At 71.7% G+C, this 57,671-nt stretch carries 47 protein-coding genes and 4 pseudogenes (1 of these 51 running past the window's edge); 18 read left to right on the plus strand and 33 right to left on the minus strand.

All coding sequences use genetic code 11. The features are described 5' to 3' along the window. From HF577_RS04500 to HF577_RS04535, 8 genes are all read right to left on the minus strand, one after another. Positions 1-7,856, minus strand: a 7,856-nt coding sequence (locus HF577_RS04500) for a non-ribosomal peptide synthetase (RefSeq protein ID WP_169394451.1), incomplete at its 3' end; no start/stop codon positions are given. Positions 7,857-7,906: 50 nt separating this feature from the next. Then, complete coding sequence (locus tag HF577_RS04505) at positions 7,907-9,541, minus strand: (2,3-dihydroxybenzoyl)adenylate synthase (protein WP_169394452.1); 1,635 nt, start codon at positions 9,539-9,541, stop codon at positions 7,907-7,909. Continuing rightward, complete coding sequence (locus HF577_RS04510) at positions 9,538-13,026, minus strand: non-ribosomal peptide synthetase (RefSeq protein ID WP_169394453.1); 3,489 nt, start codon at positions 13,024-13,026, stop codon at positions 9,538-9,540. The genes HF577_RS04505 and HF577_RS04510 overlap by 4 nt, the downstream gene beginning before the upstream one ends. Then, entirely contained in the window at positions 13,023-14,417 is a 1,395-nt protein-coding gene (locus HF577_RS04515; protein WP_312858940.1) for a salicylate synthase, read from the minus strand. Before HF577_RS04515 ends, HF577_RS04510 begins: the two co-directional genes overlap by 4 nt. Next, positions 14,410-14,646: an MbtH family protein gene (locus tag HF577_RS04520; protein WP_169394454.1), complete on the minus strand. Its 237-nt coding sequence runs from the start codon at positions 14,644-14,646 to the stop codon at positions 14,410-14,412. The genes HF577_RS04515 and HF577_RS04520 overlap by 8 nt, the downstream gene beginning before the upstream one ends. A gap of 40 nt (positions 14,647-14,686) precedes the next feature. Beyond that, positions 14,687-16,051, minus strand: a complete 1,365-nt coding sequence (locus HF577_RS04525) for a lysine N(6)-hydroxylase/L-ornithine N(5)-oxygenase family protein (RefSeq protein ID WP_169394455.1) — start codon at positions 16,049-16,051, stop codon at positions 14,687-14,689. Between the two features lie 145 nt (positions 16,052-16,196). Beyond that, positions 16,197-18,317 carry an amylo-alpha-1,6-glucosidase gene (locus HF577_RS04530; RefSeq protein ID WP_169394456.1) on the minus strand — a complete coding sequence of 707 codons (2,121 nt, stop codon included), beginning with the start codon at positions 18,315-18,317 and terminating at the stop codon, positions 16,197-16,199. Next, on the minus strand, positions 18,314-19,447 hold the full coding sequence (locus tag HF577_RS04535) for a glycosyltransferase (RefSeq protein ID WP_169394457.1): 1,134 nt from the start codon (positions 19,445-19,447) through the stop codon (positions 18,314-18,316). Before HF577_RS04535 ends, HF577_RS04530 begins: the two co-directional genes overlap by 4 nt. 427 nt (positions 19,448-19,874) lie before the next feature. Here HF577_RS04535 and hpf point away from each other — a divergent pair, with 427 nt between their 5' ends. Genes hpf through HF577_RS04550 form a run of 3 tightly spaced genes read left to right on the plus strand, consistent with a single transcriptional unit; the run spans position 19,875 to position 20,650 of the window. Then, positions 19,875-20,237, plus strand: a complete 363-nt coding sequence (gene hpf / locus HF577_RS04540) for a ribosome hibernation-promoting factor, HPF/YfiA family (RefSeq protein ID WP_169394458.1) — start codon at positions 19,875-19,877, stop codon at positions 20,235-20,237. Further along, a complete protein-coding gene (locus tag HF577_RS04545) occupies positions 20,234-20,437 on the plus strand; it encodes a hypothetical protein (RefSeq protein WP_169394459.1) in 204 nt (67 codons plus the stop codon). Before hpf ends, HF577_RS04545 begins: the two co-directional genes overlap by 4 nt. Positions 20,438-20,473: 36 nt before the next feature. Next, complete coding sequence (locus HF577_RS04550; protein ID WP_169394460.1) at positions 20,474-20,650, plus strand: hypothetical protein; 177 nt, start codon at positions 20,474-20,476, stop codon at positions 20,648-20,650. A gap of 11 nt (positions 20,651-20,661) precedes the next feature. Here the strand turns inward: HF577_RS04550 and HF577_RS04555 are convergent, their stop codons facing one another. From HF577_RS04555 to HF577_RS37905, 6 genes are all read right to left on the minus strand, one after another. Continuing rightward, positions 20,662-20,820: a DUF6307 family protein gene (locus tag HF577_RS04555; protein WP_169394461.1), complete on the minus strand. Its 159-nt coding sequence runs from the start codon at positions 20,818-20,820 to the stop codon at positions 20,662-20,664. Further along, the gene (locus HF577_RS04560) at positions 20,817-21,353 is read right to left on the minus strand and encodes a DUF5994 family protein (RefSeq protein WP_211173790.1); all 537 of its coding nucleotides are present in this window, start codon (positions 21,351-21,353) and stop codon (positions 20,817-20,819) included. Before HF577_RS04560 ends, HF577_RS04555 begins: the two co-directional genes overlap by 4 nt. 232 nt (positions 21,354-21,585) lie before the next feature. Next, positions 21,586-21,891 (minus strand): RGCVC family protein, encoded by a 306-nt coding sequence (locus HF577_RS39600; protein WP_169394449.1) that lies wholly within the window; start codon positions 21,889-21,891, stop codon positions 21,586-21,588. Between the two features lie 148 nt (positions 21,892-22,039). Next, entirely contained in the window at positions 22,040-22,663 is a 624-nt protein-coding gene (locus tag HF577_RS04570; RefSeq protein ID WP_169394462.1) for a hypothetical protein, read from the minus strand. A 14-nt stretch (positions 22,664-22,677) separates the two neighbouring features. Continuing rightward, complete coding sequence (locus HF577_RS04575) at positions 22,678-23,847, minus strand: alpha/beta hydrolase fold domain-containing protein (protein ID WP_169394463.1); 1,170 nt, start codon at positions 23,845-23,847, stop codon at positions 22,678-22,680. A gap of 127 nt (positions 23,848-23,974) precedes the next feature. Then, entirely contained in the window at positions 23,975-24,835 is an 861-nt protein-coding gene (locus HF577_RS37905) for a zinc-binding dehydrogenase (protein WP_312858941.1), read from the minus strand. A gap of 157 nt (positions 24,836-24,992) precedes the next feature. On the opposite strand from HF577_RS37905, the gene cynS reads away from it, so the two are divergent. Together cynS and HF577_RS04590 are read left to right on the plus strand one after the other, a co-directional pair. Beyond that, entirely contained in the window at positions 24,993-25,457 is a 465-nt protein-coding gene (gene cynS, locus HF577_RS04585) for a cyanase (protein ID WP_169394465.1), read from the plus strand. Positions 25,458-25,776: 319 nt separating this feature from the next. Continuing rightward, positions 25,777-26,937, plus strand: a complete 1,161-nt coding sequence (locus HF577_RS04590) for an NAD-dependent formate dehydrogenase (protein ID WP_169394466.1) — start codon at positions 25,777-25,779, stop codon at positions 26,935-26,937. An 83-nt stretch (positions 26,938-27,020) separates the two neighbouring features. Here the strand turns inward: HF577_RS04590 and HF577_RS04595 are convergent, their stop codons facing one another. Continuing rightward, positions 27,021-29,471: a hypothetical protein gene (locus HF577_RS04595; protein WP_169394467.1), complete on the minus strand. Its 2,451-nt coding sequence runs from the start codon at positions 29,469-29,471 to the stop codon at positions 27,021-27,023. Continuing rightward, entirely contained in the window at positions 29,468-30,961 is a 1,494-nt protein-coding gene (locus HF577_RS04600) for an SWIM zinc finger family protein (protein WP_211173792.1), read from the minus strand. Before HF577_RS04600 ends, HF577_RS04595 begins: the two co-directional genes overlap by 4 nt. A gap of 224 nt (positions 30,962-31,185) precedes the next feature. Between HF577_RS04600 and HF577_RS04605 the strand changes: the two genes are divergently transcribed. Then, positions 31,186-31,647, plus strand: a complete 462-nt coding sequence (locus tag HF577_RS04605; protein WP_169394468.1) for a DIP1984 family protein — start codon at positions 31,186-31,188, stop codon at positions 31,645-31,647. A gap of 261 nt (positions 31,648-31,908) precedes the next feature. Here the strand turns inward: HF577_RS04605 and HF577_RS04610 are convergent, their stop codons facing one another. Next, complete coding sequence (locus tag HF577_RS04610; protein ID WP_169394469.1) at positions 31,909-32,379, minus strand: NUDIX domain-containing protein; 471 nt, start codon at positions 32,377-32,379, stop codon at positions 31,909-31,911. Positions 32,380-33,455: 1,076 nt separating this feature from the next. On the opposite strand from HF577_RS04610, the gene HF577_RS04615 reads away from it, so the two are divergent. Continuing rightward, positions 33,456-33,638 (plus strand): YegP family protein, encoded by a 183-nt coding sequence (locus HF577_RS04615; protein ID WP_169394470.1) that lies wholly within the window; start codon positions 33,456-33,458, stop codon positions 33,636-33,638. A gap of 94 nt (positions 33,639-33,732) precedes the next feature. Here the strand turns inward: HF577_RS04615 and HF577_RS04620 are convergent, their stop codons facing one another. Together HF577_RS04620 and HF577_RS04625 are read right to left on the minus strand one after the other, a co-directional pair. Continuing rightward, a complete protein-coding gene (locus tag HF577_RS04620; protein WP_169394471.1) occupies positions 33,733-34,044 on the minus strand; it encodes a hypothetical protein in 312 nt (103 codons plus the stop codon). 268 nt (positions 34,045-34,312) lie between these two features. Next, entirely contained in the window at positions 34,313-34,879 is a 567-nt protein-coding gene (locus tag HF577_RS04625; RefSeq protein ID WP_169394472.1) for a CHRD domain-containing protein, read from the minus strand. 521 nt (positions 34,880-35,400) lie between these two features. On the opposite strand from HF577_RS04625, the gene HF577_RS04630 reads away from it, so the two are divergent. Both HF577_RS04630 and HF577_RS04635 read left to right on the plus strand, forming a co-directional pair. Next, entirely contained in the window at positions 35,401-36,315 is a 915-nt protein-coding gene (locus HF577_RS04630; RefSeq protein ID WP_169394473.1) for a GNAT family N-acetyltransferase, read from the plus strand. A gap of 111 nt (positions 36,316-36,426) precedes the next feature. Continuing rightward, a complete protein-coding gene (locus HF577_RS04635; protein WP_169394474.1) occupies positions 36,427-36,849 on the plus strand; it encodes a hypothetical protein in 423 nt (140 codons plus the stop codon). A 292-nt stretch (positions 36,850-37,141) separates the two neighbouring features. Here HF577_RS04635 and HF577_RS04640 read toward each other — a convergent pair whose 3' ends face one another. From HF577_RS04640 to HF577_RS04665, 6 genes are read right to left on the minus strand one after another with little or no spacing between them, the layout of a single operon-like run. After that, the gene (locus HF577_RS04640; protein WP_169394475.1) at positions 37,142-38,626 is read right to left on the minus strand and encodes an MFS transporter; all 1,485 of its coding nucleotides are present in this window, start codon (positions 38,624-38,626) and stop codon (positions 37,142-37,144) included. Between the two features lie 5 nt (positions 38,627-38,631). Further along, entirely contained in the window at positions 38,632-40,209 is a 1,578-nt protein-coding gene (locus HF577_RS04645; protein ID WP_169394476.1) for an FAD-dependent monooxygenase, read from the minus strand. Then, positions 40,110-40,508 (minus strand): acyl-CoA-like ligand-binding transcription factor, encoded by a 399-nt coding sequence (locus tag HF577_RS40070; RefSeq protein WP_169394477.1) that lies wholly within the window; start codon positions 40,506-40,508, stop codon positions 40,110-40,112. The genes HF577_RS04645 and HF577_RS40070 overlap by 100 nt, the downstream gene beginning before the upstream one ends. Continuing rightward, complete coding sequence (locus tag HF577_RS04655; protein WP_169394450.1) at positions 40,423-40,614, minus strand: hypothetical protein; 192 nt, start codon at positions 40,612-40,614, stop codon at positions 40,423-40,425. The genes HF577_RS40070 and HF577_RS04655 overlap by 86 nt, the downstream gene beginning before the upstream one ends. A gap of 26 nt (positions 40,615-40,640) precedes the next feature. Continuing rightward, positions 40,641-41,399: an ABC transporter permease gene (locus HF577_RS04660; RefSeq protein ID WP_169394478.1), complete on the minus strand. Its 759-nt coding sequence runs from the start codon at positions 41,397-41,399 to the stop codon at positions 40,641-40,643. Further along, positions 41,396-42,340 (minus strand): ABC transporter ATP-binding protein, encoded by a 945-nt coding sequence (locus HF577_RS04665; RefSeq protein ID WP_169394479.1) that lies wholly within the window; start codon positions 42,338-42,340, stop codon positions 41,396-41,398. The genes HF577_RS04660 and HF577_RS04665 overlap by 4 nt, the downstream gene beginning before the upstream one ends. A gap of 47 nt (positions 42,341-42,387) precedes the next feature. Here HF577_RS04665 and HF577_RS04670 point away from each other — a divergent pair, with 47 nt between their 5' ends. From HF577_RS04670 to HF577_RS04680, 3 genes and pseudogenes are all read left to right on the plus strand, one after another. Beyond that, positions 42,388-43,023 (plus strand): TetR/AcrR family transcriptional regulator, encoded by a 636-nt coding sequence (locus HF577_RS04670; RefSeq protein WP_169394480.1) that lies wholly within the window; start codon positions 42,388-42,390, stop codon positions 43,021-43,023. Positions 43,024-43,192: 169 nt separating this feature from the next. Continuing rightward, a pseudogene (locus tag HF577_RS37330) lies at positions 43,193-43,510 on the plus strand (integrase core domain-containing protein); the annotation flags it as partial. A gap of 91 nt (positions 43,511-43,601) precedes the next feature. Then, the gene (locus tag HF577_RS04680; protein ID WP_169394481.1) at positions 43,602-44,549 is read left to right on the plus strand and encodes an alpha/beta fold hydrolase; all 948 of its coding nucleotides are present in this window, start codon (positions 43,602-43,604) and stop codon (positions 44,547-44,549) included. Positions 44,550-44,570: 21 nt separating this feature from the next. On the opposite strand, the pseudogene HF577_RS04685 reads toward HF577_RS04680, so the two are convergent. Next, positions 44,571-44,771, minus strand: a pseudogene (locus HF577_RS04685) (aldo/keto reductase); the annotation flags it as partial. A 677-nt stretch (positions 44,772-45,448) separates the two neighbouring features. Between HF577_RS04685 and HF577_RS04695 the strand changes: the two are divergent. After that, complete coding sequence (locus HF577_RS04695) at positions 45,449-45,679, plus strand: hypothetical protein (protein WP_169394482.1); 231 nt, start codon at positions 45,449-45,451, stop codon at positions 45,677-45,679. Positions 45,680-45,934: 255 nt separating this feature from the next. On the opposite strand, the gene HF577_RS04700 is transcribed toward HF577_RS04695, so the two are convergent. Next, positions 45,935-46,234: a hypothetical protein gene (locus tag HF577_RS04700; RefSeq protein WP_169394483.1), complete on the minus strand. Its 300-nt coding sequence runs from the start codon at positions 46,232-46,234 to the stop codon at positions 45,935-45,937. A gap of 538 nt (positions 46,235-46,772) precedes the next feature. On the opposite strand from HF577_RS04700, the gene HF577_RS40075 reads away from it, so the two are divergent. Continuing rightward, positions 46,773-47,039: a GNAT family N-acetyltransferase gene (locus HF577_RS40075; RefSeq protein WP_407692183.1), complete on the plus strand. Its 267-nt coding sequence runs from the start codon at positions 46,773-46,775 to the stop codon at positions 47,037-47,039. A 289-nt stretch (positions 47,040-47,328) separates the two neighbouring features. On the opposite strand, the gene ccsB is transcribed toward HF577_RS40075, so the two are convergent. The 4 genes and pseudogenes from ccsB to HF577_RS04715 all read right to left on the minus strand — a co-directional run bounded on the left by ccsB (position 47,329) and on the right by HF577_RS04715 (position 50,910). Continuing rightward, complete coding sequence (gene ccsB, locus HF577_RS04705) at positions 47,329-48,249, minus strand: c-type cytochrome biogenesis protein CcsB (protein ID WP_169394484.1); 921 nt, start codon at positions 48,247-48,249, stop codon at positions 47,329-47,331. Positions 48,250-48,718: 469 nt separating this feature from the next. Next, on the minus strand, positions 48,719-49,579 hold the full coding sequence (locus tag HF577_RS04710; protein ID WP_211173794.1) for an integrase core domain-containing protein: 861 nt from the start codon (positions 49,577-49,579) through the stop codon (positions 48,719-48,721). 77 nt (positions 49,580-49,656) lie between these two features. Beyond that, a pseudogene (locus HF577_RS37910) lies at positions 49,657-49,878 on the minus strand (helix-turn-helix domain-containing protein); the annotation flags it as partial. A gap of 135 nt (positions 49,879-50,013) precedes the next feature. After that, the gene (locus tag HF577_RS04715; protein WP_211173795.1) at positions 50,014-50,910 is read right to left on the minus strand and encodes a LysR family transcriptional regulator; all 897 of its coding nucleotides are present in this window, start codon (positions 50,908-50,910) and stop codon (positions 50,014-50,016) included. A 170-nt stretch (positions 50,911-51,080) separates the two neighbouring features. On the opposite strand from HF577_RS04715, the gene rox reads away from it, so the two are divergent. Beyond that, positions 51,081-52,508, plus strand: coding sequence for a rifampin monooxygenase (gene rox / locus HF577_RS04720; RefSeq protein ID WP_169394485.1), 1,428 nt, complete (start codon positions 51,081-51,083; stop codon positions 52,506-52,508). A gap of 2 nt (positions 52,509-52,510) precedes the next feature. Here the strand turns inward: rox and HF577_RS04725 are convergent, their stop codons facing one another. Continuing rightward, positions 52,511-53,113, minus strand: coding sequence for a TetR/AcrR family transcriptional regulator (locus HF577_RS04725; protein ID WP_169394486.1), 603 nt, complete (start codon positions 53,111-53,113; stop codon positions 52,511-52,513). A gap of 128 nt (positions 53,114-53,241) precedes the next feature. On the opposite strand from HF577_RS04725, the gene HF577_RS04730 reads away from it, so the two are divergent. Both HF577_RS04730 and HF577_RS04735 read left to right on the plus strand, forming a co-directional pair. Further along, a complete protein-coding gene (locus HF577_RS04730) occupies positions 53,242-54,102 on the plus strand; it encodes an SDR family NAD(P)-dependent oxidoreductase (RefSeq protein ID WP_169394487.1) in 861 nt (286 codons plus the stop codon). Positions 54,103-54,181: 79 nt separating this feature from the next. Next, positions 54,182-56,458 (plus strand): S9 family peptidase, encoded by a 2,277-nt coding sequence (locus HF577_RS04735; RefSeq protein WP_169394488.1) that lies wholly within the window; start codon positions 54,182-54,184, stop codon positions 56,456-56,458. 31 nt (positions 56,459-56,489) lie between these two features. Here HF577_RS04735 and HF577_RS04740 read toward each other — a convergent pair. Continuing rightward, a pseudogene (locus tag HF577_RS04740) lies at positions 56,490-56,881 on the minus strand (class I SAM-dependent methyltransferase); the annotation flags it as partial. A 182-nt stretch (positions 56,882-57,063) separates the two neighbouring features. On the opposite strand from HF577_RS04740, the gene HF577_RS04745 reads away from it, so the two are divergent. Then, positions 57,064-57,671, plus strand: partial view of a DUF4097 family beta strand repeat-containing protein gene (locus HF577_RS04745; RefSeq protein WP_169394519.1) — the 5' portion only. It continues 58 nt past the right edge of the window; only the first 608 of its 666 coding nucleotides appear in the window; the start codon lies at positions 57,064-57,066; the stop codon falls past the right edge of the window.

Below are 57,671 nucleotides of genomic sequence, written 5' to 3' on the forward strand. Positions count from 1 at the left end.
ACTTCTGCAGGCACCCCCACCCCCGCGAGTCGCCCGTTTTCCGCGCCCGAGTCGCCCGGCCCGGACACACCCGTGCCCGCGAGTCGCCCGTTCTGCGCGGGCGAGTCGCCCGGTTCGGGCAGCAGCTTCGCGAGAGCCGCGGGCGTGCGGTGACGCAGGACGTCGGCGGGGCTGACCCGCAGCCCGGCCCGGCGCAGCCGGTTGACCAGCCCGATCGCGAGGATGCTGTCGCCCCCGACGGCCAGGAAGTCGTCGCCGGGCCCCACCTGGGGCAGGTTCAGCACCTCGGCGAACGCCGCGCAGAGCTGTTCCTCCTGAGCGGACGTGGGAACGTCGCCGGACTCCGCGGCGGGGGCGGCGGCGAAGTCGGGGGCCGGCAGCGCGGCCCGGTCCAGCTTCCCGTTCGCGGTCAGTGGCACCGATGCGATCGCCACCACGGCCGCGGGCACCATGTGCTCGGGCAGCCGGGCGCTCGCGTGGGCGCGCAGCGCGGTGCCGTCGACGCCACCGGACACCCGCGGGACGACGTACGCGACGAGCCGCGCCGTGCCCCCGTCCCGTCGCGCCACCACCACGGCGTGCGCGACGTCGGGATGCTCGGCCAGCACGGCCGCGATCTCTCCCGGCTCGATGCGGAACCCGCGGATCTTGACCTGCTCGTCGGAGCGGCCGAGGTACTCCAGCAGGCCGTCGGCCGACCAGCGGGCGAGGTCACCGCTGCGGTAGAGCCGCGATCCCGGAGACCCGTACGGGTCGGCGACGAACCGGGACGCGGTCAGCGCCGCCTCGCCCATGTAGCCGCGGGCGAGCTGCCCGCCGCCGACGTACATCTCCCCGACGACGCCGGGAGGCACCGGCTGCAGGTGCCGGTCGAGCACGAGCACGCGCAGGCCCGGTATCGCCCGCCCCATCACGCTCCCGGCCCGGGCGGCCACCAGCTCCTCGTCGACCACCTGCGCGGTGACGTGCACGGTCGTCTCGGTGATCCCGTACATGTTCACGAGCTGCGGCGAACCGGCCGGGTGCCGGGCGAACCACGCAGGGAGCTGCGTCAGGTCCAGGGCCTCACCGCCGAAGACGACACATCGCAGGGCGAGCGCGGAACCCGGCGTGACCGGGTCCGCGGAACCGGGCGACTCGCGGGGTGGAAACGGGCGACTCGCGGGGGTGATCGCGGCGAGCTGCGCGAACGCCGACGGGGTCTGGTTCAGCACCGTGACGCGCTCCCGCACCAGCAGCTCGCGGAACTGTTCCGGCGAGCGCGACACGGTGTGGTCGACGACGACGAGGCGGCCGCCGGTGCACAGCGGGCCCCACATCTCCCACACCGAGAAGTCGAACGACGCCGAGTGGAACATCGTCCACACGTCGCGGTCGCCGAAGTGGAACAGGCGGTCGGTCTGCCCGAGCAGCTGCACCACGTTCCCGTGCGGCACCACCACGCCCTTGGGACGCCCGGTCGAGCCGGACGTGTAGATCACGTAGGCGGGGTGGGCCGGCAACAGCGTGGCCGGTACGTCCAGCGGCTCGGCCGCGGCGAGCGCGCGGACGGTGGCCGGGTCGTCCAGCGCGAGCTGGGGCACCCGCGAGCCGGGCGGGAGCTGGGCCCGCACCGCCGAGGTCGTCAGCACGCACGCGGGCGCGGCGTCGGCGAGGGTGCGGGCGAGCCGCTCGGGCGGGTACCCCGGGTCGAGCGGCACCGCGGCCCCACCCGCGCGGCTCACCGCGAGCAGGGCCGCCACCAGGTCGATCGAGCGCGGCAGCGCCACCCCGACCAGCGTCTCCGGTCCGACGCCACGCTCGGCGAGCAGGCGGGCCACCCGCCCCACCCGGTCGTCCAGCGCCGCGTAGGTCAGGTTCGTGTCCCCGTGGGTGAGCGCGACCGCGTCGGGACGGCGGCGCGCCTGCGCCGCGAAGAGTGCGGGCAGCGTCGACGGCGCGACCTCGGCCGGTTCCTCGACGGTGCTGGTGAGCAGCAGCTCGCGTTCCTCGGTGGTGAGCACGTCCACGTGCGCCACGGGTGCGTCCGGCCCGGAGGCGACGGCAGCGAGGACGCGCACCAGGCGGTCCAGCAGGACGCCGGCGGGCAGGTCGGGGGCGCCGCGCACCTGCAGCCGCAGCCGCAGCGCCGTCCCGGGCACCACGACCAGCGTCACGGGGTAGTGGGTGGCGTCGTGGCCCGACAGTCCCGTCACCTCGAGGCCGCTGCCCCGGGCCGCCGCGGCGAGCGCGTCGGCGTCGAGCGGGTAGGACTCCACGACGACCAGCGAGTCGAAGAGGTCTCCCTGCCCGGCGGCCGCCTGGATCTCGGCCAGGCCCAGGTGCTCGTGGTCCAGCAGCCCGGTTCGGCGGTCCTGCAGGTCCCTGGCGAGGTCGGCGAGCGGCTGCGCCGGGTGGAGACGGGCCCGCACCGGGACCGTGGTGATGGCCGGTCCGACCAGCGTCTCGACGGCGTCGAGCTCGGGGGGCCGCACGGCGGCGGTGGTGCCGAACACGACGTCGTCGCGGCCGGTGAGCCGGCCGAGGAGCACCGCCCACGCGGCCTGCACCAGGGTGCTCGTGGTGAGCCCGCGGGCGCGCCCGAGGCCCTCCAGCGCGGCGGTGACGGTGTCCGGGACCTCGATCTCCGCCTGCTCGGGCTCGTCCGCGGTGGGTGCCGGCACCAGGAACGTCGGCCCCTCGATGCCGGCGAGCGCCTGTGCCCACGCGGCACGTGCCGCTGCCGTGTCACGCTCGGCGAACCACTGCAACAGCGCGGTGAAGGGCACAACCGGCTCGGACGCCTGCTCGTCGAGGGCGGCGAGCAGCTCCCGCAGCAGTACCGGCATCGACCACCCGTCGAGCAGCAGGTGGTGGGCGGTGACCGCCAGCCGGGCGGTCGCTCCGGTGCGGACCAGCAGGATGCGCAGCAGCGGCGGAGCGGCCAGGTCGAACGGCACCCGCCGCTCGGCGGCGAGCAACCGGTCGGCCTCGTCGCGGTCGCCGGCCTCGACGACGGTGACCGGTGGGGTCACCCCGGCGACGACGATCTGTGCGGGGGTGTCGGAGTCGGCGACGAACGCGCAGCGCAGGTTGGGGTACCGCGCCACGAGCGCGGCGGCCGCCGCCCGCAGCCGTTGCGGGTCGGGCTCCCCGGTCAGGTCGACCACGTACTGGAGGGAGTAGACGTCCACGGTGCCGTCGGCGGCCGCGGCCAGTGCGTGGAACAGCAGGCCCCGCTGCAGCGGGGTGAGCGGCCAGACGTCGGACAGCGTGGGGTACGCGCGCTCCCAGCGTTCGACGTCGCTCTGCGCGGCACCGGTGAGCGTCAGGTCGGACGGGGTGCGGCCGCCGCCGCCGGACGCCGCGATCTCGATGAGCGCCTGCTGCCACAGCTGCGCGAGCCGGGCCACCTCCGGCTCCTCGAGCAGCCCGCTCGGGAAGGACCAGTGCGCCACCAGCCGCGGGCCGGCCGGCCCGTCCTCGGCGACGGTGTTGACGTCCAGCACCGCCGCCGCGGGCATACCGGGCTCGGTGGTGGCGGCGAAACCGCCGGGGACCGGTGACCACGCCGCGCTGCTGCCGGAGAGCCGGCCGAGGTAGTTGAAGGCGAGCTGCGGGACCGGCAGCTCACGCAGCACGGCGGCGGTGGCGGGGACCAGATGGCGCAGCAGCCCGAAGCCGGCGCCGCGGGCGGGCAGCTCGCGCAGCCGCTCCTTGGTGTGCTTCACCGCGGCGGCGGGCGAGCTCGCCCCGGCCAGGTCGATCCGTACCGGGAAGCGGGTGGTGAACCAGCCGACGGTGCGGGACAGCTCGGCCCCGGGCACGAGGTCCTCCTCCCGGCCGTGGCCCTCCACCGACACGAGCACCGACGAGGCATCCGTCTCGCCCCGCCAGGCCACCACGGCCTGCGCGAGACCGGCGAGCAGCACGTCGCCGGTGGTGGCGTGGAACGCCGACGGCACCCGCGCGAGCAGGGCCTCGGTCAGCTCGGGGGGCAGCTCCGTGCGGACCTCCGCCACCGTCGCCGCGACGTCACGGGCGGGGTCGAGAGCCCGGCTGCCGATCAGCGGATCGGGCCCGCGCAGGATCGTGGTCCACCGGTCGAGCTCGTCCGCCCGGTCCGGGGCGAGCGCGTGCACCTGCGTCGCCCAGCTCCGCAGCGAGGTGCCGACCGGAGCCGGCACCGGCTCCCGGCCGTCGCGCAGCGCGGTCCAGGCGGCGGCGAGGTCGGCGGTGATGATCCGCCACGACGCCCCGTCGACCACGAGGTGGTGGACGACCAGCAGCACGGCCCCGTCGAGCAGCACGGCCTGCAGGACCACCCCCGCAGCCGGGTCGAGCCGCTCGGCGGCGGCCCGGCGCTCCTGCTCCACCGGGCCGGTGCCGGTACGGACCAGCGGCTCGGCGTCCCGCTGCGCCTCCACCTGCAACGCCGCGCCGGGACGGGCGACGAGACGGGCGCGCAGGGCGTCGTGCCGGTCGAGCAGCGCCGCCACCACGCGGACGAGACCGGCCCGGTCGAGCCCGTCGGGTGCGGTGAGCAGCAGCGACTGCGCGTACCCGGCGATCGGGGCGCCGCGCTCCAGCAGCTCCGCGACGATCGGGGTGTCCGGCACCGCGCCGACGGCGGGGACGACCTCCGCCTGCGCCGTGTCCGCCCGGCCTGCGACGGCCGCCAGCGCGGCGACGGTGCGGCGCTCGAAGACGTCGCGCGTCGACAGCACGAGGCCGCAGGCCCGGGCCCGGCCCACCAGCTGGAGCGACACGATGCTGTCTCCGCCGAGTGCGAAGAAGGAGTCGTCGGCCCCGACGCCGTCCACCCCCAGGACCTCGGCGAACAGGGCCGCAAGCCGTTCCTCCACGGGCCCGGCGGGCCCCCGCCCGGTCCGGGGCCCGCGGTCCGGGACCGGCAGGGCGCGCCGGTCGAGCTTGCCGTTCGGGGTGGTCGGCAGGGCGTCGAGCACGACCACCGCCGACGGCACCAGGTGCGCGGGCAGCCGCGCGGCGAGCGCGGCGCGCAACCCCTCCGGGTCGGCGCCGGCCCCCACCACGTAGGCCACGAGCTGTGGGCCGGTCGGGCCGTCGGTACGGGCGACCACCGCCGCCTGCCGCACCTCCGGCCGGGCCAGCAGCGCCGCCTCCACCTCGCCCGGCTCGATCCGGAACCCGCGGATCTTCACCTGCTCGTCGGTGCGGCCCAGGTGCACCACGGTGCCGTCCTCGTCGCGCCGCACCAGGTCACCGGTGCGGTAGAGGCGCGCCCCCGCCGGTCCGAACGGGTCGGCGACGAACCGCGCCGCCGTCAGCCCCGGCCGTCCCCGGTAGCCGCGGGCCAGCTGCCCGCCCCCGATGTAGAGCTCCCCGACGACCCCCACCGGCACCGGGTTGAGCGCGGCGTCGAGGACGTGGAAGCGCGTGTCGTACACGGGCTCGCCGATCGGCACCGGGCCGGTTCCCTCGCCCACGACGGTGGCGCTGCTGTACACGCACGTCTCGGTGGGCCCGAACGCGTTGAGGACCTCGTGGCCCGCGGCGCGCAGCCGGTCGGCCAGCGGGCGGGGCAACGTCTCCCCGCCCAGCACGATCGTCGGCGGGAGCGGGCGGGAACCGTCGGCGACGAGCGCGGCCAGCGCGGACGGCACCGCCGAGAGCAGCGTCGGAGTGCCGGACCCCGGCGCCACGGGCGCGGAGACGGCGGGATCGAGCACGTCGTCCACCACCCGCAGCACGCCGCCGCAGGCCAGTGGGGGGAACAGCTCGAGCACCGAGACGTCGAAGCTCAGCGAGGTGGACAGCACGGTGCGGGCCAGCCGGTCGGGGCCGAGCTCGGCGACCGCCCACTCCGTGAAAGTGGCGACGGCGCAGTGCGGGACGAGGACGGCCTTGGGTGTGCCGGTGGAGCCGGAGGTGTAGATCAGGTGAGCCGGGTGGGCAGGACGGCGGGGCCGGGCGCGCTCGGCGTCGGTGAGGGGGGCGCCGTCGAACGCCGCGACGGTGGCGGGGTCGTCGAGGACGAGCGGGGCGGGTCCACCCGGCAGCCGCACCCCGGCGGTGGTGAGCACAGCGGTCGGAGCGGCGTCGGTGAGCAGGAACGCGATGCGCTCGGCGGGGTAGGCGGGGTCCACGGGCAGGTAGGCCGCACCCGCCTTGTGCACCCCGAGCACGGCCACCACGAGGTCGGCGGTGCGCTCCACCGCCAGCGCGACGACGTCCTCGGCGCCGATGCCGTCGGCGACGAGCCGGCGCGCCACGCGGTTGGCCCGCGCGTCGAGCTCGGCGTAGCTCAGTACCTCGCCGCCACCCACGACGGCGGGCGCATGCGGGGTGCGGCGGGCCTGCGCCTCCACCAGTTCCACCGCACTGTCGACGGTGGCGGCGCCGGGCGTGCCGGTCCCGGCCGTCGCCGCGCGCTCGGCGTCGGTGAGCAGGTCGAGCCGGTCCAGCCGGGTGTCGGGGGCGGCGAGCACCAGGTCCAGCAGCCGGACGAAAGCGGTGAGCAGCCGGCGCGTGGCCGGCGTGCTCAGCGCGTCGAGCCGGTGGACGGCCTCGACCAGCGCACCGGTCTCGGCCAGCTCCACCACGACGCTCAGCGGGAGCTGCGCCGTGCCGTTGTGCAGCGGCCTGCGGGTGGCGGTGCACTCGCCGTTCCCGTCCGGGGTGGGGAGGGCCAGCGCCGCCTCGGCTGCCGTGCGCACCCCGAACAGGACGTCGAACAGCCCGGTGACGCCGTCGGGGCCGGCCGCGCCCAGCTCACCGACCACCCGGCGCAGGTCGACGTCGGCGTGCGCGAAGGCGTCCCGGCACGTCACCACCGAGGCCGCGACCAGCTCGCGGAACGTGTCGGCTCCGCGCACGACGGCGCGCAGCACGACGGTGTTGCCGAAGTAGCCGACCAGCGCCGCCGCCTCCGGCCGGTCGCGGTTGACCACCGGCGCGCCGACGACGACGTCCTCGGCGCCGGTGAAGCGGTGCAGCACCGCGGTGAAGGCGGCGTGCAGCACCATGAACGGGCTCGCCCCCACCTCGCCGGCGAAGGCGCGCACGCGCTCCACGAGCGCGGCGGGAAGCGGCACGACGCACTGCCCGCCGTCGCCGGGCCGGGAACCGTCGGTCTCCGCGCGAGCCCCCGGCAGCGGCATCGGCTCGGGCAGGGGCGTCAATCGCTCCCGCCAGTGGGCGAGCCCCTCGGGGCCCGGTTCGGGCGTGACGGCGTCGAGGTACTGCGGACCGTCGGTCGCCGGGGCGGGCGCACCGGTCAGCGCGGCCCGGTACCGCGCGGCCAGCTCGCCGAAGAAGACCGCCCAGGACGCGTCGTCCCAGGCGATGTGCTGCGCGACGAGCACCAGCACGTGCTCGCGCTCGCCTGTGCGCAGCAGCCCGATCCGCAGCGGCGCCTCGGCGGTGAGGTCGAAGACCCGGCCCGCCAGCTCCTGTGCGACCTCCTCGGTGCGGGCCGCGCGCCCGGCAGGCGGCAGCGTCCACAGGTCCTCCTCCACCCACCCGGGGGCAAGCTGCGCGTGCACGATCTGCTCGGGCGTGCCGTCCGGGCGCCGCCGGTAGGTGGTGCGCAGCACCTCGTGCCGGGCCACCACGCCGTCGAGCGCCGTGCGCAGCGCCGCCGCGTCGAGCGTCCCGTCGAGGGTGAAGGCCGTGGCCACGGAGTGGGCGGCGCGGCCCGACTCGGCGTCGAGCTGGGCGAGGAACCACATGCGCAGCTGCGCGGCCGTGAGCGGCTGCGGCACGCCCGGTTCCCGCCCGGCACCGGCGGTGGGCGCAGTGGCCGGCAGCTCGTCGGCCAGCCTGCGGCGCAGGAGCTCCCTGCGCAGCGCCCGCCGCGTGCTCGCGTCCGCCGGACCGTCCGAAGTCGCCTTCACGTGGGCTCCCTGCTCGTTCTGCTCGGGCTCGTCCGCCGCTGGCGGCGGGGTCATGCCTGTCCGGCGCGCAGCCGCTGCACCAGAGCGCGTTTGTCGATCTTTCCGACGCCGGTGAGCGGCAGCCGGTCGATGACGGTGAGCCGGTCGGGGTACATGAACCGCGCCAGCCCGCGTTCGGCGAGGAACGCGCGCAGCTGCCGCGGTTTCGGCGCCTGTGCACCGGAGGCGAGCACGACGACCGCGCACACCGCCTCACCGACGTTCTCGTCCGGGAGGCCCACGACCGCGGCCGCCGCGATCGCCGGGTGCGCCAGCAGGTTCTCCTCCAGCGCCGAGGCCGAGACGTTCTCGCCGCCCCGGTTGATCACGTCCTTGACCCGGCCCTCGACGACGAGATGCCCGGTCGGCAGCCGCCGCACCAGGTCCCCCGTGCGGTAGAAGCCGTCGGGGGTGAACGCGCCGGCGTTGTGCTCGGCCGCCCGGTAGTAGCCCCGGATCGTGTACGGGCCGCGGGTCCACAGCTCCCCGACCGTCCCCGCCGCGACGTCGGCGCCGTCCCGGTCGACCACCCGCAGCTCGTCGTCCGGCGACAGCGGGCGGCCCTGGGTACCGGCGACGAGGTCCTCGGGGTCGTCGAGGCGCGTGTAGTTGAGCAGGCCCTCGGCCATGCCGAACACCTGCTGCAACGCGCACCCCAGCGCGGGACGGACCCGGCGCGCGAGCACCTCGTCCAGCTTCGCGCCGCCGACCTGCAGCAGCCGCAGGCTGGAGCGGTCGCTGGTGTCCCACTCGGCCGCGTCCACCCACAGCCGGGCCAGCGGCGGCACCAGCGCGGTGACGGTGACCCGCTCGCGCTCGACCAGCCCGAACGCCACGTCGGGGCTCGGCACCGGCGCCATCACCACCCGCGCGCCGACCTCCAGCGCCCCGAGCAGGCCCGGGCAGGCCAGCGGGAAGTTGTGGGCGATCGGCAGGCAGGCCAGGTAGACGTCGTCCGCGGTGAGCGCGCAGACCTCGGCGCTGGCCCTGGCGTTGTAGGCGTAGTCGCGGTGGGTGCGCGGGATCAGCTTCGGCTTGCCGGTGGTGCCGCCGGAGATGAGCAGCACCGCGACGTCACCGGGGTCGACCGTGGGCAGCGGCGCCGAGTCCCCCGCCGGGAGCGCGGCGAGCGCGGTGAAGGGCCCCGGCTCCCCCGCCACGATGACGTGGCGCAGCGAGGGCACCGCCGCGGCCACCTGCGCGGCCAGCTCGCGGTGGTCGAACCCGTCGTGGCGGTCCGGGATCACGTAGGCCACGGCGTCGGCCAGCGCCGCGAAGTGCTCGATCTCGGTGCGCCGGTGCGCCGGAAGCGCCAGCACGGGCACCGCGGCCAGGCGCAGCAGCGCGAACAGCACCACCACGAACTCCGCGGTGTTGGGCAGGTGCACGACGACGCGGTCGCCCGGAGCGATCCCCAGCGCGCGCAGCCCGGCCGCGGTCTCGTCGGCCCGCCGGTCCAGCTCGGCGAAGCTCAGCCGCTGCTCGCCCGCCACGACCGCCGTGGCGTTGCCGTAGCGGGCGGCCCAGCTGCGCAGCCGCTCCCCGAGGGTCTCGTCGCGCCAGTGGCCGGCCGCCACGTACCGGGCCACGAGCTCGTCCGGCCAGTACTCGACGCCGTCGAGGCGTCCGCTGTCGGTGCTGCTCATAGCTGGTTCGCCAGCTGTGCGGCGACCTCGGCGTCGGACAGCTCGGCGAGCTCGCAGAAGATCTCCGCGGCCCGCCGCAACCGCTGGGGCTCCGGCTCGTCGGTGAGCAGCCGCGCGGCCAGCCGGGCCACCGTGGGAGCGCCGAGCAGCGTCCGCACCGACGCGGTGGCGGCGCCGAGATCGGCCCGCAGGTCGGCGACGATCTCCGTGGCGATCAGGGAGTCGCCGCCGAGCGCGAAGAACTCCTCGGTGGTGCCGACGGGCTCGGACCGCCCGAGCGCCTCGGCCCAGATCGTCGCGATCGCCCACTCCACCGGTCCGGACGGCGCGACGCGGCCGGAGCCGCCCGCCCCGGCCTGCTCGACCAGCTGCCGCACCGCCCGCCGGTCGACCTTCCCGTTGGCGGTGAGCGGCAGCGCGGACAGCGCGACCACCCGCTCGGGGACCATGTGCGGCGGCAGCAGAGCGCGCACCGCGGACCGCAGTGCGTCGGGGGCCTGCGTCCCGTCCGCGACGGGACGCAGGACGCCCGCGGCGAGGGAGCCGTCCACGACCACGGCGACCGCCGCCGCGGCGCCCGCGGCGACCAGCGCCGCCTCGACGTCCCCCAGCTCGATCCGGAAGCCGCGGATCTTGACCTGGTCGTCACGGCGGCCGAGGAACTCGACGGTCCCGTCCGGCCGGTAGCGCGCGAGGTCGCCGGTGCGGTACCAGCGCCCGCCGTCGCGGGTGAGGAAGCGGTCCGCGGTGCGGACGGGGTCGCCGCGGTAGCCGTGGGCCACCCCGGCGCCGCCGATCCACAGTTCACCGGGCACCCAGTCCGGGACGTCGCGGCCCTGGCCGTCGACCACCCGCATCCGGACACCGCGCAGCGGCCTGCCGTAGGGCACCGACTGCCAGTCCGGGGGCACGACGGCGTCGACGACCTCGCAGACGGTGGAGTGGATCGCGGTCTCGGTGGTGCCGCCCAGCCCGACGAACCGGCAGCCCGGCACCTGCTCGCGCAGCCGCCCCGGCAGGTCGACGCCCACGCGGTCGCCACCGAGCAGAACGACCCGCAGGCTGTCGCCGAGCCGCTCACCGGAGCGCAGCAGCATGTCGAGCAGCGGCGGCACGCAGTTGAGCACGGTCACCCGGTGCTCGCGCACCAGCCGGGCCCACGCGTGCGCCTCCCGGCGGGCGTCCTCCCCGACCGTGACGACGGCGCCGCCGACCGACAGGGGCGCCGCGATGTCGAACACCGAGAGGTCGAAGTCCAGCGCGGAGATGGCGAGCGTGCGGTCGGCCGGGCCGAGCGCGTAGCGGTCGATCAGGTCCTCGACCGTGTTCATCGCCGCCCGGTGCGATACCTCCACGCCTTTCGGCTCTCCGGTCGAGCCCGAGGTGAACAGCACGTAGGCGATCTGTTCGGGATCACTCGCCACCGGAGCGGCGAGCGGCTCAGCGGTGGCCGCGGCGGCCAGCGTGTCGCCGTCGAGCACGACGTCGAAGCCCGCGACGGACGCGATCCGCTCCGCGCGTGCCTGCGGCTGCTCGACACCGACCGGCACGTACCCGGCGCCCGCAGCCAGCACCCCGAGCACCGCGACCACCTGGTCGGGGCCCTTGGGCAGCGTCACGCCGACCAGATCGCCCGGCCCGACGCCGCGGCCGACGAGCCACCCGGCCGTCCGGAGCGCGCGGTCGGCGAGCTCGCCGTAGGTCAGCGTCTCGTGGTCGCCGACCACCGCGGGTGCGTCCGGACGCCGCGCGGCCACGGCGAAGAACCCTTCGTGCAGCAGCCGCCGCGACGGCTCCCATCCCGGGTCGGTGGCCGCGTCGTTGATCGCGGCCCGCACGGCGAGCTGGCCGGGCGGCACCAGTCCCCCGGCCGGGTCCTCCCAGGCCGCGGGCTCGGTGCCCAGCCGGCGCACGAGATCGGCGAACGCGGCGAACATCGCGTCCACCACGCCGGGAGCGAACTCGCGCACCCGCACGTCCCAGTTCACGAGCAGGCCCCCGTGCAGCTCGGTGACCTGGGCGTCGAGCAGCACCTGCGGACCCTGGGAGATGATCCAGACGGCCTCGCCGAACGTCTCGTGCACGATCTCGCCGAACAGCTCGCCGAGGTTGAGCGCACTGGTGAACACCACCGGGGCGAGCACCTGCTCACCGCGGGCCCTGGTGAGGTCGCGCAGCACCTCGACGCCGGAGTGGGCGGCGTGCGCGGTGTCGGCGTGCAACCGGGCGCGGACCGCGCGGGCCCGGTCGGCGAACGGGATCGGTTCGCTGAGGTCGACGGCGAGCAGCACGGAGCTGGTGAAGTCGCCCACCAGCCGCTCGACGTCCGGGTGCAGGGGGTCGCGGTCGAACAGCGGCACGTTGAGCAGGAACCGGGGCTGGGCGCTCCAGGCGCCGAGTACCTCGGCGAAGGCGGTGGCGACCGCCGCGGCCAGGGTGACGCCGTGGCGGCGCGCTCCCTCGGCCAGCGCCGCGCGCTCCGTCTCGTCGAGCAGCAGGTGCCTGCGGACGACGCGGGCCGGTCCGGGCACCGGGTGGTCGGCCGCGAGCGGCAGGTCGGGCGCACCGGGCAGCTCCGCGAGCCGCTCGCGCCAGTGCCGGGCCGCGCGTACGCCCTCCGCGCTGCCCTGCGCCCGCCGGGCGGCCAGGTAGTCGCGGTAGGTGAGGCCGATCGGCGGCAGCACGGCGCCGGGGTCGCGGTAGAGCCGCGCCAGCTCGGCGAGCAGGATCCGGTAGCTCACCGCGTCGGCGGCCACCATGTCCACGTCGAGGTGCAGCCGGGTGCGCCCGTTCGGGAGCAGGCTCAGCGCCGCGGTGAGCACCTCGCCGCCTGCGATGTCCAGCTGCTGGTGCGACAGCGCGTCGCGGGTGGCGGTCAGCGCCGCCTCCACCTCGGTGGCCCGGAGCCCGCGCAGGTCGTGGACGGTGAGCCGGCTGCGGCCGGCGTCGGGGTCCACCGGCCCGATCTCCTGGCGTCCGTCGTCGGAGACGCGCGCCCGCAGCATGTCGTGCCGGGCGAGCAGGGCACCCAGCGCCGCGGCGAGCCGCTCGGGGTTGACGCCGGGCCCTGAGCTGTCCGACACCGGGCTGTCGAACTCGGTGTAGAGGTGCGCGGCGACCCCGCCGAGCGGCTGTCCCTCGGTGCGCCCGACCCAGTAGGCGTGCTGCATCAGGGCCAGGTCGAAGGCCGGATCGGCCGCCGCCGTGGGCTGCGCCACCGCCGGTGCCGCGGCACTCCCGGCCCCGCCCGAGAGCAGCGCTGACCATGCCGACACGGTGGGCTGCTCCGCGAGCCGGGCGAAGTCGACGTCCAGCCCGGCCCGGCGCCAGCCGTTGGCCAGCTGCATCAGCGTGATCGAGTCCAGGCCCAGCTCGAACAGCGAGACGTCGTCGGTGATGTCCTCGACGTCCTCGCCGGTGAGCTCGGCGAGCGTGGCCCGCAGCCCGTCGGGCGTCAGGTCGGGGGCCGGGGGTGGCGTGCTCACGACGCGACCGCCGGCGCCGGATCCGCCCCCGCGCGGACCGTGCGGGCCGCCGGCACCAGGTACCGGCTGACGCTGCGCAGCTTCTCCCGCGTCTCCTCGAACTCCCGCTCGGGCGTCGACTGCCCCACCACCCCGGCACCCGCGCGGAGCCAGGTGCGCCCGCCCTGCTGGAAGACGGTGCGCAGCACGAGCGCCGCGTCCAGGCTGCCGTCGGCGTCCGCCACGACCACCGCCCCGCTGTAGAGCCCCCGCTGCTCGGTCTCGTGGTCGCGGATGGCCGCGCAGGCGGCCGGCTTCGGCAGCCCCGAGGCGGTGACGGCGGGGAACAGCCCGGCGAACGCGTCCCAGCAGGTGCGCCCCTCCCGGAGCCGGCCGGTCACCCTCGACGCGAGGTGCTGCACGCTGCCTCGCTCGCTGACCTGCATGAACCCGTCGACATGCACCGATCCGGGACGGCACATCGCGGCGATCTCGTCGTGCGCGCCCTGCACCGACACCGCGTGCTCGAAGACCTCCTTCGGGTCGGTCAGCAGCTCCCGGCGCAGCTTCAGGTCCATCGCGGCGTCCCCGGACAGCGCGCGGGTGCCCGCCAGCGGCTGGGTGGACACCGTGCCGTCGGCCGCGACCTCGACGATCGTCTCCGGGCTGAACCCGGCGGCGCACAGGTCCCCGAGCCGCAGCAGGAACGACCGCGCCGGGGTGTTGCCCCGGCGGCCGGCCTCGTAGGTGGCCGCGAGGTCGAGCTCCTCGGCGACCGGGACCACCCGGGAGAGGATCACCTTCTGCAGCCGCTCGGCGCGGATGTCCGCGACGGCGTCGGCCACGGCACGCCGGTAGTCGGCGCCACCCGCGGAGTCGTCCACCGTGGCGCGGGCCGTGGGCAGTGCTGGTCCGGCCCCGTCGTCGAGTCGGGCGTCGTCGAGCCGGGCGGCGAGCTCGGTGAGGCCTGCGGGCCGCACGTCCCGCAGTTCCGTGGCGCCCGCCGACAGGCGCACCTCCTGCTCGGGCACGACCAGGTGCAGCAGCGGGCCCGCACCCACCGCCTCGGGCAGGCCGTGGAGCAGGTAGCTGAGCTCGAACGCGATCCAGCCGTACGCGCGCCAGCCCTCGATCCCGGTGCCGGCAAGCAGTTCGGCGACACGGTCGAGCGGCCGGTCGCCCGCCGGCACCAGCGTTGTGGTCGGGCCGTGGCGGAAGTGGATGCCGTCGCGGTCCAGCAGCACCTCGACGAGCGCTCCCGCCCCGTAGGACACCTCGTCGGGACGCTCGTAGAGCACGTAGGGGCCCCGGCTGGAGCGGGCGAGCCGCAGCGCCGCCGAGAGCGGGTCGACGCCGGTGGGCCCCGGGGTCCGGCAGTACTGCGGCGTGCGACGAGGCGTGAGCTCAGGCACGGGTGCGGCCCGCCGCGTCGGCGTCCATCTGGGCGATGAGGCTGGCCGGGCGCATGTCGGTCCAGGTCTCCTCGATGTGGTCGAGGCACTCCTGCCGGGCAGCGGGCCCGTGGGCGACCGTCCAGCCCTCGGGCACCCGCACGAACGTCGGCCACAACGAGTACTGGCCCTCGGCGTTCACCAGTGCGTAGAACGTGCCGCTGTCGTCGTCGAAGGGGTTGGTGGACATCGGTCCTCCTGGTGCTCGTGGGTAGCCGGAGAGGCCCCGGTCAGCGGGACGTGGCGGAGGCGGGTAAGCCGTCCGCGCGACGGTCCACGGTGGAGGCGGCCGAGCGGGCCGCGATGGACGTGACGATCTCGCCGCTGCGCACCGCCGTGGTGGACAGCAACGTCGAGGAGAGGCCGTGGGTGTGCTCGGTGGGGCCCTGCAGGTAGACACCTGCGGTGACCTCGGGGGCGGTGACCACCCGGTAGTCACGGTGGACGGCCAGCCGGCCCACGGTGTCGCAGTGGCAGTAGGCGCCGAACGGGCCGAGCAGCTCCAGCGGGTCGCACGGCCGGTAGCCGGTGGCGAAGACGACGAGGTCGGCGACGAGCACGTCCCGCGTGCCGTCGAGCATCGACTCGATCGCCAGCTCGACCCTGTCCTCCACCTGCACCGCGCCGGCCGCCCGGGTGACGTTGAGGAACCGCAACCGCTCACGGCCCGCCACGCGTTCGTGGTAGTGCCGGCGGTAGAGCGTCTCGATCAGCTCGGGGTCGACCACGGAGTAGTTCGTGTTGGCGTGGTAGCCCAGGATCAGGCGCTTGGCCTCGTCCGGCGCGGAGTAGAAGTCGTCGACGGCGCCGGGGTCGAAGATCCGGTTCGCGAACGAGGTGTCGTCGGCCGGGCTGTAGCCGTAGCGGGTGAAGACGGCACAGACCTCGGCGTCGGGGAAGGTCCGGTGCAGGTGGTCGACGTTCTCCGCGGCGCTCTGCCCGGCGCCGACCACCGCGACCCGGGCAGGCGGCCTGCCGGCCAGCTCACCGAGCCGGGTGAGCAGGTCGCTGCTGTGCCAGATCCGCTCCCCCAGCACCGCACCGGACGGGAGGTGGGGCCGCAGCCCGGTGGCGAGCACGACGTTGCGGGCCGGCTGGCGGACGGTGCGCCCGGCGGAGTCGCGGACCTCGACGACCAGATGGTCGACGCTCCCGTCGACCCCGACGGCGGGCTCGATCGCCAGGACCTCGCAGCCGTAGTCGACCTGCCCGGCGAAGCGCGCGGCGGCCCACTCCAGGTAGTCGTGGAACTCCAGGCGGGTGGGGAACACGCTGCCGTAGTTGATGAAGTCGACCAGCCGGTCGTGGCGCTTGAGGTAGGCCAGGAAGCTGAACGGGCTGGTCGGGTTGCGCAGTGTCACCAGGTCCTTCAGGAAGGAGACCTGCATCGTCGCGTCCTCGAGCAGCATGCCGCGGTGCCAGCCGAACCGGGCCTGCTTCTCGACGAACCGGCATGTCAGCCGCTCGGACGCGGTGGCGTTGTGCTCGGCGACGGCGATCGCGAGCCCGAGGTTGGACGGGCCGAAGCCGACCCCGACGACGTCCAGGATCTCCGTCCTGACCGAGGCGGAGTGTCCACGCCGGGGGTGCACCATCGTCGTCCTTCCGGCCGGGGAGATCTGGGTAGGCTTACCTTACAAGCCGTGGTCGACATCGCCCCCCTCGTCCGGAATCAGTGATTTTTATTACCTACGGGTTGCCTCCGATGACGTTCCGTGTGAAGTGCGCAGCGGTGACGACTCAGCCGAAGCCGACGCGCAGCCCGGCGGGAGCACTGATCAGCGTGGTGCCGTCGCCGTCATGGACGACGGAGAGCTCACCCCCCGCGAGGTTGATCCCGAGGGCCTCGAACCGGGTCACCCCCCGGGGAAGCACGGGGTTGAGCGACAGGGTCCCGGCGGGCACATCGGGATCCAGCCCGAGGCACAGCGCGACGATCGCCAGCGGCACACCTGCTGCCCAGGCCTGCGGACGGCAGGCGGTCGGGTAGGGCACCGGGAAGTCGCCCGGCTCACGGCGGTGTCCCCCGAAGAGCTCGGGTAGTCGGTCGTCGAAGACCGCCAGCGCGTCGAGCAGGTCACCGGCGAGCTGCATCGCAGGCTCGTCGAGCCCGTACCGGCGCAGACCCTCGCAGGCCAGCACGGTGTCGTGCGGCCAGACCGAGCCAACGTGGTAGGAGATCGGGTTGAAGCCCGCCATCTCGCCGGAGAGCGTGCGCAGTCCCCAGCCGCTGGCCATCGCCGGGCTCACCAGGTGTGCAGCGACCTGCTCGGCCTCGTCCTGGGACGGGACGCCGCACCACAGCAGGTGCGCCATGTTCGAGCTGATCGCATCGACCTGCCGTTTGTCACCGTCCAGAGCGAAGGCGAACGAGCCCGGCGCACCGCCGGAGCCCGGCCGCCAGTACCGGCGCCGGATCAGCTCCCGCAGCTCGTCCGCCTCCGCCATCAGGTCAGCGGCCTCTGCGTGGTCTCCGAGGTGAGCCAGCACCGCCGCGAGCTCACGCCGGGCCCGGTAGGCGTAGCCCTGCACCTCGACGAGCGCGACGGGCGGCCGGACGAGCCGGCCGTCGGCGAACTGAACACCGTTCTCGGAGTCCTTCCAGCCCTGGTTGGCCAACGACCGCGATCCTGTGGGGCTGTACTCGACCAGCCCGTCACCGTCGAGGTCACCAGGGCCGCGGAGCCACCCCAGTGCCGCCCTGGCAGCGGGCAGCAGAGTCTCGATCGCCTCCCGCGGGGCGCCCCACCGCATCGCCTGGCCCAGGACGATCAGGAAGAGCGGGGTCGAGTCGACGCTGCCGAAGTACGGCTTCGCTCCGCCGACCGTGCCCTCCCCCAACCACGGGCGGTCGCCGAAGCGCACCTCGTGCAGGATCTTCCCCGGCTGCTCCTCGTTGCCCGGGTCGTCGACCCGGCCCTGCCGGGCGGCCAGTGCCGTCACGGCGTCGAGCATCAGTTCCGGCCGGAAGGCGCGGGCCTGGTAGCTGGAGATCAGCACGTCCCGGCCGAACAGCGCCACGAACCACGGAATCCCGGCGGCGAGCAGCCTCCGGGAGCTGTCCTGGTCGTCCGGGATGCTCAGCGCGTCGAGATCGACGAGCGAGCGCCGGCAACCCCGGGCGAGGTGCTCGGGCCGGCTGCGCACCACCGGATCCGGCACCGCCGCGGCACCGACCCGCTGGGGCAGCGTCGCACGCTGCTCGTTGCCCTGGCCGCGCAACGCCCGCACCTCGATCCGCAGCACCCACGGCCGGTCGCGGTGCAGGACCGTGTCCCACACCGCCTCACCGTCGGCCAGCACGTCAGGCGCCGGATCGAGGTGCACCGTCGTCGTGCGTGGCGTCCCGGCGGCCTCGAAGCACAGCAGGCCCGATGCCTGCTGTACCGCAACGCTGGGCGACGGCACACCGGGATCCCCGCCGAGCCGGCGTACCTCGAAGATGTCGGCGAAGTCGGAGTCCATCCGGATCGAGAGGCGCAACCGCACCGGCTCGGGCGTCCAGCAGCGCAGCGTGAGGGTCTCCGCCATTCCCCCTGCCGTGACGTGGCGCAGCCGCTCGCACTCGACCGGCGCATCCGGCAGCCGGTCCTGCAGGGTGGCGTAGCTGCGGAACCGGGCCACATCCGGACTGATCAGGCCCGATCCCAGATGCCGCAACGGTTCGCCGTCCACCGCCACCTGCAGCCGGGACAGGTGGCGGGTGTCGTCGGTGATCAGGCCGAACGGGCCGGGCGCGATGTCGCCGCGCTCGTCCGAGATCACGACGGTCAGCCCGGCGATGGCGGTGATCGTCCCGGGACCGGCGAGCACGCCCTGGGTCGGGCCCTCGTCCCGTTCGGCTTCGATGCCGGCGGTCATCCGCTCGCCTGCGCGGGGGTGCGACCGGCCGGGAGCGCTCCCCGACCGGCGCGGAGAGCAACCACGGGCGGCCGGATGATCGACGTGCCCACCTCGAGCGGGTCGAGCCCAGCGGCGAGCGGGGCCAGCAACCGCTCGGAGCCGCCGACCAGCGCATCTTGGGAGAAGTGCTCCGCGACGTGGCGACGGCACGCGGCGCGGTCGATCTCGCCGAGCCGGTCGATCAGCGGGCCGAGCTCGGCAGCGCTGTCACGGACGAACCCGGTCACCCCGTCGCGCACGATCTCGCGCACCGCACCGCGGTCGGTCGCGAGCACCGGCGTACCGCAGGCCATGGCCTCGACGAGCACCATGCCGAACGGCTCGCGCCACGAGATCGGGAACAGCAGGGCGGCCGCCCGGGAGAGGAACTCGTAGGTCGCCTCCCGGCCGAGCTCACCGAGGAACACCACGTCCGGGCCGAGGTGCGGCGCGACCTCGCGATCGAAGTACGCCTGCTCCGCGGGTTCCCGGCACTTGGCGGCGATGAGCAGCGGTCGACCGGCTTCGCGCGCCAGCACGATCGCCTCGGCGGCGCCCTTCTCGGGCGCCATCCTGCCGAGAAAGGCCAGGTACGGCTGCGCGGTGGCCCCGAACGGCACGGTGTCCACGTCGATCGCGTTGTGGCACACGCCGGCGAACGGCAGGTGCGGCGCCGCGAGCCGCTGGGAGCGGCTGATGGCGGTGAGCCGCAGGCGCGGCGCACGGGCGACGAGCCCTTCGTAGATCCCGAGCAGCTCACCCTCGAGGGTGCCGTGCACCACGTGCATCGACGGGATCCGACCCTGCGCGGAGAGCAACGCCCCCAGCGGACCGGAGTGGTCGACGATCACGTCGACGTCGGCGAGCGCGTCCAGGGCACCGAGAACGTGCTGCCACTCGTCGGTGGCCATCCCGATCTGGACCGGCAGGTGGTCGAGCGGTTCGACCACGCGGACGCCCCCGACCGCCGAACCGGGCGCCGCGCACAACGTCACGTCGTGGCCGGCGGCGGCGAGCCCCGCTACCTGCACCGCGACCACCCGCTCGATGCCGCCGTAGGCGGGCGGCGGGATGGGAATCCAGGGTGGGGCCACGAGGCCGATGCGCACGGTTCTTCTTCCGTTTGACGACAGATCCCAGCAACCCGGCGAACCCGCAGGTGCGGCGCCGGAGAAACTCTGGTGATCGTCGAGCTCTTCGCGTACGCGTTCTGGTACGACCGGCGCGCTGGGTCGTATCCGGGAGAGCACCCGAGCGGCTCGATGGCCGTCACGTCAAGGACGCAGGAACGATCTCTCCTGCGCCAGTGAGCGTCGCGACGGCACGTGCCGTCAACTTTCCGGCGTCGGAGGAGATCCAGATCACGCCGGCGGGAGCCGGACACCGGCCGGCGCCGGCCCGAGATTTCTGATCGACACCGCCGCTGACCCCGGAATACAGGAGTAGAGTGGGACTACTGAGGGTATTTCTGAGCGAACATTCAGGCCTGCCGATGCCGTCGTGCGCATCCGAGTAATCAGCAGACCCAGGAAGGCCATGATGGAGTCTCCCGCCGAGATCGCCGTGACAGGTCGCAACGTCGACGTTTCGGACCATTACCGGTCGCATATCGCCGACAAACTGGCACACCTCGAACATTTCAACCAGCGCATCGTCCGGTTCGACGTCGAGCTGAACCACGAGCAGAACCCCCGGCAGTCGAAGGCGTCGCGGCGGGTCGTGATCACCGCCCGCGGCAAGGGGACCGCCGTGCGCGCGGAGGCGTGCGGCGCCGACGCCCACGCCGCGCTCGATGCGGCGGTCAGCCGGCTGGAGTCCCAGCTGCGGCGCAGTCACGACCGTCACCAGGTCCACCACTACCGGCACCAGCGGCCCACGAGCGCACCGGTCCGGGCATGAGGACGGGTCGCGCGTTCGAGCTCGACGACTTGACGGTGCTGTTCGAGCTCGACCTGGGCGAGCCCGCCGACAAGAGTGACATCGAGGCCATCGAAGGCATTCTGGCGCGTCTACGCGCCGCCAACGACATGGTGCCCGACGACAGCCGGTGGAGCCCGGTTCGACCGGCGCTCCGCCTGGTTCCCCGCGCCTCGTCCTGAACCAACCGACACCACCGCAGAAAAAGGAGCACCAGGATGATCACTTTTCTTGGGGCGATCATCTTCATGACCGTCATCGCGATCGGCGCAGCCGATTGGAACAGCGGCCTGGGTCTCTTCCAGAAGTACACCCCGGTGTGGCGGGACGCGGACGGCCCGCGAGTTGCCTCGGGGTCCCCGCGCCGCCGCCAGCGCCGCGATCTGGAATCCTGATCGACGCCGTTCTACCGCACTTTCTCCGGAATATGGTCAATGGCGTACAGGACGTGCCCGGCGAGTTCGACGGCCTCTTCCTCGCCGAGCTTCGAGTTCTTCCTCAGTGCGCGGACGACGAGTTGTATGCGCTGGTCGTAGAGCGAGACGTACGTACTGCTGGTGGTCATGATCGGGCCCCTTCCGGGCTGTGAACGGCCGCGCCGTCGATCTCCGACCGCTGGTCAGCGGCATCGTCGGCGGAGCGTGCAGGGGGAGCGAGGAGCAGTGCCTCGACGCTGTCGGTGTTGGCCCGGTCAGCCGCAGCCCGGAGCGCGGCGCGCGCGTGCGGCGCGGTGGCCTCCGGGGCCACGACCAGGAGGGTGACGAGTTGCCGCCGGCTGTAGACGTCGATCGTGTCGCGGTGCTGCGAGCGGTACCCGGCGAGCCGGACACGCGCTCCGTCGATCGTGATCTCGCGACGGGTCGCACCCCAGTCGTCGAGGTTGTAGCTGACACCTTCGACGGTGCCGAGGCGAGCGGTGAGCCCGGCCAGCAGGGCGGGCGCCTCGGCGGCCAGGTCGCGCGTACGGGGCCACCATCCGCCGTCGACGGCGCCGGTGGTCGGCGCTTCCGGCTTCAGGTCCAACCGGAGGCGCTCATGGTCATCGGGGGGAACGCGCGCGACGCTGCGGCTGGCAGGAGTGATGCGGACCGACGTCATGCCGGTGCTCCGTCCCCGGACGACGATCAGCCGTCCGCGTGGACTCTCGCCGGGGACGACAGGGGCTCGAACGCCCGTGCACGGAATGTGCCCGACACCCGGAGATTACACCCGGTTGCTGTGCGTAGGACGCCGATCGGCGGTGCGCCGAGGTTCTGAGGCCGGAACGTCACCGGAGATCACCGGGGCAGGACGGACACCGGGCCCGTCGGACCTGACGGTCGGTGCCGGATCAGGCCGGAAGCCGGCAGACGCAGCCTCGGCCCGTGCCGCCGGCCTTGATCGTCGCGGTGCAGTACCGCGTGCTGATCGCGTCGTGTGCATCCCACGGATGCTCGCAGGCCAGGCAGGCCACCTCGGTCGCGTCCGGGTCAGCGGTGCCGCGCGGCGCCGTGAGGGTCGATGTGGTGGTCTGGGTGCTGGGTGCCGACGTGATGTCGGTGCTCCCGTCCCCGAACGGCAGGATCCGTCCGGTGTGGGCCTTCGTCGAGGACGACGCGAGCTTGGCCGCCCACGTACGGAATGCTCCCGACCCCACCGACGCTACGCCACGAGGGTCGGACAGTCGATTCGCGACGCGAGCCGCAGCGAAGATGCACGAGCTGCTCACCGGGTTCCAGCGGCTCGGGCTCCTACTCCCGCGCTGGAGGCGACCCTCGCCTGAGGCGGTCCCGCCCCCGTCGTCGTCAGCGGCGGGTGAGTTCGCGGTCGAGGTCCTTCCGAAGGTGGACCTCGATGAATACGCGCAGGTAGGGGTCATTCGCCAGCTGGTCGAAGGCGTCCACCAGAAATTGGTCCGGTTCGTCGGTGAGGTGAACGATGCGCCACAGGTTGAGCGGGGCATCCTCCGGACCGTCCACCGAGTGCTCGACGTGGAAGATCGGCTGTCCGGCTCCGGCGGTGAAGACACGGCCGTCGGGTGCCTCGAAACGTTCCGCGCCGAGGAAGTACGCGCGCCGGTTCTCGTGGTCGAGACGCACGTGCTCGATGACTCTCGCGTAGCGGTCGACGTCGGTCCACAGGCGCTGATCGGACACGCGCGTGAAGTCCTCGAACCGGCCGTGGTGCACGCTCGGGAACTTCTCGGCGCTGCCCGGCCGCACCACGGTGGGGATGTAGATGTCCGGCGCGGCGGCCTTGCGCACCTCCATGTCCCACAGCTGGGCGCCGGTGTAGGCGAACGGTGGGTGCACGTCGTAGCGCTCGCGCAGCACGTCGTTCACCGACACCGGCGGCAGCTCCACCGATGTGGTGCCCGAGGCGGCCCACGCCTCCTCGAAGATCGCTTCGTGGTCGAGCTCTCCGGTCATGTTCTCCCCCAGGTTCACTTGTGGTTGGCGAAGGCTTCGTGGATCCAGTCGGTGACGGTTGGCCAGACGGGGTGGCTCGGGTCGACCACATCGAAGTGGGTGCCGCCCTCGACCTCGACGTAGCGGGCGGTACCGCCTTCGGCGTTCACCTTCTCGACGTAGCGCCGGCTCCACTCGGCGGGAACGGCCTCGTCGGTGGTGCCGTGAATGGCGAGAACCGGGACGCCGGCGCCTGCCAGCTCCAGCGGGGAAGTCCAGGCGTAGCGCTCAGGCTGCTCGGCGACGTGGCCACCCAGCAGTAGCTTCACGATCCCCTCGCCGACGGACTCCGCGACCACCGCCCACGCTTCGGGCCGCGCCGGTTCGGGTGCGTTCTTCGGCGGCTCGGCGTCGGGGTCAGCGAGGGCGACGCCGAAGTCGGTGGCGTCGGCGGTCCTGAGGTCGAGCGCGCCGGCGAGTTCGACCAGGCCGATCGGGCTGATCGTGGGATGGGCGCCCGGAGCCTCCGGCGGAAGCACCCCGCGGTGGGCGGCCCATGTGGCCAGGTGACCACCTGCGGAGTGACCGAGGATCACCACGCGGTTCAGGTCGAGCGCCGGGTCCATGCCGTCGAGGGCGTCGACAGCAGCGGCGACGTCGAGAAAGGTGCCGGGCCAGCCGCCGCCCGGTTCGCCGATCCGGCGGTACTCGATGTTCCACACCGCGTACCCGCGGGCGACGAGGTCGTCCACGACGTCGGTGATCTGGCGGCGATCCCAGATGGCCGTCCAGTAGCCACCGTGTACGACGGTCACGACCGGGAAGGGGCCGTCGCCATCGGGCAGGTACAGCTCGCCCACCTGCGAGGGCTCGGGGCCGTAGGCGACGGTGCGGACCCGGCGGGCGCCGTCCTGAGCATCGTCGTATCGCACGCCGCGCTCGGCACCGACCAGCGTGTCGATCGTGGCGAAGAAGGCCGCGATCGCCGGCAGGTTCGCCCCCTTGGCCGTCGACTCGTCCCACGCGGCGTCGTCGGTCCACTCGACGAAATCGAGCCACCTGTTCTCACCGACGCGAACCAGGCGGGCCGACAGGAACCCGCGCCGGTCGGTTCGGAACGCCTGCACCATGTCGGGGCGTGCGTCCAGCATCGCCTGCGTGTTCTCCGGGGCCACCGTGAAGGTGGTCATCTCGATCACGGCCATCGTCCGCTCCTCGCTCGGCCCGGGCTTCTGGTCCTGAATTATTACAGTCACTGATACTGACTAAGTTGCCGGCGTATTCCCGCCGGGGAGCAGGCGGCTGCTCTGGTGACCTCTGGACCGAGGGAGGTCATGCGTCCTCCCCGGGCAGCAGCACGGGTTTGGTGGCGGTGCCGTTCCTCATCATGTCTGCAGCGCCTTCGACCTCGCCCAGCGCGAACGTGGTGACGAGCTTCACGACCGGCAGGCGGCCGGTGGCGACGAGCGCGGCAAGGTCGGGCAGGAAGGTGGGCGGGTTGCTGCGGCCTTCCACGACCCCGAAGATCCGCTTGCTGTTGTTGACCACGTCGGCCACGTCGATGGGTGCGGTGGTGCCGAACGGTGGCACCCCGACCACCGCAGCTGACCCGCCGCCGCGCAGGCTCGTGATGGCCTGGACCAGCACCGCCGGCACCCCGCTGCTCTCGACGACGTGCCCGGCGCCGCCGCCGGTGAGGTCTCTGATCGCCTCGACCGGGTCGGCGGTGCGGGAGCTGACGACGCTGGTCGCGCCGAGCTCACGAGCCAGCTCCCCACCGCCTCGACCCGCACCAGCACCTCGTCCGGGCGGGGGTCGTCGAGCACCAGCGCGCGACGGGCGAACGGCGCCCCGGCCGATGCGACAGCCATCGCGGAGACGGCCGTGGGCATCAGGCGGCGGCCTCGACGACGGCCGCGATTGCCTGGATCTCCATCGTGAGGTCGGAGGCGTCGCCCCGCGAGTAGCCCGTTTCGTGCGCGCGAGTCGCCCGACCCAGCCCCGCGAGTCGCCCGACCCAGCCCCGCGAGTCGCCCGACCCGACCGCGCGAGTCGCCCGATCCGGTCAGGCGGGGCGGCCGGTCGCGCGGGTCGTACGCCCCGCCCGCACGGGGCCCGTTGATCGCTGCGAGACCCGCGTCTCAGCCCCCTGACGGGCGAAACCACGGATCTCGCGGCGACCAACGGGCCCACACCCGCGAGTCGCCCCGTTCCCGCCCGCGGGGTCAAGGACTCCGGTCCGGGTCGCGAGCTCGGACCGGAGGGGCTCGTGGCCTATCAAGCTGTGCAGTCGGTCTACCTTCGGGCGTGACTGTTGCCGTCCCGGGCCCTTCGACGTGAGGATCTCCCGATGAGCAGCATCCCCGTACCGCCCCTCGACCGTCGGCAGGCTGCCACTGCCGTGCTCGCCGCGAAGAAGCGCACCGGTGTGCGCTGGGCCGACCTCGGCAAGGCGATCGGCATGTCCACCGAGTGGACCACCGCGGCCCTGCTCGGCCAGCACCCGCTGACCGATGAGCAGGCCCGCACCCTCGGCTCCGTGCTGGAGCTCGACCCCGACGTCGTCGAGGCGCTGACCCTGCCGCCCGTCCGCGGCAAGGACGTCGCCGACACGTCCGAGCCGCTGGTCTACCGGCTGCAGGAGATGGTCCAGGTCTACGGCAGCACGATCCACGAGCTCGTCCGTGAGGAGTTCGGGGACGGAATCGTCAGCGCCATCGACTTCGAGTTCGAACTCGAACGGGTGCCCGACCCGAAGGGCGACCGCGTCCGTATCACGCTGAACGGGAAGTTCCTGCCCTACCGCACCTGGTAACGGGCACCGGTCACGGGCTCCGCGATTACCGGCACGTCCGGCGACACCCATTTCCTCCTACACCGCGCATGCAGCATGTAGGCCCACTAGTTTCAGTGCAACTAGCCGGCGTCCGCCACCGCCACACGGCTGCGCCAGCCGTCGATCCTCCAGCGGCCCGCCCGGCAGCCGGGCCCCCAGCCCTGGACGGCCCGATTCCGGGTGATCGATGCGATGAATGAGCTCATAGAGAGAATCGTCGTCGCCGCTATTGCCGGACGGCCGCCAATCCGCCACGGTCATTGCCGAGAGGGAATATCGGAATTCGAAGGAGACGGCGATGGCGAAAGTGCTTTGCGTCCTGTACGACGACCCGATCGACGGTTACCCGAAGACTTATGCCCGTGATGGTCTGCCGGTTCTGAACGGCTACCCCGGCGGGCAGACGCTGCCCACCCCGTCAGCGATCGACTTCACCCCCGGCGAGCTGCTGGGCAGCGTGTCCGGTGAGCTCGGCCTGCGGGCCTTCCTCGAAGGCCTGGGCCACGGGCTGGTGGTCACCTCCGACAAGGAGGGACCCGACTCCGAGTTCGACCGCCACCTCGCCGACGCCGAGGTCGTGATCTCCCAGCCGTTCTGGCCTGCCTACCTCACCGCGGAACGCATCGAGAAGGCCCCCAACCTCAAGCTCGCCCTCACCGCCGGGATCGGCTCCGACCACGTCGACCTCGACGCCGCCATCGCCCACGGCGTCACCGTGGCCGAGGTGACCTTCTGCAACAGCATCAGCGTCGCAGAGCATGTCGTGATGATGATCCTGTCCCTGGTGCGCAACTACCTCCCGTCCCACGAGTGGGTTCGACGGGGCGGCTGGAACATCGCCGACAGCGTCGCGCGCTCCTACGACCTGGAAGGCATGGACGTCGGCACGGTCGCCGCAGGCCGCATCGGCCTCGCCGTGCTGCGCCGCCTCGCGCCCTTCGACGTCCGACTGCACTACACCGACCGTCACCGGCTCCCCGCCGCCGTTGAGGAAGAGCTCGGCCTGACCTTCCACGCCAGCACCCAGGACATGGTTCCGCACTGCGACGTGGTCACCATCAACGCGCCGCTGCACCCCGAGACCCAGGGCCTGTTCGGCGACGAACTGCTCGGCACGATGCGCCGCGGCGCCTACCTGATCAACACCGCCCGCGCGCTCATTACCGACCGCGACGCGATCGTCCGAGCCCTGGAGAGCGGGCAGCTCGCCGGCTACGCGGGTGACGTCTGGTACCCCCAGCCCGCCCCGTCCGACCACCCGTGGCGGACGATGCCCCACCAGGGCATGACCCCCCACATCTCCGGCTCCTCACTCTCGGCCCAGGCCCGCTACGCCGCCGGTACCCGCGAGATCCTGGAGTCCTACTTCGCCGCCGCACCCATCCGCGACGAGTACCTGATCGTCGACGCCGGCAAGCTCGCCGGCACCGGAGCCCACTCCTACAGCACCCGCAGCTGACCCACCCACCTCCTCACAGCATTTCGGAGCCGTAGTGCTGTGGGGAGGTGGCTCACGGCAGCACTACGGCTCCGAAACGCGGCTTACACTGCTACGGCCCGCGACAACCTGCGGGCCTCGACGACCAAGCGACTCCGGTCCCGTCGGCCGGCCACCTCGGCCAAGCCGGGTACGGCCCGGCGCGTCGTGCCGGCGGCGGCGGTGCCCGCGGCCAGTGCGAGCAGGTCGGGGACACCTGCGGGACGCGGCAGCGGCATCCCGAGCAGGGCCGGGAGCGCGCCTGCGGTGATGTCCCACACCGCGGCGTCGACCCCCGAGGCTTCGGTGAGAGCGTCGACGGCGCGTCGCAGCACGATCACCCGCCGGGATGCCAGGTCGCCGAGCACCCTGCCCGTCAGGTCACCGTCGAAATCGTCGTTAACTGCCAGGGCCACGAGGGCGTCGACGGCGTAGAGGCGGTCGGCGCTCCTGCTGGCGGCAAGGCCGTAGACGAGACAGACGGCCATGTCGGCCCCGAACGGGCCTCCGCACCGGGCCAGCGTCGGGAGCACCCTGCAGAGATCGCCATTGCGGTCGGGCTCGATCGAGGGCAGCACGTGCGGCCGGAGGTAGGTCGCCACGACCTCCCGGTGTGAGGGCAGGACACCCGGCCACAACAGCGCCAGCCTGCCCCCTGACCTGGGGCCCGCGTCGTCCAAGCTCTGAGTGGACCCGGCGCGGGCAAGCAGATCCGCGAGGCCCGGCTCCTCCGGAAGGGCGGTGCACGCGTCTGGTGTCGTGTCGAGCCAGTGGTGCAGGCGCCGACCCGCGGGTGAGGTGAGACTGGCGGCGCGGGCCGTGAACGCTGGATCGAGGTCACGGGGAAGCCGGAGCAGTGCCTGGGTCAGGTCGGCATCGCCCGGTTGCCGGCCGTCGCGCTCGGCGGCCGCAAGCAGCCGGAGCATCCGATCCGGATCGACGTGCCCGTCGGTGGTGGCCGGGGTGGCCAGCAACTCCGGCGGGGCGGTGCCGGCCCGGAACTGGTCGGCCAGTTCGACCAGCCTGCGGGTGAGCACGGCACTCAGGGCAGGTTCTTTCGGGACGTAGTCGTACGACGGCAGCCGCGACGGGGGTTCGTCCACGCCCGACGCCGCGCGCACCAGGCCGTACCAGCCCCCGGTCCATGGCGAGATGTACGGCGCCAGCGCCGCGGCGAGCCCGTGCCGGTCGGCCCGGAACCCGCGCACCAACCCGTCCAGCACCCGCTCCAGGAGCGGTACCTCGACGGTGCCCCGCAGCACCCGTCTCAGCTCGCCGACGAGCTCCCCGACCGAGGCGGTGGGCTGCAGTGGCAGCGCGACATAGGGCGACGCCGGGCCCGGCGCCACGACGGCGCGCGCTGTGGGCAGGGCCTCCCCCAACAACGCATGGGCCTGACGGGCCAGGTCGCCGGTGAGCTCTGCCGCCGCGGCGCGCAGCGCATCCCGCCCGGCGGTGCCGGCGGCCGACAGATGCCGCGCCACGACCGTCAACGCCTGCTCGGCCAGGTCGACGGCGGCGTTACCCAACCCGCCGGCCAACACCGGCACCAGGACGGGCAGGTGAGCGGGGTCGCGCCGGGCCACCGCGTCCAGCCAGCGCAGCTGGGTGCGGACGAGCTTCTTCTCCGGGCGCAGCAGGACCACCTCGCCGGCCTCGGCCAGCACCGACACCGGGAGCCGGCCCGCGTCGTCCAATGCCCGGAGGGCCAGCTGGGCCGCCTCCGCGACGGCGGTCTGCTCGCTGACCAGCAGACCGAGGTACTCCTGGCGGTGGGCGGCCACCTCGTCGGGAGTGGGCCCGAGGTCGGCGTGCAGGGACAGCACGTCCCGCATCGGGGCGCGGCGGTCGCCGGCCCGCATCCGGTACAGGCAGCCGGTGAGCAGCGCCTCCCGGCTGACCCGGCCCTGGCGGCACAGCTCCAGCAGGCGCGCCATGCCGCCCCAGTACGTCGTGTCGGCGACGGCGCCGTCGACCTCGAACAGGTGCGGCAGCATCACCGGCAACCACGTGTCCGACGAGAACACATAGGGCTCGCTCCGGGAGCTCAGCACGTAGCGCGCCCAGCCCCGCACCATGGCATCGGTCACCACCGGGCCGACTCCGGCGGCGCCCAGCAACGCGTAGGCCAGCGGCCAGTGCAGATCGACGCTGCCCGGCCGCACGCGCTCGGCGAGTTGGCGCGCCACGGAGGCGATCGCCGGCCGCCCCGGGGCAGCGAGCACCCGGGCGACGTGAACGGCCACCGACGGGTCGGCGCTGCGGAGCAGCTCCCTGCGGCGCAACCACACCACCACCCCGGCAACCGTCGGTAGGCACCCGGCGCCGGCAACCAGCAGGGCAGGCACGTGGGGATGCGGCCGGACCGGACCAGGGTCCAGCTCGTCGCGGTAGGCGCGGACCGTGTCGGCCAGAGCGCGGCGGGCCGGCTCGTCGAGCTCGAGCAACACGTCCGCGACCGCGCCGGGGCCGGCGGTCGAGAGCAGGGCACGCAGCCCGTCGCCGTCGAGGCTCATCGGGTCTCCTCCAGGATGGCCGGGGCCGGCACGGCCGGAGAGGAGCAGGGCAGAGCCGGTAGCGGCGACACTGCGAAGGACGGCTCGCTGATCGACACTGCTAGTGCGTGCTTGCACGGGCCCCGACCACCTTGGTGGTCGGCCCACCACCGGCAGGTGCAGCCCAACCGCCCGTCCGAGGTCCGGTGCACCAGGTAGCGCCGCTCCCCCGACAGGACCTCGACGTCCTCGCCCACTCGGCGGACGGCGTCGGCACCGGCGAGTGTCCGGGCCCCGGCAAGGCGCGGATGAAGCGCGGCGAGGCGTTCGGGCGCGTACGGCAGCTCCCGGTGGAAGTAGGCGGCCTCCGCGCAGTCGTAGCCGACCCGCCCCGATCCGGCCAGCACGGCGAGCGCGCTGCGGACGCGGTCGGGGGAGATGCCTCCGCGCGCCGCCACCGCCTCGATGTCGAGCACCGACGCCCCCGCCGACAGCCCGGCGATCAGGCCGGCGTCGATGAGCGCCCGATCCGCCCCGCGTGCTCCCCCGGCATCGGGGGTTTCACCGGTGCCGGGCGGAGCGAGCACCAGGTCGTCGAGCAGCCGACCTTCGCCGGAGAAACCCCGGTCGTTGGCCGGGGACAGCATCAGCCAGAACCGCATGCTGCCCAGGTCCAGCTCCCAGCCGCTGCACGCCGCCGGGCCTCCCGCGGCCACCTGCGGGCCGTAGAGCCGCAAGGATCGAGCAAACCTGAGCAGTGGACGGAGCGGGGCGAGCCGGTGCGCCGCGGGCAGGCACACGGCTCCGGGCACCGCTGCGGTGGAGGCGCGCAGCGATCGGCCGGCCGGCAGCACCCAGCGCACAGCCGGCCCCGCCTGCAGGCGCTGGAAGAATGCTCGTGCCTCGGCGGCGCCCAACTGCGCGCGCGGCTCGAACTCCGCGGCCACCGCCGGTACCTCGGCCAGCCCGCGCAGCCATCTTTCCGGCAGCGGCACCCGCTTCTCCACGAGCGCACCGTCCAGCGTCGCGACGGTCAGGTCGTCGGGGCCTACCGACAGGCGCAGCGGATCACCGGCACCGACCCTGGTCAGCGCCGTGTACAGCGCCGGGTTGATGTCGACGTTGGTGGTGCCCTCGTCGAACCACTCCCCGTCCAGCCCGGGCGCGAGCACGTCCAGCCGCGTGTACACCCCGCAGCAGCCCGACAGGGACTCGAAGCGCAGCCGCTCGCCGTCCCCGGTGACCACCGGGTCGCGGTAGGCGCTTCCCATCCCGCCCTTTCCCCTCCCGTCCGCCGTGCGGCCGGTCCGGCGGAAGTCGGTTCGTGCGAGATCCGCCAGCGCAACGAGCCCGGCTGCGGCCGCCGCGGGGGCGGTGGCGAATCCGGTGAAGAACCGCGGATGTGCCGACGGCCCCCGTGCCGTGCGGCCCCCGGCCGTCTGCAGCACCAGCTTCCGGTTCACCAGCGCGGAGGCGGCCCGATAGCCACTGGTGTGCATCTCGCTACTCATGGTGGTGGAAGGTAGGGCGACCCACCGACACTTCCGGGTGAACGCGTCCACGGGGCTCTATCTCGTACAGCACGCGACGGGCACGAGACGGCGGCGGGCCGAGCACCCGGCCATCTACACGTGTTCGGATCCACCCGACCGGAACGGACGCCAACCCGGGTGACACCCGCACGCCGACTGTTGGATGATCGTTCCGAGCCCGAGAGGGCAGGAGGTGAACCGCTGTGAAACTTGCTGAGGCGCTCGCGCTGCGCGCCGACTCGCGGCGTCGGATCGAGGAGCTACGCGCCCGCATCATCGACAGCGCGATCTACCAGGAGGGCACCGAGCCCGCCGAGGACCCCACTGCGCTGCTCGCCGAGGCGGACCAGCTGTTCGACCAGCTGGAGTCGCTGATCCGCCGGATCAACCGCACCAACTCCGTCACGGACCTCGGCGCGGACGGCACCATGACCGACGCGCTGGCCCGCAGGGACGCGCTGCGGATGCGGCACTCATTGCTGATAGCGGCGGCAGAGGTAGCAGCAGGCCGGGGCAACTTCCGGCAGCTGCGCTCCGAGCTGCGGTATCTATCAGCGCTGCCGGTGGCCCCACTGCGCGCCCGGGCGGACCAGGTGGCTCGGGAGATCCGTGAGCTGGACGGCCGCATCCAGCAGGCGAACTGGGACGTCGAACTGGACGAGTAGAGCCAGGCGGGAGCAGGTAGCCGAACGGGGAGCGGGCACACACCCGATGGGCCGGCGGGTCAATTTCGGCCCTCCGTCGTGTGTGGAGGGCAGCACATGGGGTGCAAACCCCGCATTACAGCGCATGCCCGGAACCGCGCACAGGTGAGCAGTGCACCGTGCACGACGCACTACCACGTGTCGACCCCGTTCGGTGAGGGTGGGTAAGGGGAAACAAGCGCTCCCGCGCACGTCATCGATCTCGGGACTGTGCCGACCGGGTCAGCCCAGGTACGGCTGAACGTCGGCCCGCAACCCGTCGTCGATCCGCACCCGCATGCGCGGATGGATGTCGAGCCCGTCGAGCGCCTGCGGCTCGACCCAGCCCACCTGCGTCGACTCGGCGCTGGTCGTCAGCTCGCCCCCGACCTGCCGCGCCCGGAAGCAGATGGAGAACTCCTGCCGCACCTCGCCGTCCTCATACGCGATGACGTGCCCGGGATGTGAGTAGATGCCGACGAGACCGACGATCTCGACCTCGACACCCGTCTCCTCCAGCGTCTCCCGCACAGCCGCGGACGGCGTGGACTCCCCCACCTCCTGCCCGCCACCCGGCAGCGCCCACTGGCCGTTGTCGGCGCGCTCGATCATCAGCACCCGTCCGGCATCGTCCTGGACGAAGGCGGTCACGCCGACGACGAGGCTGTTGGGCTTCGGCGCTGACGGGTCGTCGAGGTAGTCGATCTTCGGCACACGACCTTGCTACCACCCCGGCGGCCCGGCGGTAACCCGAACGGCCCACTTCCCGCCCGCGAGTCGCCCCATACCTACTGGCACCTCACGAAGATCGGCCGCTGCCGCTCGCGGCGCCATGCTCCGGTCATCCCGACACACCCTGGCCGTCCGTCGGGTAGAGCCTGCCCGGTCGAGCTGCCCGATGCGGCTGCTCGATCCCGTCGACGTACCACGCGACCGGCTGCCGCACCCCGAGTTGGCCGACCACGAACCGAGTCACAGAGACCGCCGAAACGACACGCTGAGGTGGTCAGGCCGCGTACTCGCCGCCCTCCACGACGTCCACGGCCTGTCCTGGCCGGCGATCGCCCGACTGACGGACATCCCGCAGTCCACCGCACATCGTCGCGCCCAGCCGTACCTCGCTACCGAGGACCAGGAAGGGACTTGAGGAGCTGATCGTGGTGGAGATCGCACCTCGCAGCGAAGGGATCCGGGCGAGATCGACCTGGTGGGGGTAGCGAGCACGCAAAACCCCCACCAGGTCGACCTCGCACGCTCGAGTGGGCCGGACAGCGGTCACGGAGGGATAGGCTCAGCGGCGGGCTGCGGCGAACTATCCGGTCCACATCCAGCCGACGCAGGCTCATCTCGCACTGGTGGCATAGGAACGGGGGGTAGCCGACCGGCACCCACTTCCCGGGCCGCGGTTGGACCTGACCCACCTTCGTGCGAACCCCGAGGACTCGGTCGCCGTTTGTGTGTCGTTCATGCCCCGATCCTGGGTTGACAGGACGGTCGCGCTGCCCAGCGTCGGCCACAGATGTTCAACATCAGGCCACGAGACCTCGGACGCACGGCACCTCACGCTGGATGGGGACCAGCCACGCCTCCAACCTGCCGCCGCGAGGGAGGCTGCCGGATCCGCGCCATTCAACCCCTCCCGGCTGCGCGGTGAACAGAAAATCTGCACGTTCGCTCATCCACTGGTGCCGGGCAGAAGCCCCCCAATGAGGCGATAATCGAACCGTCACGACCGCGCTAACGTCATGGCCATCCATATTCTCCACCCCACGGGCAGGGAAAGGATCACCATGTCAGGCAAGTTCGAGGTCTACCAAGATCGATCCGGGAAGTACCGCTTCCGTCTCAAGGCCAGCAACGGCCAGGTCGTGGCGACCGGAGAGGCCTACGAGACGAAAGCGGCGGCGTTGAAGGGCTGCCAATCGGTCGTCAAGGCCGCCACCGGGGCACCCGTCGTCGAAGCCGGGGCCTGACAACCAATGACACTGGGTGGGCGCCTCTCCGGAGGCGCCCACAGCCGCCGACCATCCCCGTCCGGCACAGCCGGTACGCCAGAACGCACTTCCATCACGTGGTCGGCGCAGATCCGGCCTGTTCCGCCTCATCCAACGCGCCGGTCGCCCAGCGCCGTCGGATCAGATCCACAACCTCGGCCAGCGAGTCGACAACCCGGTCATTCCCCGTGAAGCCGTGATCTGGGTCGAACGACACCCCCCATCGGGATGAAGGGTGCCCGTCCAGCACCGCAAAACTGGTGCCTCGCCGAATTGTGATCGACAGTGCGCCGGACGAGAACGCGAAGCTGTCGATTATCTGCACTTCGTCACCGAACGCCGCTCGGATGGCTCTCGTGGCGGCCTCGAGTTCGTCCGCTCCCATTTCGCCTCCGCCTGAAGTCACCGTGCCAGAACCTCTACGCCGGGCCGCAGAGCGGGTTCGAGCCTAGTGCCGTCGACCCGGCCATCGTGGCGCTGTCGTTGAAGCACGGACACGGTGTCGCAGGCGCGGATCTGGGTGGTCGGGGCGGCGCCGCGGGTGGTCACACCGCCGGCGGGGCTGCCGATCGGGGGTCCGGACGATGGTCCGGTCCTCCGACGCAGCCCCGCCGGCGGTGGTGTGGCGCAGCCCCGTCGACCGGCCGTTACACCTAGAGCTGGCCGCGGATGGCGCCGCCGGGGAATTCGGCGGTGTGCAGGTTCACGTAGAATTCGCCGGGGTGGGTCTCGATCTGCCGCAGGAGCGCCTGGTTGGTCACCCTCACCGTGCCGCTCACCGTGTTGCGCCCGGCGGCCACCTTCTTCATGAAGAACGGAACCACGACGGGGCCGTCCTTACCGATCGGGCCCTGGTGGATGTGACCCTCGGTCGGCGCGCTGATGCCCTTCCACGAGAAGAAGTACGTGACCTCGTCACCCTGGATGCTCACCCGGGCGGTTCCGCTGCCGTTCCGGTCGCCGGCCTTCTTCGGGCCACTCGCGACCCGCACCTCGTTCGTGCCCTTCATGACGGTCGAGAAGTGCCAGGCCTTGACGGCGTCGCTCTGCGCTGTGCTGGTCAGAGCGGTCGGCACGACCGCCGCGGTGCTGACCGTCGGAGTGGCGGTGGCCGGTTGCGCGGCCGCGGACGTTCCGGTGAACCCTGCGAGGGCCAGTCCGGCGACCGCCGCGGTGGCGGCCGTCCCGACCAGGACGCGTCGGGTCAGGCTGCGAATCATGTGGATCCTCCTGTTGGTGAACCGATGCCCAGCGCACGAGCTCACATGCCCGAACACGCGCCCGAGGTATCGCCGCGTTCAGCAGGAACAGGAGACGAGAATCATGCTGTACGAGTCGACCGGCCGTGTATTGTCTCCCATTCCGCTCGGGAACCGGACGAATGGCCGGTAGCCCATGAAAGGGTCTGGCATCGCGCCGGTGGCGGTCGGGGGCCACCTCGACGCCATGTGCTGCGCGGCGAATCGCCGCGAAGCCGGGGCGTCGCACCCCATTGCCGCGCCGGAGACGCCGCGTCGATCTCCGCCGGCGGTCGGATCCTCGCCAAGCTGGGACTCCGCACCCGCGTGCACGCGGCGATCTACGCGTACGAGCACGGCCTCGTGGAACGCTGACGTCGGGGTTCGGGCGGACCCCGGTCGCTGTTCATTGTGGTCGACACCCGCCCGGGACACCTCTAGCCTGATGGGCGTACCGCACCGGTGGCGGCTTCCTCCCACACGTCGTGAACAGGAGAGCCGTGATGTCCATCGGAGAGGTAAGGCCGTTTCGCCGCACCGATCGCGACCAGCTGACCGCCCTGGTGAACGCGCACGTCCAAGCGGTCATACCGGGAATGTCTGTCTCGGTCAATGCCGTCCTGAGCCAGCTGGAGCGCGAGCCCGGAGAGTTCATCGTCGACCCATGGGTCAGCGAACGCGCCACCCTCGTCGTCGAGCAACGAGGACGCGTATCTGCTGCCGCTCACATTGTCCGCTACGGCAGCGGATCCGATGTGGGTCCAGCACTACGCGGGACGGGCGAGATCCAGTGGTTGATCTACTGGCCCGATGCGTCGTTCTGGCCGGACTCCTCGGCTGCCGGCGCGGCTGCTGCCCAGGCTGCTGTGGCGGTCCTGCGCCGATGGCAGGTAACCAAGATCGCCGCTGGCGGATCGCTGCCGGCGCCGGGTGTCTACGGCCTGCCCGAGCAGTGGCCGCATGTCCGCGAGGTCCTCGAACGTGTCGGCTTCGTACGAGGGGACCGGACCGAGGTCGTCCTGCTGGCCGACGTCGAGTCCCTCCCGAGCTCGCCGGAACACCACCAAGGTCTCAACCTGGTGCGCACGCTGGGTGTGTCCGGTACGCGATTCACCGCCTGCAGGGACAGAATTGAGGTCGGATACATCGAGATCGACACCGGAATCTGCGGCGCCGGCCGCGTGTCGAGTCATGAGGGGTGGGCCGATGTCGGCAACCTTCATGTAGATGAAGCGCACCGACGCCGCGGTGTCGGTACCTGGCTGGTCGCTCAGGCCGCTGATTGGCTCCGCTTGGCCCGGGTTGATCGGCTGCTCGACTACGCGACAACGCAGGAAATGGCCCGGCTGGCGTTCCTCGAACGGTCGGGGTTCAGCCGTCTTACCGAGACAACCCGAGAGTGGCGGCTCGACATCTGATCTGGGTCAAGCACTCCCCACTGCGTCATCATCGGACGCGTGACCCGGGACCTCGGCCACGGCGCGCCAGTCGTCTAGCCTGCGCGGGTGCGCGCCTCTCCAGGTCAGTGGATGGCGTTCGTCGCTACCGTCGTTGCGGTACTCCTCACTGCCTGCACCGTGCAGGGTTCCGACGTCGCACCAACTCCGCCACCTGAGGGACGAATCGCCAGTGCCACGATCGTGCCGGTGGAGCCGAGCGTGCAGGAGATCCCCGGGCAACCTCCCGACGTGCACTACGGGACGGTTGATGACGCCCAAATCGGCGTGACCTACGAGTACCACCTCTACGTCCACTGCGGGCTGCGGTACGCACGGTTCGCCAACAGATGGTGGGCAGCAAACCCGCCGGTGGATGAGACCTTCTCCGGGAACAGCATGAACTACCTCGACGGAGCAATGACCCTGGTCTCCGCCGATGCTGCTCGGTTCGAATGGACGGATGGACGCGTGGACTTCGTTCCGTCCTCACGGCCCCCCGCCCCTTGCGCCTAGCGAGACCTGAGGAACGACCTCCACGCCGGGAGCTGTGCGCCTTCCCCCCGATCTGGCATAGCCCGACCACGCGGTGGCCCGACGGCGGCCCTCGACGTCCCCGCCGCTACGGAGCCCAGCCTTGGTGGCCGGGAAGAGGCTCGCGCTCCAGCGCGGGTTTCACCTTGGCTCGTCGTGGTTGAGTCGTTGCTCATCCTGCACTCCATTTCATGGCGTATGAACGGGCTGCGCTGTGAGCTCTGGGGTCCTGGCGGAGCCTCGGAGCGAGAGCGGTGCCCCGGTGTGGGCGTTGTCAGCGATTTCGTGAGCCGCCAGGCCGGACCTCTGTCCGCGGGACCGGGGACGTAGGGGTGGCGACTGTCCGTCGAAGGGTTTTGAGGAGCAGGACGGCCATCCCCCCAGCTACGAGGAAGGCCGCGGTGCCGATGCCGACGTAGGTGAGCACACCAACTGCGGAGCTCATGGAGGTGCCCGCGATGGTGACGTGCGTGGCGTCGAGGACGGCGGCACCGACGAAGTTGAAGACGACCGAGCCGATGGCGATCATGGTCATGACCAGGCTCGAGACCGCCGCGTCGCGGTCGAGCGAGACCAGGGTCGAGGCGAGGTTGAACCCGGAGGTGACCAGGGTGCCCGCGGTGAGGCTGAGTAGCAGCGAGCAGACCGCGGCGACGGGTAGCGAGGACACCCCGACGAAGAGCCCGAGGGTGCCGATGGTGCCGATGGCGACTCCGGCGGTCAGGGTGGCGGCCGCTCCGATGCGGTTGGTGAGGACCCCGGATACGACGCCGCCGAGCACGATCCCGATCGGTGGCACGGCATGCAGGATGCTCAACGCCGCCGGGGCTGCGACGCCGTAGCCGAGTCCCTGGGCCGGTGAGACCTGCGTGATGAGGCTGAACAGCTGCAGCATGCTCTGGTAGGCCCCGGTCCCGAACACCACGACGAGCAGCATGAGCACCAGGGGCCGGTTCAGCCCGTTGATGTCGATGATGGGGTCGGCTCGGCGTCGGGCGAGGACGTACCACCCGGCGAGGGCAACGAGCCCGGCCAGGGCCAGGGGTGCGGCGGCGAGCCAGCCGTTGGTGTTGCCGACGCTGATGTAGCCGACCACCATGGCCAGGCCGGCGCCGAGCAGGACCGCTCCGGCGACATCGACCCGGCCGGTCTTCGTGGGGGCTGTCTTCGGGAGCCGGAGGTGCACCAGGACCGCGGTCAGCACCGCGAACACGAACGACGTGATGAACACGACCTGGTAGCCGTACTGCTCGCCCAACGTGGCGAACAGGAAGGCGAACACGATCCCTATCACGGCGTTGCCGCTGGTGACGACGCCGGTCACGACCATCCCGAGGCGCGGGGCGCACAGCTCGCGCACGATCCCGACGGTGAGGAACAGCGATGCGACCGCGGCGCCCTCCACGACTCGCCCGATGACGAACACCCAGAGGGTGGGCGCGGCCAGGCAGATCAGTGCTCCCGCTGCGGCCAGAACCAGCGAGAGGACCAGGATCTGTCGTCTCCCGTGCAGGGCCGCGAGTCGGCCCAGTAGCGGCGCCCACATCGCTCCGGCGAGCATGGCGCTGGCGTTGAGCCAGGCGGGTTGGCCCGCACCGAACTGCTCGAGCAGCTCGGGCAATACCAGCAACGGCGCGGTGATGACGGTGTCAACCACCACGTTGACCAGCAGCAGTATCGCGACATGCCCGATCAGCTCCGGGGTCCACCCCGTGTGTCTTTCGATGGGGGTGCTCGCCGGCGCATGTCCAGCGTCCATCGTGATCAGGCTCCGACGAGATCGGTCGCCCACGAGGCCGGGAGCTCCGCTGGGCCGAACCAGCGCGCGAGAGCCGATCGGAGACCGTCGGCGTCGATTCCGGCCCAGGCGACGTAGCCATCGGGACGGATGAGCAGAGCAGCCGGCGCACCAGTCGTCGCAGCGGCCGCGCGGACGTACTTGACCCGGTCGGTCCAGTGTGAGGTGGCGGCGGCGAGCTCACCGCCTTCGCTGAGGTCGAGCAGCACGGCGCGGCCGTCGCGCTGGAACTCGGCAATACGGTGCCGTCGGCCGTCGGCGGTGCAGAGGTCGAGATTCGGGGCGAACCGGCCCGTCGGGCCCGCGGGATCCTCGTCCCCCATGTCGAGCCGCACGTCGCTGCCGGCCATCAGGTCGGCGACGAGTTGGACGTTCTCGACCCGATCGAGCATCTCCCCGAACAACTCGCGGAGGGCCGTGGTCGGACCTCCCGGCGCCATCAGGGCGGTCTGGGCCTGGGTCTGCATGAACACCCTGCGCCCGATCGCGAGCCGCTCGGACTCGTACGTGTCGAGCAGACCCGGCGACGCCCATCCCTGGACGTCGGCGGCGAGCTTCCACGCCAGGTTGGCCGCGTCCTGCAGGCCCAGGTTGAGCCCGGGACCACCGGAGGCGGAGTGGACGTGGGCGGCATCGCCTGCGAGGAAGACCCGGCCGGCGCGGTAGCGCTCGGCGATACGGGTATTGCACCCCGACAACCGGCGGAGCAGGCCCGGTTCGTCACCGGAGGCCGGTGCGAGCGACGGCCGCACGCCGAGGATCCTCTCGACGCTGTCCTCCATCTCGGTCATGGTCATCGGGGCGCCAGACCCGGGGGAGTCGCCTGCCGGCTCGTCCTCCCATTCCGTGGTGGTCAGATGAGGCCGCTGCGGGTCGAACGGCGCCAGCGTGAACACTCCGCGCTCGGTGCGGTGGAACTGCGGGGAGATCTCACCCAGCCCAGCGACCACGAGCCGGCCCGCAGCGGTGAACCGGAAGGTGTCACTTGGGGCGATGATGGCCGACCGGCTGACGATGTGGTCGTCGGTGATCCCGGGGAAGGCGACGCCCATCTGCTTGCGCACGACACTGCGCGCACCGTCGCAACCGACGAGGTACCGCGCCGAGATCGTGCTCGTCCCAGCCTGATCGCGGACCTCGACGTCGACCTGCGCGGCGTCCTGGGCGAACGACCGGACCTCACAGCCTCGTCGGATCTCCACCCCCAGCTCGGTCGCCCGCTCCGTGAGGACCCTCTCGAACTTCCGCTGGTAGCAGGGGAGCAGGTACATCGGGTTGTCATCTCCGAGGACCCGCAGCCGGAGGGGCAGGGCTCCGAAGAAGAAGCCGGGGGCCGGGATGGGCAACCCACGACCGCCGCAGCGCTCGAACAGACCGCGGTGGTCGAGCAACCGCACGACCTGCCCGGTCAGACCGTGGGCCTTGTCCGTGATGACCGGCTCGGTCAGACGTTCCAGGACCAGGGGGCGCGCGCCCGCGAGCCGCAGCTCGCAGGCGAGAAAGAGGCCGACAGGGCCGGACCCCACGACGACGACGTCATACATGGTTGGTTGTTCCTTCCGTGGGTGAATGGCGCCGCTGGGGCGGGGAGACGCAGCCCCGCGCCGAGCTGGCGGAACGCGTCGCGCAGGAGCGGGACGAGCGGGATTCCAGGTTCGCTTCTGGTCCAGAAGTCGAGGACGAACAGCTGCGTGGTGAGGCCGGCATTCGCGACGAGGCCGGGGTAGGCGTCCCGAGCGGGATCGACACCGATGCGCTCAGCGATGGCCGAGGCAAGCTCCTCGGTCGCGGCCCTCGAGCCCCGAACGATCGCGGCCTGCAGCTCGAGCGCGCAGCACCGCACCCAGCGCCTCTCGGTCGTCGTCGGGACGACCGTGGTGAGGCTGCGGCTTGACCGTGCCTTCGTCGTCGCCGTTCTCGCCGTCGTCGGCGTCGGCGTTGTCAGTCATGAGGAGGTCCTTCCTGGAGGGTGGACTCAGACGTCGCGCGTCCGGAGCGCGACGTGGGCAGCGGCCACGGCGGCCACGGCGGCCACGGTCAGGAGTCCAGATCCGAGCCCGGGGGCGAGCGCGCCGTCCACGGGTACGACGGTGTAGGCGGCCTGCCCGGCGGTGGTCGGCCAGTAGCGGGCGAAGGCGTCGCCGAGGGCCCCGGGCAGAGCTGGAGCGATGGCGGGCACCAGGAGCAGGACACCGACGAGCACGGCGAGGCTGCCGGTGCTCGAGCGGGTCAGGGTTCCGACGGCGAGGCCGATGAGGGCAACGAGGGTCAGGTAGAGCGTGGCGGCGACGAGCGCACCCGCGACGCCGGGGTCGCCGGTGCCGGCGACGGGCAGTCCCGCGCCACCGAGCAGGAGCTGCACCGCGGTGAAGCTGAGCAGCGTCGTGGCGAGGCCAGTGGCGAGCGCAACGGCGGCGACCACCGTGGTCTTCGCCGCGAGCAGCCGGGAACGGGACGGCGTAGTCGTGAGGCTGGTGCCGATCATCCCGGTGCCGTACTCGGCGGTGACGGCGAGCGCGCCGAGCATGCCGATGACCAGCTGCGCGAACAGGAAACCCTTCAGGCTGGCCGCGGTCGGGTCCCAGCCGTCGGGCAGCCCGGACTGTGCCGCGGCGAGCAGGTCAGACGCACCGAGCACGCTGAGCGCGACACCGGCGGCGACGGTGCTCAGGGCGGCGATCCAGGTGCTGCGGACGCTGCGGAGCTTGGTCCATTCGGAGCGCAGAAGGTTCATGCCGCCCGGCTTTCATGGTCGGTGACGTCGTGGGTAAGTCGGAGGAAGACGTCCTCGAGCGACTCGCGAACGCGGCCGAGCTCGTCAAGGGCGATCCCCTCGGCCGCGGCGACCCGGCCGACCTCGGTGGTGTCGGCTCCGGTGACACGCAGGCCGTGCCCAGCGGATTCGAACGCGATGCGCGCTCGACCCAGTGCCCGCGCGAGGCCGTCGAGGTCCGGGGCGCTGACCATGACCGCCTGAGCCGTGTGGGTTTGTACGAACTCGGCGAGGGAGGATTCGGCGACGAGACGGCCCCGGTCGATGACGACGAGATCGTCCGCGGTCAGCTCCATCTCCGACATCAGGTGACTGGAGAACAGGATGGTGCGGCCCTCGGCGGCGAGGTTCCGCATCAGGGAGCGCATCCAGCGGATGCCCTCGGGGTCCAGGCCGTTGAGCGGCTCATCGAGCACCAGGACCCCGGGGTCTCCGAGCAGGGCCGTCGCGATGCCCAGACGCTGGTGCATCCCGAGGGAGAACTCTCCCGCACGGCGGCGGCCCGCGTCGGTCAGCCCGACAAGATCCAGCACCTGTTCGACGCGTCGCCTGCCCAGCCCCGCGGCCTGGGCGAAGACGAGCAGGTGGTCGAACGCAGAGCGGTGCGGATGGACCGCGCGGGCGTCGAGGAGGGCGCCGACGGTCCGTGCAGGGTCGGGGAGGTCGGCGATGTGCTGCCCGCCGATCGTGATCGCGCCCTGCGTCGGCCTGGTCAGCCCTAGGAGCATCCGCAGCGTCGTGCTCTTGCCGGCTCCGTTGGGGCCGAGGAAGCCGGTGACGGCACCCGGCCGCACGGTGAACGACAGCCGGTCGACCACGACCGTGTTGCCGTACCACTTCGTCAGGGCGCGCGCATGAACGCCGGGGGGAGAGGTCGTCGGATCCGCCAGTAGCACGCTCATAAAACTACACGGTGCAGTGTAGTAACGCCTGAGATTATGCTGAGGTCATGGCCGAGACGATGGAGGGGACGCAGGTGTCCCGGCGCCGGATGCGGTCCGAGCGCAAGCGAGCGGCCATCCTGGACGCGGCCGAGGCTCTGTTCGTTTCCGAGGGGTACGAACGCACGAGCGTCGACGCGATCGCGGCCCGTGCGGTGGTATCCAAGCGGACGGTCTACGACTATTTCGAGGACAAGCAGGGGCTCTTCCTGCGCGTGCTCGAGCGGGTCGACGACGCGCTGGTGGCAGCCGTGCGGGAGGCGATAGAGCAGGAGATCACCGAGGGCCGTGATCTGCGGGAGGCGCTGACGGCCTTCGCATCACACGTGGCGACGGAGACGTTTCCTTCGTCGACCTACGTGACGTTTCGCCGATTGGGTTCCCCACGCGGCGCGATCCCCCCGTCGGCGGAGCACGTGCGTGACCGACCCGAGCGGCTGCTCGAGGAGCGTTTCGCACGACTCGCCGCCAGCGGGCAGCTGAGGGTGCCCGACCCGCGACGGGCAGTGCAGCACTTCACCGCCCTGACCATTGCGCTCGCCCTGGACGCAACAGACGACGAACCGGCCGCCGCGGCAGGACAGGCGGAGATCGCCGCGATCATCAGCGACGGGGTGGACGCATTCCTGCGGGCCTACCGCTGACGGGACGACCCTGCCGGAACACGAAGAGGCAGTGCCGCTGGTTCACCGGCCCGCACGCCCGCCAGCGCTACCTACCAGGGGACCAGCCGTGCCCAAGCATCCGCGCGCGCAATCGCGCAGTGCGACCCCCCGGCGACGGTTCGTGCCGTGCGACGCCTACTCGTCCTGCGTCGGGGATGCCTTCGACAACGCGCTGGCCGAGTCGATGATCGGGCTGTTCAAGACCGAGCTGATCAAGCCGGGCGGGCCCTGGAAGACCGTCGAGCAGGTCGAGATCGCCACCCTCGAGTACATCGACTGGTTCAACCACCGCCGACTATTCGAAACCTGCGGCGACATCCCACCGGTCGAACTTGAGGCAGCGCGCACTACCGTCAACACGCCGCCTTCGCCGAGGCCGGCCATTCAACCCCGTAGGTCTCCCGACAAGCCGGGGCGGTTCATCATCAGATCTGATCTGTACCTGATCCGTCTCATTGGGTTCTGATCCGCCCGGGGCGAGGGTAGGGGTAACCCCCGCCCCGACTGGGTGGTCAGCGGGCCCGAGCGGGATCGGGAAACCACCAAGAATCATCTCCATGAGCACGCAGACAATGTCCCGGTTCCGCCGGGCCGCCCTCGCCCTCGTCCTGCCCGTCGCCGTGGTGGGGGCGGTCGCCGCGTGCGGTGATTCGGCGGCGCCGAAAGCGGCGCCCGCGGCCGGCCCGGCCGCCTCGGCTTCCGAGGTCTCGACTGACGCAGCCGGCCCGGCAAACTCGGCCCCCGCGGCGGACCTGCACATGATCGCCCACGACGGGCACCGGCTCGCCTTCCACCTCACCCCCGGGCATTCTCCCACCCTCGTGCTGGACGCCGGCGGCGGCGAGGACTCCTCCTATTGGGATGCCCTGGTGGCTCAGCTGTGGCAGGCCACCGGGTCGCAGATCATCACCTACGACCGGGCGGGTATGGGCGCCAGCGACGAGGTGAAGGGCCCCTGGGACGGCCGGGCCGCCGCCTCCGACCTGCAGGCCGGTCTGCGTGAGCTCGGCGTCACCCGGGACGTGGTCCTCGTGTCCCACTCGCAGGCGGGGGAGGTTGCCACCTACTTCGCCCGCGCAAACCCGGGCGTGCTCTCCGGGGCGGTGCTCGTCGACGCCAACCTGCCGCAGTTCTTCACCGATACGCAGATCCAACGCATCGTCGCGCTCACCGCGCCGCAGATCGAAGCGCTCATGAAGCAGCCATCGACGAAGGAGAACCGTCAGCTCATCGGCACGGCCGAGGACTTCGGTCCCACGCACCAGGCGTACCACAAGGTCTCCTGGCCGGACAGCGTCCCAGTCACCGTCATCGTGGCGGAGAAGACGCCCTTCGACGGATCCGCGCAGGACGCCCAGCGCTGGCGGGACGCGGCCGCCACGTTCGTGGCCGCCGGCCCCGGCCGGACACTCGTCACCGCCCAGGGAAGCTCGCACGACGTCCCCAAGGACAAGCCCGCCCTGGTGCTCAACGAAATCGAGCAGATGGCCGCCACCGCCAAGTGACGGCCATCGTGCCGGCGGGAGTCAGGGGCGGCGAGCCGAATTGACCGTCTTCGCCGGGTCGCGCTCGGCCACCGGGCCGAGCGCGTCGTCGATCGCCTTCGGCAGGTCGGGCTCCAGCCGTACGCCCGCGGCCTTGACGTTGTCGCGGACCTGTTCCGGACGGGAGGCACCGATGATGGCCGCGGAGTCGTTCCGCAGCACCCACGCCACCGCCGTGCTCGCCTGCGCAGACGCGGCGCTGTGATCAGGACAGCCCTCCTGGCCGGTGTTCGCCGTAAGTGTCCGCGACTCCCGCTCGATCTGGCAGGCATCTGGCACGCGCGGGACGCGGTCAGCCGCGCGCGATAAACCCGGCGACGTCGGTGGTCATCCGCCGCGTACGGCACCGACGTCGACCTCGACGTGATCCGCGCGTGGTGGTCGTTGCGAAGCCTGGTGGGGGTCCGCTGGCTGGTCGAGCACGGCTTCGATCCGTCCGCGCCAGGCTGCGAGGTCGACGTGCTGAGAGCCCGGATGTGAGACTGCACGAGCCCGACGGCTACGAGAGCCGTTCCGCCGTATCGAGCGAAGCGCGTCGTCTTCCGGACCGACGAGGTCATGGTCCTCGAAGATTCCGGCAGCCGGTCGGCGAGACCGGCAGCCGCCGCACGACTCGGATCACGGCGGCCGTGGGCGCGCACGCCGATCAGCACCAGTAGGCACGGCTTGTGCTCTTCGACGCTGATGTTGACTTTGATCCCGTCGGCCCACAGGTTAGTCCACCCCGGGACAGCTCCGGGCGTGAAGTTGCGGTGCTCGGCCGTCCAGGCCTCGATCATCTTGGTGCTCGACGCCCACCGTCTTGTGATGATCCAGGGCTAGTATCCGCTGTTCACCCCTGGATAGAAGGAGCAGAGATCATGGCATCCGGCGACGGCTCGTACATCTTTCCGGAGGAGCACAACAATTTTCTCGCTGACTACAAGGAGCTGCTGCAGCGGTACCCGGAGGCTGCAGCCCGGTTCGCTCTAGCGGATCTTGGTGATCGCGCGGCGGTCCCCGTCTCCGGCCCCGGCGCTCCAGTGTCGATCATTGAGTGCACGCCGCACGTTGGCGGCAAAGTTGATTGCCAAGAGGTCCACCTTCAGTAGGGGCGCGACCGTTTGAGAACCCCCTCTGATCAATCGGACGGGCCCGGTTGGCGGGTCGGGACCGGGATCGCCGCGCTGGGCCCGGCCGTGGCTGTGCCTCAGGGCTGCATATCGCGTCTGCCACTTGTTGTGCGTGCTTGAGGTCTGCCACGTGGTGTTCTCGGGTTCGCCGCGGTCGCAAACGCGCGCCGATGCATCTGGCAGGAACTCGACTTCCCCTCCTAGCCGCAGCCGGCCGGGCGGAGCAGTGCCGGTCTACAACCCCGGCGGCTCGATCGGACCAGGAGGCGGCACCCTGATCAGGCACATGGACAGGTTGATGCCCGCGAGCTGACGGGCCTCCTCGCGCGCGGCCTCATCCGGGAGGCGCTCGGCATCATCCAACTCCGCGCGGAAAGCATCCCAACACGCTTGCTCACTGGGATCGCTCGGCAGCATTTGCGCTTGGTCGCGCCCGCCGGCGTCCCGCATCCGCGCTGCGGCGTCCACTAATGACCTGCCATAACCCTCGATCCGGTCTGCGTGACGGCGCAGCACGTCGTCCGTCCTGTCCATTGGCGGTGCCTCCCTCGGATGGGGCCATACCGGTGAGCGATCCTCGCGGGTGCGTCAGCGGTTGAGCAACACCCACATCCTTGATGCGCCAAGTTGCGGTCTGTGTTCCCCGTTGCTCGGAGTCGAACGTATGGCCCCCGACTTCATGGCCGACGAGATCGAGCACCACCTCCGGACCTACGTCGGGCGCTCCCCCGAAATGACCCACCGCCAACTCGGCGAGGACAGGTCGTTCCGCTCGTGTACTCCCCCCTGTTGGTGCTGCGCGCTGGCTCTCGGTGCCGCTGCCGGGTCCCCACTGCCGGGCGCGCGGCGACGGGGACCGGCCGGAGGCCGCACGCCCGCCCCGGTGCCGCAAGGCGCCCGGCAGCGGGCACAGCCCCGGCAGCGGCGCGGTAGGCGCCGCCTTGAACAGCTAGGGAAACTGGGCAGTCCCGGTACATGCTGAAAAGTAGGCCCGGTGCAGGTCGTGCCGGGCGATCGTGTCGTGCCGGGCGATGGTGTCTGCGCCGGAGCTGTCTCCACACCCTCCGCGTCCGTGCGTAGTCCGCGGCCCCTCGGTGTCGCTCGTCGAGCCCTCGCACTCCTCACTCGCTGGGCTTTTGCCCACCTGGATCTCCAGGTGATCCGGCTGTGGACTCACGCCGACAACGCCCCGTCCCGAGCAGCCGCGGAGAGAGCAGGCTTCTCCCGTAATCGGTCCGGGGACCGGCTGCGCGCGGTCAAGGGCGAAGTGTGGCCGACCGTCGCCTACGAGTTGCGTCGACGCACAGCCGACAGCACGGCCCCTCCGCCGGAGCGGTGATGCAGCCGGTCGTACCCCGCCCAAGTTCCGTTGCTTCCCCAGGTGGGCGTGTCAAGACCGAGTGAGGCTTTGGAAGCTGGATTCGTGCTCTCGTCGCAGCCATCCGTGCCAAAGATGTGACAAAGCATGAGGCCAAGAGGACAGAGGATCGGCGATCGCCGAAGGTCAAGCGCGATTCGGCGGCCAGCCGCCTACTCGTCTTCCGTGCGTCTCGCGCGGGCCTGAGCCATGGCCTGCCGATTCCGCGTTAGGGGATCAATGCGCCGCGTCGGCGGCGGGCGTGGCCGCCTCAAAGGCCAGCGTAGGAATGTAGGCCTGCGACGATCAGGTTGACGAAGAACAGGTTGAACACGATCATCGTGAAGCCTCCGACATTGATCCATGCCGCCCGAGGAGCCCGCCAGCCAGCTGTCGCTCGTGCGTGGAGATAGGCCGCGTAGACAACCCACGCTACGAACGCCACCGTCTCCTTCGGGTCCCAGCCCCAGAAGCGCCCCCACGCGGCCTCAGCCCAGATCGCCCCGCAGATCAGCCCGAAGGTGTAGAGCGGGAAGGCGGCAACGGTCACCCGGTACGCCACCCGGTCGAGAGCCTGAGCCACCGGGAGCCGCTCGGCGAACCGGCGGAGCCGATCTGAGCGGCGCAGGAGGTATAAGCAGCTGGCGACCCCGGGCAGCAGGAACAGGCCTGACGAGACCACGGCCGTGCTGACATGGAAGATCATCCAGTAGGACTGCAGCGCCGGGACCACTGGGCCACTAGCCGTGTAGAGCAGTGTCCCGCCCAGGAACATCAGTACCAGCACGACGGGGACGACGAAGATCCCGACCGGCCGCATCGACGGGGCCCGTCGAACCATGACCAGCCAGCCGACGATCGCAGCGAGGCATACCGCGGAGATGTACTCATACATGTTGCCCATCGGCCAGCGCCCTGCGGACAGGCCGCGCAGCACGATCGACGACAGGTGAAGGAGCGTCCCGAGCGCGAGTAGTGACACGGCCATGCGCCCGAACCGGTCGGAGCGAGTGCGCACGTCACGCCCCTCAACGTCCCCGGTGGGGTGGGCGACCCCGACCGTCACAAGGGCCTTCGCCGGTTCTCGCCGGAAGCCGTACTCGACGATCTCCAGCAAGAGCGCAAGGGTGTAGACGAGCAGCGCGGCTCCGTAGAACCAGTCGCCGTAGATGGCGAGCAGCGGATCGCTCAACGTCCTCGTACCCCCTGACGCTCGATCCAGTCACGATCAGCGTCCTGCTACGCCGCCGCTGTGCGAATCTACTACACGCTGTAGAAGTGGCCAGATGGGTCCGTCGCCGACCCTGTCTTGTCGTTGCCTCGGCCGCCGCGGACTATCCGCGGACACGAACCAGCGATGCCCCGCGTCATCGCAGGTCAAGGCCGGAATGCCAGCGTTCTGTTAATCCGCTCCGCCGAGCGTCGGGAAGTCACTAGTGCGGTCGCCTTGAAGTTCGCCGGGCCGGCCAACGGCGCCCTGCGCCCAATACGCGCCCAAGTCTTCTGCCGATTGACACCCCTGCCACTGTCCTTACTGGTCAGCGGCAAGCGGTGAAGTGGTACGGACCGTCCTCCGGAGGCGGTGTCGCGGGTTCGAATCCTGCCGGGGGCAGACACTGTGATGTCGCGGGACACCGTGCACAGGTGTCGCGCGACATCGTTCACGGTCGCGGTTGTGGTTGGTAGTCCCGGGTGGGGTCGATGGTCAGTTCCCGCAGGAGCGTTCCGTTGATGTCGAGAACGCGGATGTGAAGGTCGCGGACGAGGACCAGGACGCGGGTGTCGGCGTGTCGGCGGCCCAGACCGATGTGGTGCAGGCGGCTGTTGTGCCGCAAGCTGATCACCCCTGAGCGGTCGATGCGGTCGTGGCGGACGCGGTAGTGGCTGGTGTCGATCGGGGCGCCGGTGGGGACTGCGGTCGGGCGGGCGATGTAGGCCTGGCCGGGGGTGCGGCGGTTCAGCGCGCGGTGTGGCCGGACGGTGTTGTAGTAGTCGCGGAACTCATCGAGCTGGGCCTGGAGCCTGTTGACACTGACCGGGCGGGCTTGCCGGTCGAGCCATTTCTTCAGGGTTTGGTGGAATCGTTCGACTTTGCCGCAGGTCTGCGGGTGATAGGCGCGGGAATGGGTGAACCGGATCCCGCGAGCGTGACAGGTGATCTCCAGGGCGACCCGGCCGCCGCGGCGGGGAGTTCCGGTGAACACCGCGCCGTTGTCCGACAGCAAGCTCGCCGGGTCGCCGTAGGTGCTGGTCGTGGCCGTGAAGGCCGTGTTGAGGTCACCGGCGGTGAAGATCCGGCGGCAGGTGGAGGCCACGGCGAGGCGGGAGTGGTCGTCGATGATGTTGAGGACTTCGACATCAGTCCCGTCGGAGAGTCGGTAGTGGGTGATGTCGAGTTGCCAGCGTTCGTTCGGGGCGTCAGCAGCGAAGCGTTGCCAGCTGCTGCGGGGGCGCTTGTGTGGTTGCGGGGTGACGAATCCTCGGGCGGACGGGATCCGCCAGATCGTCGAGACCGCCGGCACCGCGTCGGGGCCGTGGCGCTGTTGCAGATGCGCGGCGATGGTTGCGGCACCGGCGTCGTACCATCGCGGTCGAGGTCCTTGCGCAGCGCGATGATCTCGTCCTCGAGACGCTGCGGGGTGCGCCCCGGGCTGTGGTGTGGTCGGCGTGACCGCGGCGCCAGCCCGGCCTCGCCGTCGGCGAGGAACCGCTGCACCAGCGTGATCACCCACCTGCGCGAGACCCCGTAGGTGCGGGCCACCTCGCTCTTGGAACGGCCCTCGACCAGTACCGCGGTCACGACCAACTGCGCCATCCCCATCGTGCACCCCTTGTCCTCGGGTGTGCACGATGTCGCGCGACAGGTGTGAACGATGTCCTGAACTCATACACTGCCGGGGGCACCACAAGGATGGGAACGGGTCAACGTCTCGATCTTCAACCGCCCAGTGCCCGTCTAGCGCTGCAACGCGCCGAGGTCGCTGACGACCCGGGCCATCGCCCGGATCATCTCGGTTTCGGTGCGCCATACCAGGGCATAGCGCAGGCGGGTCAGATCGGTGATGGGCAGCCACCGTACGTCCGGCATGGCCCAGTGGTCGGTCACGTGGACGGGGAAGACCTGAACCGTCTCGCCGAGGGCGACCAGATGGATGAGCTCGTCGCCGTTCGTGAGGAGCGCTCTACGCTCGATGACGAGGCCGCGTGGGCTCTGGAACGGCAGGTACGCGTCTTCCCAGTAGTCCGGAAGGCGCTCGCCCGAACCGTTCGGGAAGTCGGCCAGCATCTCCACCGATACTGATGATCGTGCGGCGAGTTCGTGATCGGTTGACACCGCCAGGATTCGCCGGTCACTGAACAGGACCGGCCCCACAGTGAGGTCGGGTTCGTCGACTGGCAGCCAGGCGACGAGGATGTCATGTTCTCCGGTGCGGAGCGCGGCGAACGGGTCGACGAACGACGCCCGGCGGATCTGCAGCGACCACTGCGGGTGCCGGGTGCGGAACGTGGTCCAGAACGGGCGCAGATCGTAGGTGTTGAACGGAATCATGCCCACCCGCAACGTGCCTGTGATGCCTCGGCTGGCCTGCCGGGCGCGTTCCAGGCTGTTCAGCAGGCCGGCGTAGACGGGGCGGAGGTCGTCGCGCAGCTGGGCACCGAGGGGGGTGAGCCGGACCGTGCGGGTGGAGCGGTCGAACAACTGCCCGCCGATGCGGCGTTCCTGTTGCTTGATCACTTGGCTGACCCGGGCCGTGGTGACGTGCAGTCGCTGCGCGGTCCGACCGAAATGCAACTCCTCGGCGAGCGTCAGAAAGGTCTCGATATCGCGTAGCTCCACCTGTGACCCGTTCACGAGATACCTGTCGCGCTGCCCGGTGAACCCGCCCGGCCGATTGTCAACCGTGGCTGAACAGTGCGTTGCCGGGTTCGTCGTTGATCCAGGACTCGATCGTGACGGACGCTGTTCCGGTACGGCGAGATCGCCGCTGAGACGGAACACGAACTCCGATGATTGGGGGGCTCATGCTCGATGTCATCCTCGCCGGCGGCGGGCCGACCGGCTTGCTGCTGGCCAGCGAGTTGCGGCTGCACGGCGTGCAGCCGCTCGTGCTGGAGAAGGATGCCGAACCGACCGGACAGGTTCGTGCGCTGGGTCTGCACGTGCGCAGCATCGAGGTGATGGCCCAGCGCGGTCTGCTGCAGCGGTTCCTCGCGCTCGGCCGGCAGTACCCGGTCGGCGGTCTCTTCGCAGGCATTCCCAAGCCCCCGCCGGACGTGCTGGACACCGCACACGCGTACATCCTCGGCATCCCGCAGACCACCATCGATCGCCTGCTGGCCGAGCGCGCCACCGAGCTCGGCGCCGAGATCCGGCGTGGCTCTGAGCTGGTCGGGCTGAGCCAGGACGACCACGGGGTGACCGTCGAGCTGGCCGACGGCACGCGGCTGCGCTCGCGCTGGCTCGTCGGCTGCGATGGCGCCCGCAGCACGGTGCGCAAGCTGCTCGGCGTCGGCTTTCCCGGCGAACCCGCCAGGATCGAGACGCTGCTGGGCCACATGGAGGTGACCGCGCCGCCGGAGACGGTGGCGGCCGTGGTCGCCGAGGTCCGCAAGACCCACAAGCGGTTCGGCGTCACGCCCTTCTCCGACGGGGTGTACCGGGTCGTCGTGCCCGCCGACGGGGTGACCGAGGACCGCTCGATCCCGCCGACCCTCGACGAGGTCAAGCAGCAACTGCGTGCCTACGCCGGCACCGACTTCGGCGTGCACTCCCCGCGTGGGCTCTCCCGCTTCGGCGACGCCACCCGGCTGGCCGAGCGCTACCGGGTCGGCCGGGTGCTGCTGGCCGGCGACGCGGCGCACATCCACCCGCCGACCGGCGGGCAGGGACTCAACCTCGGCCTCCAGGACGCGTTCAACCTCGGCTGGAAACTGGCCGCAGAGGTCGCGGGTTGGGCACCGGAGGGGCTGCTGGACAGCTACCACACCGAGCGGCACCCGGTGGCCGCCGACGTGCTGGACAACACCCGCGCCCAGGTGCAGCTGATGTCTGCCGAGCCGGGGTCCCAGGCGGTGCGCCGGCTGGTATCGGAACTGATGGACTTCGAGGACGTCCGGCGGTACCTGATCGAGAAGATCGTCGCGATCGGGGTCCGCTACGACTTCGGCGAGGGTCATGACCTGCTCGGTCGGCGGCTGCGGGACGTGGGACTGAAGCGGGGCCGGCTGTACGACCTGATGCACGGCGGCCGCGGGCTGCTGCTCGACCAGACCGGCCGGCTGTCGGTGGCGGGCTGGGCGGATCGGGTCGACCACGTCCTCGATGTCAGCGAGGAACTGGACGTGCCCGCGGTGCTGCTGCGACCGGACGGCCACGTGGCGTGGGTCGGTGAGGACCAGCAGGATCTGCTCGACCAGCTGCCCAAGTGGTTCGGCGCCGCCGTCGGCTGAGATCACGAGCTGGATCCGCGGGGGCGCAGCCCGTTGAGGGCGGTGGTCACGACGAGGTCGGTGTACTCGGTGGTGAGCGGTCCGGTGCGCTGGAGCCACCGGTTGAGCACCGGTCCCCAGATCATGTCCACCGCCACCTCGAGGTCCAGCCCCTGGGCCAGCTGTCCCGCCTGCTGGGCGCTGCGCAGCCGCTGTCGTTTGGCCTCCCTCAGCGGCCCGTCCAACCGCTCGGCGTACGCCGCCGCCAGTTCGGGGTCGTGCGCGATCTCGGTGCTCAGCGCCCGCATCGGGGGCTCGAACCGCGGATCGTTCAACTCGTCGACCGTGGCCCGCAGGACCAGGACCAGGTCGGCCTCCAGGTCCCCGGTGTCGGGCAACATCGGCGGCTCACCCCCGGCGCCTTCGCTGAGCATCAGGAAGGCGTCGAACAGGACCGCGCCCTTGGACGGCCACCACCGGTAGATCGTCTGCTTACCCACCCCGGCTCGCGCAGCGATGCCCTCGATGCTCAGCTTCGCGTAGTCGACCTCCTGCAGCAGGTCGAACGCCGCGGTGAGGACGGCGCGGCGCGAGGCCTCGTTCCGGCGGGCCGTGTTCGGCGTCATGGGTGGTCACCATACCAGACACGAGACGGACCGTCTCGTCTTGACGGGCGCGACGAAGACGCCTACCGTTCCCGCCATACGACGAGACGAACCGTCTCGTCTCACACCAATGAAGCGGAGATCCCTCCATGCGCACCCCCTCCGGCACCACCCCGCACACCTGGTTCATCACCGGCGCCAGCCGCGGCCTGGGCCGCGCCTTCGCCGAGGCCGCACTCGACCGCGGCGATCAGGTCGCCGCCGCCGCGCGGACCATCGACCGGGACACCTTCGACCACCAGCACGCCGACCGGCTGCTCGCCCTACCCCTCGACGTCACCGACCGGGCGGCGGTCACCGCCGCCGTCGACACCGCGGTCGAGCACTTCGGGCGGCTCGACGTGGTCGTCAACAACGCCGGCACCATGTCCATGGGCATGGTCGAGGAGTTCACCGAGACCCAGGCGCGAGCCCAGTTCGAGGTCAACCTCTTCGGCGCACTCTGGGTCACCCAGGCCGCGCTGCCCCACCTGCGCGCCCAACGCTCCGGCCACATCGTGCAGATCTCCAGCATCGGTGCCCTCGGCGGCTTCCCCAGCACCGGCATGTACAGCGCGAGCAAGTTCGCCCTGGAAGGCATGAGCGAAGCACTCGCCATGGAAGCCGCCGCCTTCGACGTCAAGGTCAGCATCGTGCAGCCCGGCGGGTACTGGACCGACCTGTACACCGCCATGACCACCACCACCCCGATGGCGGCCTACGCACCGCTGCGCACCGAACTGGAGCGCCAGTGGGCCGACGGCTCCATCGACAGCGAGCCCCGGCTGGCCGCCCGGGCGCTGCTGCACCTGGTCGACAGCGACGACCCGCCGCTGCGACTCCTGCTCGGCAGCATGGTCTACGACCTGGCCTTCGACATCACCCGCCGCCGGATGGACACCTGGGCGGGCTGGGAGCAGGTCAGCCGGTCAGCCGAGCACGCCGTCCCCGCCACCGCCCCCGCGCAGTGACGTTCGCCCTCCTACTGCCGTGACGGCAACCACCGCGGCGTCAGCCATGCCCGGAACCGAACCCGAGAGGACCCGTCGAATGACCACCACCAGCGATTACGAGGCTGCGGAACAGCTCCTGCGCCGCCCCGCCCGCCCCGGCGAGCTCGTCGTCGGCGACAAGATCAGGCCGCACTGGATCGACGGAGGAGCCCGCTTCTGGTACGGGGTGAGTACCGGGACCGGCAAGCGGTTCGTGCTGGTCGACCCGGCGGCGGGCACCCGCGAGCCGGCCTTCGACCATACCCGGCTCGCCGCCGCGCTGGCCGAGGCGTCCGGGCAGCGGGTCGACCCCGAGGCGTTGCCGTTCGCCGCCATCGAGCCGGCCGGGAACGCCGTCGCGTTCGTCGCGTTCGGCGAGTACTGGCGCTGCCGGCTTGACGGCTACACCTGCGAGCGGGCCGACTTCACTCCGCCGGGCAACCCGCTGGAAGTGCCGTCACCCGACGGCACGGTCGCGGTGTCCCGGCGGGGGCCCGATCTGTGGGCACGTTCCCTGGTCGACGGCCGCGAGTGGGCGCTGACCACCGACGGCGGGCCCGCCCACGAGTACGGCCCCGGCCCGGACAGCACGGGCAACGCCACCCTGCTGCGGAAGTTCGGCCTGCCGCACCTCCCGCCCGCGGTGGCCTGGTCGCCCGACTCGACCAAGGTGCTGGCCCACCGCACCGACGAGCGCCGCGTCCGGCAGACCCACCTCGTCGAGGCCGGGCCCGCCGACGGCGGCGCGCCCGTCCTGCGCACCCAGCGGTACGCCTACGCCGGGGACGAGCACCTGCCGCAGGCCGAGTTGGTCGTGCTGGACCTCACGGAGGGCACCGTGATCCGCGCGCAGGCCGAGCCGCTGCTCATGCCGCAGTCGTCGCCGATCACGACCAGGTGGGTGTGGTGGGCGGAGGACGGCTCGGCGGTGTACTACATCCGCCGGCCCCGCGACCTGCACACCCTCACCCTGCACCGGCTGGACCCGGCCACCGGCGAGGTCACCACCGTGCTCAGCGAGACCGGAGCCACCCGCGTCGAACCCAACCAGTGGGCGTTCGAGCCGCCGATCGTGCGGGTGCTGGCCGAGGAGGTGCTGTGGTACTCGCAGCGGGACGGCTGGGGCCACCTGTACCGGTACGACCTGCGCACCGGTGCGCTGCTCGGGCAGGTCACCTCCGGGCACTGGGCGGTGCGGCGGATCCTGCGGGTCGACGAGACCGAGCGGGTGGTGTACTTCACCGCCTCCGGGCTGGTCGAGGAGGACCCCTACCGGCGCACGGTGTGCCGGGTCGGGCTGGACGGTTCCGGCTTCGCCACGGTCACCGACGACGAACTGGACCACGTCGTCACGGTGCCGGACGGCCAGGGGTACTTCATCGACTCCGCGTCCACCGTCGGCACCCCGCCGGTCACGGCGGTGCGCGACTGGACCGGGCGGGTGCTGGTCGACCTCGAGCGCGCCGACATCAGCAAGCTCGCCGCCACCGGCTGGACGCCGCCGGAACGGTTCCGCGTCACGGCGGCCGACGGGGTGACGGACATCTACGGGGTGCTGTACCGGCCGCGGGGGTTCGACCCCGGGAAGCGCTACCCGGTGGTGGACAGCGTCTACCCCGGTCCGCAGACCAACCGCGTCGAGCCGGGCTTCGACCCCGGCGGGATGGGCCTCGACGCGGAACCCCTCGCGGCGCTGGGATTCGTGGTGGTGGCGGTGGACGGGCGGGGCACCCCTGGGCGGAGCAAGGCCTTCCACGACGCCTCCTACGGCCACGTGGCCGACGCGGGCTGCCTGGCCGACCACGTCGCGGCACTGCGCGAGTTGGCCGGGACCCGGCCGTGGATGGACCTGGACCGGGTGGGCGCGTTCGGCCACTCTGGTGGCGGGTTCGCCACGGTGCGGGCGATGCTCGACTTCCCCGAGATGTACAAGGCCGGGGTCGCCCTCTCCGGCTCGCACGACGCCCGCTTCTTCAACCCGGGTTTCGTGGAGTCCTACGACGGCGCGGACAACCCCGGAGCCTGGGCCCGCGCCTCCAACGTGGACATCGCCGACCGGTTGGCCGGGAAGCTGCTGCTCGTCCACGGCGAGATGGACGACCAGGTCCACCCCGCCCACACGCTGCGCCTGGCCGACCGGCTCGTCGCCGCAGGCAAGGACTTCGAGTTGCTCATCGTGCCCGGGGCCGAGCACGTGCTGATCGACCACCTGCACTACGTCCGCAAGCGCGCCTGGGACTTCCTGGTGCGCGAGCTCATGGGCACGCAGCCACCCGCTCACCGGCCCGCCCGCATCCCCATCGACCCCGAGTCACTCGGCGAGCTGTTCGCCTGAACGCCGGGTGGCGCCGGACACGGCGTCGGTCGGCCTGGAGAACGAAGAACAGGAAGCACAGGAAGGCTCCCGAGGCCCCCTTCTCGAAGACCTCGGGGAACAGTTCACGGGCACTCGGTGCCGGGGCGGCTCGCTGATGCCGGTGATCCGGAATCCGGCTCCGGCTCCGGTGAAGGCGTCGTCCATGGCGTGCAGCGGCCGGTACCAGAGGCTCAGCACGGCGGTCTGCCCGTTGACGGTGAGTTCGTAGGGGTACTCACGTGTCGCGAAGTAGTCGGCACCGGGCTCGGCCAACATCTGGACGACGAAAGGGTGCTCGACGGACGCGATCAGCCGCCCGCCCGGCCTCAGCACGCGCCGCAGTTCGGCCAGCGGTGCCGTCCAGTCCTCCAGGTAGTGCAGCACCAGGGACGCGACGACGTCGCCCTCGACATCACCCGCCACCGCACACGCGCACTGACGTGCGCACTCCCCGTGCCGTGACGGCGACCGCCACTGCATCGACCACGCCCGAACCGAACCCGAGAAACAGATTCAAAGGAGCGCACACCATGTCCATCCCCGTCACGTCCACCACCGTCACCGACCAGGACGACGAGAACACGATGCAGAGGTTCGACACCCCCGCCCCGATCGCCACTGTCCTGGACGTCCCTGCCGGACGCATCCGGTTCGTCGCCACCGACCGCGCCCACACCACCGTCGAGGTCCTGCCCGCCGACCCGGCCAGGAGCCGCGACGTCCGGACCGCTGAGCAGACCGCCGTCGCCTATGCCGACGGCGTCCTGCGGATCCACACCCCCGAGGCCGCGAGCCGGCTCTCCGGGCCCTCCGGGTCCCTGGAGATCACCGTCGAGCTGCCTGCCGGCTCCCGCGTCGACGGCAGGGTCGCCAGCGCCGAACTCCGCGCCGTCGGCCGCCTCGGTGACGTCGCCTTCGAGGGCGCCTACCGCCAGATCAAGATCGACGAGGCCGCGAGCGTCCGCCTCACCGCGATCGACGGCGATGTGGAGGTGGGGCGGCTTAGCGGCCCCGCGGAGATCAGCACCGCGCGGGGCGACATCCGGATCGCCGAGGCCGTGCGCGGCACGGTCGTGCTCCGCACCCGATCCGGCGACATCTCGGTCGCCGCCGCCAACGGCGTGTCGGCCGCCCTGGACGCCGGCACCGGCCACGGCCGCGTCAGCAACTCCTTCCAGAACGACGGCACCGC

The organism is Pseudonocardia xinjiangensis, from assembly GCF_012911925.1.
Classification (GTDB): Bacteria; Actinomycetota; Actinomycetes; order Mycobacteriales; family Pseudonocardiaceae; genus Pseudonocardia; species Pseudonocardia xinjiangensis.

Excerpts from the sequence above, each read along its gene's own strand:
- HF577_RS04570 (WP_169394462.1), bottom strand. The coding sequence starts at position 22,663 with ATGACCGGAGAGCTCGACCACGAAGCGATCTTCGAGGAGGCGTGGGCC.
- HF577_RS04505 (WP_169394452.1), bottom strand. The coding sequence starts at position 9,541 with ATGAGCAGCACCGACAGCGGACGCCTCGACGGCGTCGAGTACTGGCCG.
- HF577_RS04600 (WP_211173792.1), bottom strand. The coding sequence starts at position 30,961 with ATGAGTAGCGAGATGCACACCAGTGGCTATCGGGCCGCCTCCGCGCTG.
- HF577_RS04695 (WP_169394482.1), top strand. The coding sequence starts at position 45,449 with ATGGCATCCGGCGACGGCTCGTACATCTTTCCGGAGGAGCACAACAAT.
- HF577_RS04545 (WP_169394459.1), top strand. The coding sequence starts at position 20,234 with ATGAGGACGGGTCGCGCGTTCGAGCTCGACGACTTGACGGTGCTGTTC.
- HF577_RS04530 (WP_169394456.1), bottom strand. The coding sequence starts at position 18,317 with ATGACCGCCGGCATCGAAGCCGAACGGGACGAGGGCCCGACCCAGGGC.
- HF577_RS04620 (WP_169394471.1), bottom strand. The coding sequence starts at position 34,044 with ATGGGAGCGGACGAACTCGAGGCCGCCACGAGAGCCATCCGAGCGGCG.
- rox (WP_169394485.1), top strand. The coding sequence starts at position 51,081 with ATGCTCGATGTCATCCTCGCCGGCGGCGGGCCGACCGGCTTGCTGCTG.
- HF577_RS04550 (WP_169394460.1), top strand. The coding sequence starts at position 20,474 with ATGATCACTTTTCTTGGGGCGATCATCTTCATGACCGTCATCGCGATC.
- HF577_RS04615 (WP_169394470.1), top strand. The coding sequence starts at position 33,456 with ATGTCAGGCAAGTTCGAGGTCTACCAAGATCGATCCGGGAAGTACCGC.
- HF577_RS04635 (WP_169394474.1), top strand. The coding sequence starts at position 36,427 with ATGGCGTTCGTCGCTACCGTCGTTGCGGTACTCCTCACTGCCTGCACC.
- HF577_RS04730 (WP_169394487.1), top strand. The coding sequence starts at position 53,242 with ATGCGCACCCCCTCCGGCACCACCCCGCACACCTGGTTCATCACCGGC.
- HF577_RS04700 (WP_169394483.1), bottom strand. The coding sequence starts at position 46,234 with ATGGACAGGACGGACGACGTGCTGCGCCGTCACGCAGACCGGATCGAG.
- HF577_RS04725 (WP_169394486.1), bottom strand. The coding sequence starts at position 53,113 with ATGACGCCGAACACGGCCCGCCGGAACGAGGCCTCGCGCCGCGCCGTC.
- HF577_RS04665 (WP_169394479.1), bottom strand. The coding sequence starts at position 42,340 with ATGAGCGTGCTACTGGCGGATCCGACGACCTCTCCCCCCGGCGTTCAT.
- HF577_RS04680 (WP_169394481.1), top strand. The coding sequence starts at position 43,602 with ATGAGCACGCAGACAATGTCCCGGTTCCGCCGGGCCGCCCTCGCCCTC.
- HF577_RS04640 (WP_169394475.1), bottom strand. The coding sequence starts at position 38,626 with ATGGACGCTGGACATGCGCCGGCGAGCACCCCCATCGAAAGACACACG.
- HF577_RS04670 (WP_169394480.1), top strand. The coding sequence starts at position 42,388 with ATGGCCGAGACGATGGAGGGGACGCAGGTGTCCCGGCGCCGGATGCGG.
- hpf (WP_169394458.1), top strand. The coding sequence starts at position 19,875 with ATGATGGAGTCTCCCGCCGAGATCGCCGTGACAGGTCGCAACGTCGAC.
- HF577_RS04645 (WP_169394476.1), bottom strand. The coding sequence starts at position 40,209 with ATGTATGACGTCGTCGTCGTGGGGTCCGGCCCTGTCGGCCTCTTTCTC.
- HF577_RS04660 (WP_169394478.1), bottom strand. The coding sequence starts at position 41,399 with ATGAACCTTCTGCGCTCCGAATGGACCAAGCTCCGCAGCGTCCGCAGC.
- HF577_RS04625 (WP_169394472.1), bottom strand. The coding sequence starts at position 34,879 with ATGATTCGCAGCCTGACCCGACGCGTCCTGGTCGGGACGGCCGCCACC.
- HF577_RS04555 (WP_169394461.1), bottom strand. The coding sequence starts at position 20,820 with ATGACCACCAGCAGTACGTACGTCTCGCTCTACGACCAGCGCATACAA.
- HF577_RS04560 (WP_211173790.1), bottom strand. The coding sequence starts at position 21,353 with ATGACGTCGGTCCGCATCACTCCTGCCAGCCGCAGCGTCGCGCGCGTT.
- HF577_RS04630 (WP_169394473.1), top strand. The coding sequence starts at position 35,401 with ATGTCCATCGGAGAGGTAAGGCCGTTTCGCCGCACCGATCGCGACCAG.
- HF577_RS04575 (WP_169394463.1), bottom strand. The coding sequence starts at position 23,847 with ATGGCCGTGATCGAGATGACCACCTTCACGGTGGCCCCGGAGAACACG.
- HF577_RS04655 (WP_169394450.1), bottom strand. The coding sequence starts at position 40,614 with ATGACTGACAACGCCGACGCCGACGACGGCGAGAACGGCGACGACGAA.
- HF577_RS04595 (WP_169394467.1), bottom strand. The coding sequence starts at position 29,471 with ATGAGCCTCGACGGCGACGGGCTGCGTGCCCTGCTCTCGACCGCCGGC.
- HF577_RS04735 (WP_169394488.1), top strand. The coding sequence starts at position 54,182 with ATGACCACCACCAGCGATTACGAGGCTGCGGAACAGCTCCTGCGCCGC.
- HF577_RS04590 (WP_169394466.1), top strand. The coding sequence starts at position 25,777 with ATGGCGAAAGTGCTTTGCGTCCTGTACGACGACCCGATCGACGGTTAC.
- HF577_RS04525 (WP_169394455.1), bottom strand. The coding sequence starts at position 16,051 with ATGGTGCACCCCCGGCGTGGACACTCCGCCTCGGTCAGGACGGAGATC.
- cynS (WP_169394465.1), top strand. The coding sequence starts at position 24,993 with ATGAGCAGCATCCCCGTACCGCCCCTCGACCGTCGGCAGGCTGCCACT.
- HF577_RS04520 (WP_169394454.1), bottom strand. The coding sequence starts at position 14,646 with ATGTCCACCAACCCCTTCGACGACGACAGCGGCACGTTCTACGCACTG.